This window comes from Methanomassiliicoccales archaeon, assembly GCA_036504055.1.
In the GTDB taxonomy this organism is placed as follows: Archaea; Thermoplasmatota; Thermoplasmata; order Methanomassiliicoccales; family UBA472; genus DASXVU01.
The window spans coordinates 1-57,671 of record DASXVU010000038.1; the positions used below are offsets into that span (position 1 = coordinate 1).

The window sequence follows — 57,671 nt, forward strand, 5'->3', positions numbered from 1 at the left end:
AGGATACCGATCACCACAAGTACGGCGAACACCAGCAATGCCAACAGACCGAATTCGATGATCATGGATTATGCTCCAGGCAGTAGGATTTCACACACCCCGGCATATTTAAACTTTCGATGGGTCTCCTCGACTTAGGGCACCTGGCTTCAGTTATGGAACGGAACACTTGTGAAAACCATTTGATTGTTCCCCTCTGTCTGGCTCGGTCCTATGGGGCTCGAATTGGCTAGTAAGTTTGAGGATGACTTTCGGGGCATCCGCAGCTTGTCCTTCGGGATTCTTTCTAGGGAGACCGTCACATCCTCCAGCGGCTACCCGTTCAGGCTGTCCATAGACTTACGCCCATCGCCCGATTGAACGACGATATAGGCGCTGTAATGGTCATCCAGATCTAGAATTAATGGTTGGGTTTTGAACCAAAGTCAATTTGAATTCGTAGTGAGAATGATTAAAACCGCGGAACAGTGCTCGACATCATGATTCGTCTTTGCGAATGAATGTAATAGCAAATGGTGTAAGGTTAATAAGACAACTTTGCGGAAGGGCGAATGCCTTCTCACACTTATCCATAGAATGCCGATCGAAGGTACTTAAACTGATGCGGCACTTATTTATTTACTTTTTTGGATCTTCTTCAGGTCCTTCTCGCTGGCCTTTCCTTCAACCTTTTTGCCATGCGGAATATCCTCGATTTCACTTTTTTCACCTTCTTGAATTTCCTTGATCTTTTTCTCGGTGATTCTCTTCTTGGTTTCTTCTTTCATCTTCTTCACCACATACAATTGAAGACTGATCAATTATACAATTGACCTGATCTTCAAAATCCATTGGCCTCATTACCTATTAGAGAATGATCAGTCTGGAATTTATAACTCTAAAGAAAAGTTCGCTGATGGAACGCATCAAATATGAACATCCCTCCCTTGATCTCGAAGATAGAAAGGAAGCCATGGTCTTGATGGCAATTCTGATCATCGATAGATAACTCCCAGAGGTTCAAAGGATTGCCCAGCTTGTGGAAATCGACCGGCCAGGGATTGACGAAGTGCCCGGGATACGGTTCATTGGTCAATTTCCGCTATTAAGTGAGCTATATTTTATTACTTCTTGATAAGAACTTTGCAACTATGGAAGTTTACAGTGAAATCGGTGATGACCTGACCACATTGATCTTATTACCAGTGATCAGCGGTCATAATAGTACCCTGGAGTTGAGTGTACCGGTCCCTGTCCGCCTTTCATTGAAAAATGGTATGTTCTTGGCTGTGAATCGAGAAATGAATCTTGAAGGCGTCGGAGAAAAATGGGATGAGGCCTTGCAGATGTTCATGAACTTCTTTTTCACACAGTTCATGACCTATGTTGGGCTGGATGAGGAAAAGCTAATGCCCAATGAAAAAGAACAATGGGATATTATCCGAGATATGATCCCTGATTGGCAAAGACAATTGGAGAGAATCGCCCTCAAATAATCGGAAAATGTTCGCTATTCCTTGAGACTGTCAAAAGTGCATTTGCACCAAGGCCAGCGATCTTAATGATATTCTTCAGACGATACCCGAAGGATAAGCGACTGAGTTACCGGTTTCGGTCCCTGTCATTGGTTGACACTCTTACGACGGGGACACTTACATCTATCACCATTTCCTAAAAACGTCGAATTTCACTGGATTTTTCTATTTTCTATCCTTAGATATATATAGACACGAAATGGAGTAAGATTGGAGACTGAAATGGCGGAAATGGCATACAGGATTCGCAGGAATGAACATTACAGTGGCAATAATGACAGTGCAATCAGGAAATCGAAGGGGTCTATAGGAGCTTGGAGCATCTAGAGCAGACGGTCAAAGAGGCAGGTATTTTCCAATTCTCTAACCTCCCAGATGGAACGATGCGTCTCTACGACAAGGATGTGACCAAGGCAGAGATTACCGCAGACAGTATCGGACAATTTACAGTGGCCATTGTCGACTAGTCCGATGGGCATATCCAGGTAGCTCAAGGGTAAATATCTGTAGAGTGAACGGGGGTATCTGGGCGAATGTAGTTCAGTTCAGATTCGGACCTCAAATGGTAGTGTGGTTGATCAGGCAAAATCAGAAAATGCATTCGTATCTCTTCAGTTTGCGTTAGTAAATCGTGATTGCAACGATCGAAAAACATTCGAAGTTGTACAAATATTTGGTTGACCTATCGATTACTTGCCCTTAGTCTTTCTGCATACACTATGCTTCAAAGGAGGGAAATATCACCAATCCGAGACCTCGTTTTGGGAGGGCAGGACCTTTACCAACAGTAAATGAATATATTACCCAGACAGTGTCAGGAAATCCATATTTTCCATTTTCATTAATAAAACAAGATGATTTAATATGAAAGACAAGAATGACCAAATGTGCAAAAGAATATCAATCTATCCAGACTAATTTTTGTTATTTTTGCTGTCTTCGCCATCCTACAACTGCCATCATTTGGGGTTGAGGGGGTCGGCACCTCAGAATATTGGTCAAACATGAAAATAGATCATTCAGATGGATATGATATGGGAGCGGCACTTGTCATTAATTCAAGTTCTATTCCATTGATTGCTTTGCCGACACATGATGGATTATCCTTAGAAACGCGTTCGGATGGTGGCTGGCATTCATTGTTGATTGAGAATACGATGTGCTCGGGGAGACCCACGATCGCTCTAGACTCAAATGAGGTGGTTCATATTGCTTATGCGGTTTTGACCAATCCAGGCTCAGAAGCCTCTGCTGCAATCTACGAATTGAAATGTGCAATGAACATTTCTAGTATTTGGACAATCACTGTATTATCGACCTCACAAAATGGCGGCTCAATAAGTAATCCTACTTTGGCTAATGATGCCAATGGAATTTTACATCTATATTTTGTTCAGGACGGTGTCTTTAGACATTTGACATGGACTGCAGGTGCCTGGACAAAGGAGAGCGACCTGACATTCTCGATGTCTCTAAGCACTTTGCAGATAGGCGATACCACCATAGATAATGGGGGCTTTATTCACGTCATTTGCTGGAACATTTCGTCAGTCAATCGAAATCTCTACTATCTTTCAAATGAAAATGGAATTCCTGAGGATGTATTGCTAGCTACTAATCCAGGGCAGATCGTCGGGGGGGCCAGTATTGCGGTCAGCTCTGCCGGTAATGTCGCTGTCTGTTATTCATCAGGAGACGGCCTGAGGGGAATATCATTTTTGATCAGAGAAAATGGATTGTGGATGGGCTCTTCCTCTCCGATGAGCTCTTCAGCGGCCCCTGTTTCAGGTGCGGTGACATATGATGGGCAGGGACACCTATTCCTTGGTTATCTTATTGAATCAGTAGGTAGTTACAAGATTGCCGAAAATCAGGGTGATGGGTGGATCGAGCTCTATGCTAGCCCATCTGTTTCCACAGCAGGTTTGCAGCCGAACTTCCCAATAATTCAGACAGATATTCACGGTAATCTACATTCGATTTATCAGCTCAATTCGGTAAAGAATTATCTTACTGATGCTATACCTTCACCTCCCCAAAATCTGAGTGCAACTACTGGGGACAAGAAAGTCATATTAACCTGGAGCGTACCTTCAACGGGCTTGGCTCAGGAGTCCTCCTATGCAGTCTATAGACAAAACCAGTTAATCACCATAGTTCATGACAACTCATTCATCGATAACAATGTAACAAATGGGCAGAATTACAATTACTGTGTCACGGTAGTTAAAGGTCTATTAGAAAGCGGGACTTCTAATTTTGTAATTGCTATGCCTAGAGGTCCACCGGGTCAACCTACACACTTGACCATTACATCGAACAAAATCGGAGAAATAGCTCTTTCTTGGCAAGCACCCGATTCGGATGGCGGTATTGCCATCGACTGTTATGTCGTTTACAGTGATGGTGTCGCCATGACAGATGATCAGACAGGTCTGTCGACAGACATTCCCGTCGGGACTGATGGAGGCCATTCTTTCACGGTGGCAGCTCATAACACCGCTGGTATCGGCAAACAAAGCAATGCGGTCTCATACACCGTCTCTAATGCTCCAACCTGGTTGACTGCAATTGTTGGCAATGACAAAATGACTTTAAATTGGAGCATTCCAGCCTATAATGGGGGGGTTGCCATCGACTATTATATTATCTCCCAAAATGGAGTCGCTCTTGCGGAACATCCCACGGGTTTATCAACAATAATAAACAACCTGGTCAATGGTCAGAGCTATTCTTTCACAGTCGCAGCACACAACGCAGCGGGAATTGGCCCTGATTCTTCTGCGTTAGTGGTTTCTCCGACCCAAACCAAACCAACGGAACCAATGAACGTTACTGCCTGGGAAATTGATAGTGGAATCGTTCTCAGCTGGTCAGCACCCATAGACAAAGGTGGATACTCGATAGCATACAACATTTTCAGAAGCACGTCATCAGAACCAGGATCGCTGTTAGCTACCGTTTCTGGGACCTCCTATTCGGATATGGAAATTACCCTGGGAACTAACTATCATTACTATGTCGAGGCAGTCAACCAGCTTGGCAGTTCTGCCCCAAGCAAACAGGTCGGCCCTATCTCCGCGTCTGCCGCCGTAGCTCTGAACATGGAGACTGATTCATCCTCCAGCTCGATCGGGATACTAATAACCATCAATGGAGGCCTCAAGACCGTGGCGAGTGGCCAACCGGTCAGTGGAATGAACATCGATCTATCTTACAGTGTGGACAAAGGACAATCCTGGATAGTAATGACTTCGCTCACGACTTCACCTACAGGTAACTTCTCCACACAGTGGATCCCGACGGTGACCGGTGTCTATATGCTTAAGGGTAGTTGGGATGGCAACGCGGTTTATCAACCATCAACATCCATGATGAGCCTGGCGGTGACTGCATCTTCTGGCAACTATGTGTTCACTGTGCAATCCAACTCGACCGTCTCTGGCCTATCCTTCAATTCGACCAACTCGCAGTTGAGTTTTACGATCAGCGGCCAGACCGGGACCTCTGGTTATACCCGAATAGTTGTCAGTAAGCAACTCGTTGCCGACGGGGAGACCATTAGATTATCGATGGATGGATCCAGTATGAACTATTCACTGAGCTCTTCCGGCTCCTCATGGATACTATATTTCACATATCACCACAGCACACATAGTGTAGTGGCCTCGCTCAATGAAGCTGGGAGGGACCAAGGTTCCATAGGCCCTAACGAAGACGCATTCCCATTGGTCGCAATTGGTGGAGCGTGTGCGATCGCATTATTACTGGTATTAGGTGTCCTAGTTGTTCGGAAACGAAGAGGCAAGACGGGGGGCCCTTGATGGAAGAATGATGGCTGGAAAAACGACCATCATCAAGAGACTCGAACCTTATGGTGGGCAGATCAGATTCGTCGTCACTGTCTATTCGAACTGCGGCTACCAGTTAACCTCAACTCTGAACTTTCTTGCTATCCCGAACAGGGCAGCAAGATCACAATGCACTTCCCTCATGCCAAAATAGGAACACGAGGGAAATGCGGGCAGATGTAGTGGGCCCAAGAAAATACGACTCCTGACATCTTTTGCGATATAGTTCCGCAATTCGAATACTTCTCAATTATTGGTTGCCAGTTGAAGAGAGAATACAATCAAGGTCGATAGTCTATTGCCTTGGTCTAGCCTCACTCATAAAGAACATATCCAATTGTTATATTGTCAGTGGTCACGGACTTGTCTCCTTCATATAAGTAGGCCATATATTCTCATCATCGAGCGCCTTGCTCGTTCCGCCATGTCATCGAGAGAGAGTTCTTGGAGCTCGATCAGCTCCTTGTACCCGGCCGCCTGTCCAGTTATCGTTCCACCGGGAAAACCATTTAATCGTTCTGCTCCAATGTGCCAACTGCAGGAAGGTATTGGGAATGGCATCTAACCGGACCAAGGCCAATGGAAAAAAGACCACGACGGCTGAAGAAGCCGTCCGCTCCATCGGTCGAGGAAAGACCATTTTCATCGGCACCGGTTGCGGCGAACCGCAGGCCCTGGTCATGGCGCTCATCGCCGAGTCGGAGAACCTGGGGGACAATGAGATCGTCCAGACCTTGTCGTTGGGATTGATGCCATACAATGAGGAAAGGTTCAACGATCGGTTCCGGCTCAACGCATTCTTCATTGGTCCCAACGTCCGATACGCCGTGAACGACGGCAGGGCTGACTATACGCCAGTGAATCTGTCGCAGATCAGCAGGATGTTCGATTCTGGCAAGATAATCATAGACGTTGCCCTTATCCAGGTGTCTCCTCCAGACGCAAACGGGGATTGTTCTTTGGGAGTGTCCGTCGACATAACCAAATCGGCCGCCGAGAATGCCGAGATGGTCATCGCGCAAGTCAACCACAACATGCCTCGGACCCATGGGGATTCCCTCATCAACCTATCCGAGATCGACTATGTGGTAGAGATCGATGAGCCGATCTTCGAATGGAGACCAGAACGAGAGGAGAAGATGGAGGTCCTCACGAAGCTGGGGAAGTACCTGTCCGATCTGGTCCCTGACGGGGCCACGCTTCAGATCGGATATGGTTCCACGCCGGACGCAGCGATCAAATACCTGACCAAAAAAAAGGATCTGGGTGTTCATACGGAACTCCTCTCGGACGGTCTGGTCTCCCTCATAGAGTCTGGTGCGGTGAACGGTTCGAGAAAGTCGTTGGACAATGGCAAGGTGGTGGCCTCCTTCGTGATGGGGACCCAGCACGTCTACGACTTCATCAACGATAACCCGGTCATCGAGATGCGGCCATCATCGTATACCAATGATCCTTGCATCATCGGTCGCCAGGAGAGCATGATCTCCATAAACTCGGCCCTGCAGGTCGACCTCACAGGACAGGTGTGCGCAGACCAGCTGGGCAACAAGTTCTTCTCAGGTCTGGGCGGTCACGTCGATTTCATGCGTGGAGCAGCTCGTTCGAAGGGCGGCAAGCCGATCATCGCCATGCCATCCACCGCCAGGGACGGGTCGGTATCGAGGATAATGCCCACCCTCGACCAGGGGTCGGCGGTGACCACCACCAGGGGCGATGTTCATTACGTCGTCACAGAGTACGGTATCGCGGAACTGCATGGCAAGAGCATTTCCCAGAGAGCCCTGGCGCTCATCTCCATCGCTCACCCGAAGTTCCGGCCGCAGCTTCTGGCGCATGCGAAATCGCTCGGTTATGTGTTCAAGGACGTTTCCGGTATGACCTTCACCGGATCTATCTATCCAGAGCAGTACGAGGCCGTCCTGGTCATGAAAGGCGTGGAGGTCTATTTCCGCCCGGCGAAGTTGACCGACGAGCCCATGATCAAGGAGATGTTCTATTCACTTTCTGAGGCGACCATGTATCAGCGTTACATGGGGCCAAAGAAGCAGATGCCCCACAAGGAGATCCAGCGGCTGATCGACATCGACTATGAGGGGACGATAACGGTCATCGCCATGACCAAGGACGGAGACCATTTCCACGTGATCGGTATGGCCTCGTACGACGTGGACAAGGCTAACAACTCAGCCGAGGTGGCGTTCGTCGTTGTGGATCGTTGGCAGAACAAGGGCATCGGCATGCAGTTCATGGACATGCTGATCAGGATCGCCAAGGACAAAGGGGTCAAGGCGTTCACCGCGGAGCTTCTCTCTGAGAACTTCCGTATGCTGGACATGTTCTACCGCACTGGCCTCAAGGTAGAGGCCCGGCTGGTAGAGGACACCTACATGGTCAACATGGACCTTTGGTCCAAGTGAGAATGTAATGAGGGACCGCCACCATTTTAATAAAACTTGAACGGAGGGCATTCCTCCCTCCTAAGTAGTTTTTTAAGATCTCCTCGGAGAGGAGTACTAGGGGGGCCAAAGGTGGTTCCTTTGGCGGAATATGGCGAGGACGAACCCCTATAATATCGTTGGCCACCCTTCCTCCATGGTTTCGGAATCACTTCTTTGTCTGGAGCTTGTGGTCCTCCACCAGCTTGCCGACCACGCTCGGGTCGGCCAGGGTGCTCACGTCGCCCAGTTCTTCCGCCTGGCCGGAGGCGATCTTTCTAAGGATCCTCCTCATGATCTTGCCGCTGCGGGTCTTGGGCATGGCTGAGGCAAACTGGATTGTGTCAGGCGAAGCGATCGGTCCGACCATCCGCCTCACATGCAGGACCAGGTCCTTCTTGAGCTGGTCCGATTCCTCGACCCCGGACTTGAGGGTGACGTATGCGTAGATGGCCTCTCCCTTGATGTCGTGGGCCACCGGGACCACCGCGGCCTCCGCAACCTTCGGATGGGAGACCAGGGCCGACTCGACCTCCGCTGCACCGATCCGGTGTCCAGAGACCTTGATGACGTCGTCAACCCTTCCCATGATCCACACGTACCCGTCCTTGTCCATGCGCGCAGAATCGCCGGTGAAATAATAGCCTGGGAACCTGGTCCAGTAGGTATCCTTGAACCGGTCATGCTGACCATACACGGTCCTCATGATCCCTGGCCACGGCTTCTTTATCACGAGGTATCCTCCTTCGTTGACAGCCGCCTCCGTGCCGTCCTCCTTGAAGATCGCCGGCTCCACGCCGAAGAACGGTTTCGTGGCCGATCCCGGCTTGGTCTGGGTCGCTCCAGGCAGTGGGCTGATCAGTATGCCCCCGGTCTCGGTCTGCCACCAGGTGTCGACGATGGGGCACCTTTCCTGTCCGATGTTGTGATGGTACCACATCCAAGCCTCTGGGTTGATCGGTTCGCCGACCGAACCGAGCAGTCTGAGGGACGACAGGTCCCTCGACTTGGGCCACTTCTCGCCCTCCCGCATCAGGGAACGGATGGCCGTTGGCGCGGTGTAGAAGGTATTGACCTTGAACTTCTCCACGATCTGCCAGAACCGGTCTGGCTGCGGATAGGTCGGGATTCCCTCGAACATCAGCGTGGTGGCGCCATTGCACAGCGGCCCATAGACGATGTAGGAGTGTCCGGTGATCCAGCCTATATCGGCAGTGCACCAGTAGGTGTCCTCCTCATGGACATCGAAGATGTACTTATGGGTCATGGCCGCGAACATCAGATAGCCTCCGGTGGTGTGCAGCACTCCCTTGGGCTTGCCGGTAGAGCCGCTGGTATAGAGTATGAACAGAGGGTCCTCCGCATCCATCCAGGTCGGTTCATTGAATAGTGAGGCCTTGGCCATCTCCTCATGGTACCAGCAATCCCGTCCAGCTTCCATTTCGACCTCTGCGCCAGAACGTTTGACCACGATGACGCATTCGACCGGTCCGCCCTTCTCCAGGGCCATGTCGGCATTGACCTTCAGATTGACCGGTTTGCCCCCGCGGTGATTGCCATCGGCCGTGATCAGCACCTTGCAGTCGCTGTCGTTGATCCTGTCCCTCAGGGACTCGGACGAGAACCCACCGAAAACGATGCTGTGGATCGCCCCGATCCTGGCGCACGCCAGCATGGCGATCGCCAGCTCCGGGATCATGGGCATGTAGATGGAGACCCGATCGCCCTTCTGCACTCCCTTGGACTTCAGGACGTTGGCGAACTTGCAGACCTCGTTCAGCAGCTGTTGATAGGTCAGGGTGACGACCTCCTCGTCCTTCTCTCCCTGCCAGATGATGGCCGCTTTGTTCTTCCTCGGGCCGAACGTGTGGCGGTCCAGGCAATTATAGGCGACATTGGTCTGCCCGCCCTCGAACCACTTTATCTTGGCCTCTGCCTTATCCCAGCTGAAAAGCTTGTGCCATCTGGAGTACCAGTGGATGATATCGGCCTGCTTTGCCCAGAACCCTTCCGGGTCCTTTATCGATTCGTCATAGATCGCCTTGTATTCGTCGAAGCTCTTCACCAAGGCCTTCTCGCTGAACTCGATCGGTGGGTCGAAGCGTCTATCCTCTTCCATGACTGATTCGATGGTATGCTGGTCGGTCATCCCTTTTCCTCCGGGGTTAGGCCGCTTCCCTGGGAATTGCGACGAAGCATATCCCCTATTCGAAAGCACGCCGAGGCCATTCAGGTCCACGGAGATAATTAAACCTTTCGAGAACGTCCAACGATAGTTGACGAATTCCTAAAATATTGTAAGGTAATGCGTACGGACAATACGGTATTCGTATCAATATCTTACAATTAGTTCTGCCTTCCGCATTACTGTCAGGCATTGCATGAGGGTTGTCATGATTTGCGATTCGACACTTCAGGCCCAATGGCCATAACAATGTAGATTCTGCCATTCCTGGGTCATCATTAGCGCGGTTGCGGTGGATCGTTACTGTGCTGATCAGGCTTCATATCAAATCTATTGAACGAGGAGATAGGATAATCAAACAAGAAATCGGTTCGGATCTATTTAGACTGGGGTTTTTTAGAGAATGCATCGGTTTTTTAGAATCACTATCACTGATAACATTAAATAACTATCATTATTTGACGATACGTATCACTGATATCATAATATACCTATCACCAAATACAGATACCATTGACAACTGAGAAAAAGAATGAACTAGAGGCATTCTTAATACAGAAACTCGGCATAGATGAGCAAGCAAGCATTCAGGTGGAACCAGCTTGGCAGGATTTCAGTTTCGATATGGTAATCGAAGACCCAAAAAAATCCCAAAAATATTACATTGAGATCAAAACAAAGGCGTCATTAGACAGCCTGGCTCAAATCAATCTCTTTAAGGATGTTATGCTGGAAACTGAAACAATCAGTGACCTTCATTTCGTACTGGCTGGCAAGTACATCTCGACAAAGACAGGAGAACTAGCAGAAGGGCTGAACATTCGTACCTTGATCATTCCAAGAGAAATAGCATTACCCGGAGAGGGTTCAAGGATACAAGGTTCAGTCAAGATTACCTCCGAGAAATCTTGGAAGGTTGTGTCAGGACTGATCGGGTTGAAATCAAGTTCGATTAGAAACCTTTCTATCATTTTGAAAGTGTCCTATGGATGGACTCATGCAACCATGAAGCAATTGATTTCGCATGGTCTTGCTAGAACGAGTGGAAACCAGGTTTCCATCAGCGATATGGACAAACTACTAAATGGAGTGGCCTGGGAGAGGCCCACGAACAACCTTATTGTAAAGGAATTCACAATTCCAAACAGGGATATCTTCGAAGCCGCTAAAGAATTGGCAAATATGTTCGAAAGTCAAGGAATCCGATATGCGTTTGCCAGCTATTTCGCGGGAACGCAGTACACTGGTGAAAGCATCAGGTTCGATTCAATCCAAGTATATCTTGAAAAGAAAGATATCGAGGATATTGGTAGCCAGTTTGGCTGGGGTGAGGGATTGTCTGGAATCAAGCTACAAATAATGGGTCCCGATAGAGAGTTATTCAGTGAATCGAGGAGTACTGGGGGGGTGAGGATAACGTCACCCTCTCAGACATTATTAGACCTGGCCGGATTGGGATATAAAGGAAAGGACTTGACGAAATCCATGGTGGCGCTCTATGGTCAACTATCTCGATCTGAACTCAATAATCCAGAATTCCAATGAAGAGTTGCAGGAGATAGCTAGATTCCTTCAAACCTAGGGAGGACCCAATATCTCCCAAAACCGTCCTGATCGGTGGTTGGGCGGTCCACTCATACAACCCTTGGTATGGCTCAATCGATATCGATCTGATAACAAATTCAAGGACCCGTAGCAGTCTAAATGATCATCTGGTTTCCAATAGAGGGTTTGTAAGGGCACGCAATTCTGACGATACGAAGCGAGTAGAGAAGAAAATCGAAGAGGGCAAAAATATCATCATAGATTTTGGGAAAAGGGAACAAGAGGACCCGTTCGAAGGGCAAGCGAGACACCTTACTTATGAAATCCTAGATGGTCAAACCGAATTAATGCCAATTGGAGGGGGTTTATTTTTTCCAGTTCCAAAAAGATCCATTTTACTCCTATTCAAAATGAAAGCAGCATGGGATCGTAATTATCGGATTAGCCATGATTCATCCCATGATATCGAGTGGGAGAAAGGTAAGCTTAGGAAAGACCGGGCTGACATCCTTGCACTCCTTGATCCTAGCAAAGGCGGTCGCGACCTGGATATCGCGATGCTAGGAGAAAAGATGGAGGAATACCAATTCGTGGGGCAGTGTTTTGATGAAATCATCACCGACGTCGATGCCAGAGATTTCTATGGGCGCATCTCCGAAAAAGATGTCAAAGTGCTCATCGAGCAATTAGTTGATCTCTTAGGATGATTCGATGACTCAGATGCATAACCAATTCGTAGAACTTATCCATGGGCTGTCCGATTGTTGGGATGGATAGTTCAGAAAGAATTCACTTCTTCAGATATGATCAAGGGAGAGCGCCCTTCCCGAAGGAAAGTCCAGGAAGGGAAAATGCATTCTCCCTGATCGAACCACAACTCGCTCAAGCGGGTTGTTTTGACATCTCCAGGAATGCCGACATGTCTATGTCATACGACGCGTCCTGTGTCGTACCGTCGATCATCTCTATCTTTGCCCTGATCTTGTTCCTTTCGAACACGATCTGAGCGTTCCTTACGTTCGACTTGTACATGCTAATCCTCTTACCAGCCTGGGTAAGCCTTCTCTCAGCGCAGAACATCAGACCGGAATCTTCGAGCAGCTTGATCTTACGGTAACAAGCAGCGATTGGAATTCCTAACTTGTCGCTTAGTTCGAACGCGCTTTTTGGCTTTCCCATAGTGGCAAGGAGTATCTTTGCCGAATACTCCTCCGTCAATAACCTCGATGTTTCGAGAGCGTGCATTTCCGACACCTAGGTCAAGGACGCGTTTTTAGGGTATATAATGCAAATTGGGCGGCTATCACTATTGATATCAGTATTTTTCATATAGCCAGATAGTGGAATTTCAGGTAAAAACAACCGTTCTTGGATGTGATACCAAGACCTTGGTTTTGCGAAAATAGCGCTTTTTCGGCAATAATTCCGCTCCTATTTCGTGATAAATGTTAACCCTTATCATGAAGGAACATGCAGGGAATTCGAGTGGTAGGGATCCGATCTCACCATGTCGGAATACTGATCGACAGAGATGAGGATCATATGACGGGCTTCATCCATAGTAAGCATCGATGGATGTGGGCGGCCTCATGAGACCTTGGTCCATCGATTTTGCCTCGTCCACCATGTGATATCCGAATCATAACATATCTATAACCGTCGTTCCAATCGATTTGACAGCGGACGAAATAAGGAAGGGTCCATCATAAGGAACAATGTCATAAACGGAGTTACTGTTCCCCTTGCCCGTCAATATGGCGATTCAAGCCACCGCGGCATGAATATGATGATTTGGAAAATGAATTCAAACGGAATCGGCATCTGGTTCGATCATAAACCAAAGGTATCAGACTTCCAGAAAACCACAAAGATCTATCTGATCAATGAATATATTAGAAGGCTGCCTTTATGGCAGTAGCCGGCATCCGGTCAATAGCCATGATCGGGAACGTGGGAATGTGGCGATGGGTCCCGTCCACGTCCAATTCAGAGATCCATCATGATAGGGAGGTTCATTCATGTGCAGGGCCATCGATGTCTTGTTGATCGAGGATAACCCAGCCGATGCGTACCTGGCGTGTGAATATCTGCGTGATACTGGTTTCTCAATAAATGTCACAAAGTTGCAGGATGGAAGGGCAGCGATCGATTACGTTGAGCAGGTACGCAAAGGTTCCAAACGAATGCCTGACCTGGTTCTTCTCGACCTGAACCTCCCCAAACAGAACGGTCAGGAGGTGCTAGAGTTCATAAGGCGTCAGGACAGCGATGTGACGGTCGTCATCTACAGCGGATCGACCTCCCCCATGGACCGGCAGCGGGCCGAAGACAGTAATGTCAACGGTTACCTGGTCAAGCCAATGACCGGCGACGAAATGGACGAGGTCGTATTTCAACTCAAAAAGGTCCTCAAAAGCATCCAGGCTGGTTTTGGGCCATGTAATAGTACATGATCGGCCGAATATGTGTTCCGATCGGGGTCTTGGCCTGATATCTGAAATTCTTATAAATAGATTTAATTAATGGCGCTGTCGATTCTTCAATGCTGGGGAACGCCCCCTATGGAGGTGCATCGTATGGCATGTGGAAAATGCGCGCCGAAGGGCGGGGACAAGGATAAGAAGAAGGATGAGAAGAAAAAGAAGTAAGTTTCTTTCTCATCCACAAACCGTTTTTACTTTTCTCCTTCTAGTCCTGTTTTGCCACTAGAACGATGGCCAAGAACGTCAGCAATGCGCCGCATAACACGAACTGGTCTATCTGTTCCCCCAACACCAACCAGCTCAGGACGACAGCAAAGGTGGATTCCAGCATGAGAACGGTCGCGGAAGTGACCACGCTGATATGTTTCAAGGCCTTGACCCAAAGCATCGTGGGCACGGTTGAGCACATGATCCCGACATAGAGCGTCAGCGGTAAGGCATCCCCACTATAGTGATCGACATTTCCCACGGTCAATGCCATGATGAGCAAGGTCAATGGAAGGAACATGTGGAGGCTCAAGGACCATTGATCATATTCCATATGTCTCAGGGCGACCCTCGACATGATGACCACCAGAGCTATGAACACCGCTGACACGAGGATAAGCAGGTCTCCCAACAACTGGTCACCGTTCAGCGTCGTCAATTCCCATTTGGTGGTGAGCGTGACCAGCCCCAGGAACCCTATGATAAGTCCGATGGTGCGGTTCCTTCCCAGCCTTTCCCCGAAGGCGAGGCGGGAGAAGATCGCCACAAAAATCACATTGGAGCCTACGATGAGCCCGGCAACCGCTGCCGTGGTCATGGTGAGTCCTATGTATTGGCTGGCCACGACGACGGTGTTGAGGACTGGCGCGGTCCAGAACTCCCATCGTTTGAACATGGATAGCTTCAAGGAGCGCCTCCACGCCATGAACGCCAGTATGACCAGGGTGCCCACCCCCATGGCGATGGCTCCGAAAAGGAATGGATCCACGCTACTGACCCCCATCTTGGCGGCCACATAAGAGGAGCCGAGCATGGCGCTCGATATTATGGTGATCAACAGCGCCGCGGATTCGTCAGAGGTTACGATCCTTTTTCTCATCAAGTTCTCAAGCCCACCCAAGCTAGGGACGGTCCGGAATCAATGGTTCCCTATTTTATCTTGGCTATTGGGCCGACCTCCGCTAATCCGGCTTGCGTGCGATCCCGATCTTCCGCCTGACGTAACTGAACCGAACCTCAATCCAGTGGATGATCCTGGAAAGATCGAGGCTGTTCACAAAAAGGCCGATCATTATACCGATGAGCGCTCCGCTGGCCACATCATAGGGGTAATGCACTCCAATATACACTCGACTATATCCTACGGCCGCGGCCAAGACCAGTAACGGGATCAATGCCTTTCGCCATTTCAGCCCTATTGCCAGTGCGCAGGCGAAGACGGTCATGGCGTGACCCGAAGGGAACGACGGATCTGTCGGTCTATAGACCGGGTCGACTGCCTGGATCACTTCGAACGGCCTTGGCCGGTCGATCCCGTATTTCATCCCCCACGCGATCAGTATGACCATCAACAGGGCGATGAACACCGCCCCGGCCTCTTTCTTCCTGCGGATGGCCCAGAGCAAAGGCACGGCAAGGAACCATACGTTAAGGGCTCCCAGATCGGTGAAGACCCTGAAGAAGGATTTCAAGGCCGTCTCATATTGCTCTCTGACCTCGGTGAAAAGCCACACGTCAATATTTGTGATCTCCTTTAGCTGTAGGATCAGCGTTAGGACAACGCAGGCTGCCAAGATCCCTCCAAGCCATATCCAGGACCTACGTGAAAAGATCTTGTTCTTCTCCGGTGCCGCCTCGTCGTTCATCCCCATCCTATTGTCCTCCTTTGGATATCTGGTGGTGAGTATCGGATCAGCGATATCAATGCTATTGGCCTACTAGTTGAGGATATCATAGGACATAGTATACAATATACACAATCTCCCCGGATAGGAATGCCAGGAACCATAGCACGATCATAGGGATCGTAAGGGAGCGATGCAAACCTGACGGCTTCTTGGTCTTCCACATCAGATAACCGGTGATCAGCATCATGATTTCCAGAACCATGACGATAACGGATATGACCCCATGCACGGCGAAGTACGAGGTCATCGATGGGGTGATCGTCAGGATGCTGCCGTCCGTCTGCCCACCGAATGTACGGTATAGCATGTAGAATATGGACAGGCTCAGGTCCCATGCCACCGCCACCGTGCCTGAGATCGTATGATATCTCCAACCTCGACGTCCTGAGAGGAAGGCGTGGGTGAAGAAGAAGGCCACCGGGATAAGGGCGAGGGCCACAAAAGTACTGGCCAAGGGTGCTGAGACCATGGTGATGGACTAATGCCCAATGTATTTACTCATTTCCCCGATCTGGAGGCACACGTCCCGGTTGAGCACAGACGGTACCCAGCAATCATGTCCCAAATGCTTACGTAACTGTCGCAGATATTGATGAACATAGATATTAATTTCCTACCAGGATTTTAATAATGCGATTTCAAGGCATGATTTATTGGTCACCATCATATTTCATTCGAACTACTGGGTAGAAGGGTTTCATACAATCGAACCAATTTTGCATGATAGGTAGAAAAATCAAGATCAAACGATTATTTAGATCCCGTTCATTTGTTCCCATATCATTATATGAATATAATTATTTAATATTTACGTGCATTCTATTTACATATGAATAACTGATTAATATGGTAATACAGACTGGCCTAAATTTTTATATTTTACATTCGTTTAATTCGTACCCTAAAACAAAACGTTTATTAATGATTAAGAAAACACCGTTATCAGGTATTTCATTGAAAAGGAACCTGATCGCCATAGTCCTGGTCGGGGCGGTGATCTTGGCAGCAGCCATGATCGCCCCTGTCCTTGGTTCGCCCGGAGGTGTTGGAAACAAGAACCTCCAAGCCAATAGCTGCTCTGCTCATAATATCGTGAGCACATCGAACACCGTAACGGTGACCGCTTCTAAGCTTAACCCTGCTCCAAGCGAGCAGATCACCGTTACGGCGTCGTTATCCGGTTCGGGTGGGAGTGGTAGTAAAGCGGGCATAGCCCTGTTCACTGCCCTCAGCGGATCGTCCGGAACTGCACCGGCCGACAAAGGCTGGACCATCGTCACGGACCCATCCGGCACGACGTACAACTACAACGAGAAATCATACAGCGGAAGCGCCAGCTTCGCATGGACGATGAAGGCACCGGCCGCCGCTGGGACCTACAGCATCTATGCCAGGGCCTACATGGGCCCGACCTTCAACTATAAGGACGCGGCCGCGCCCCTCACTTTCACTGTAGCCAGCGCCGCCGTGGTAAGTGCACCTACGGTGACTGTCACCGCACCAGCCAGCGGGGCTACCGTAAGTGGCACCTTCTCCGTGACAGCGACGGCGACCGCCGGAACTGGTGCTTCAATATCATCGGTCGACCTCAAGGTCGATTCGGTATCCGTCGGCGCTAAGACCGTATCTCCGTACACATGGAGCATCAATTCGGCAAGCTACACGAACGCAGCCCATACCCTGAACATAACTGCCACCGACAGTGCTGGCCGGAAGGGCTATGCCCAGATCAGCGTGACCGTCAGCAATGCCGCCCTATTGCCACCAACGGTATCGATCACGACGCCGGCGAGCGGCGCCACTCTGACCGGGACCGCCACGATCACCGCGACGGCAACACCATCAGGGACGGCCACAGTCAGCTCTGTGGCCCTTTCAATCGACGGGACGTCGGTAGGCACCAAGACATCCTCTCCCTACACGTGGAGCGTCAATACCGCCATCTATGCGAAGGGAGCGCACACGATCCTCGTGGCCGCCACCGATTCGAACGCCAAGCAAGGCACGGCGCAGATATCGGTGACCGTCAACAACGATCCAGCATCGGTGACAATCACCTCGCCGACCAACGGTGCCACCGTGAGCGGGACGGTCTCCGTCAGCGCTTCAGGCACGCCTCCGGCGGGACAGACATTGACCAACATGGAGCTGAAGGTGGATGGCGTTTCGAAGGGGGCGGTGACCGCCGCCCCTTACACCTGGAGCGTCAACACCAACGACCTGGCCAACGGTCAGCATATCTACAATGTCACCTCGACCAGTTCCCTCGGGAGCAAATCCTACAGGCAGATATCGGTGACCTACAACAACCAGCCGATCGCGGTCGTCATCAGTTCACCCGCTAACGGAGCGATAATGGCCGGAACGGCAAGCGTGGCCGCATCGATCTCCAGCGCACAGACGGTGACCTTCGGCTCACTGTACGTCGATGGTGCACTGTTCAACAACAAGACGGCGGCGCCATTCAGCTGGAGCGTTAGCACGCTCACCCTGGCCAACGGTCAGCATACTCTGTCGGTGGTCGGCGGCGACTCTGCCGGCAGGATCGCCAGGCAGCAGATCAGCGTGACGGTGAACAATGCTCCCGTTTCGGTGACCTTTACCGCGCCGGCGAACGGGGCGATCATCAAGGGCACCATGACGGTCTCAGCCAACGCACTGTCCAGCGCGACCGTGTCGTGGGTAAGGCTGACCATGGACGGGAAACTGATCGGCAACAAGACCGCCGCCCAGTATACCTGGTCGATCGCATCGACGGGCTATTCTGATGGCCAGCACACCCTGCTGGTCGAAATGATGGATTCCCTCGGCAGGAAAGCGTCCAGCCAGATCGTGGTAACGTTCAACAACTCGGGAACGGCGGTGCCGGTCCCGGTCGTTACTGTAACGAACCCGACGAATGGCGCCTCGATCTCGGGTGACGTCACCGTCACCGCCCAGGTCACCTCGGCGAAGGCCATCACCAACGTGGTGCTGACCATGGATGGGAAGGTGATCGGTCAAAAGACCGCATCTCCCTATACCTGGACGCTCAGCACCGCCACCCTGGTCGATGGTCAGCACGCGTTGAACGTTTCTGCCACCGATTCGGGCGGTAAGATCGGGTACAACCTCATCACCGTGCAGACGGGCAACCCGCCGCCATCGGTGCAGATCACCTCGCCTACGAGCGGTCAGGACCTGGTCAGGACGTTCTTCGTGAACGCGACCGTGACCGGTCAATCGATACGCTATGCGTCCCTGAACATCGACGGAGCACAGGTCGGCAACAAGACCGCTGCCCCGTTCACCTGGACCTGGGACAGTTCCAAATTGGCCAACGGGGTCCATAACATCACCATAGTGGCGATGGACGGTAACGGAAAGCGCGGATCGCAGAGCATCGCCGTGACGGTGGGCAACATGGCCCCGTCGGTGACCTTTGCCTCTCCCACCGATACCAGCGTCGGTGGGAAGATCAGTGTCACGGCCAATGTCACGTCGGTCGATCCGGTCAAGGAAGTGGTGTTGAGAATCGACGGGAACATCATCTCCAGCTTGACCGTGTCCCCGTACACTTGGAGCATCGATACGAACACGTATGCCGCCGGAGGGCACAATCTTAACCTGACGGCGACGAACGTCTACGGTCTGACCTCCTATGTGGAGATGACGGTCAACATGGACAACTCTCCCCCAATCGTGGTGATAACCAGTCCGTCAGAGAACTCCACCGTGTTCGGGAATGCGAGCGTGGCGGTGTCGGTCCTCGGGTCGACCCCGGTCACATCCGTCGCGTTCTCTCTGGACGGAGCCTCGTCCGGTAACATGACCGCGTCGCCGTATGTCTGGAGCTTCGACTCCAGAACGCTCTCCAACGGGGTCCATAATATGACCGCAAAGGCGACCGATGCCAACGGCAAGGTGAATGCCAGCACCGTTCTCTTTACGGTGAACAACAGTGGACCGGTCGTTACGATCGACTCACCTGCCGACGGGACCAACGTCAGCGGGCCGACGTCGGTCTCGGTCGGGGTCTCTTCGCTCCAGCCGGTCAGCAATGTCACGCTGAAGGTGGATGGACAGATGATCTCCAGCCTTAACGCCACACCCTACCTGTGGCTGTGGGACACCTCCAACTATACCGTCGGGACCCATGAGCTGCAGGCATCGGCCATTGACGCCAATGGCAACATGGGCTACCGGAACATGACCGTGAACGTTCAACCGGGCACCGTCAGCATCGACCTTACACTGCCGGAGATCGGAACGGGCATCATCGATCTGGCCCCGACGATAACGTCCGGGGAAGCGATCAGGAACGTGCTGTTCATCCTGGATGGCAACGTCACCGGGAACGTGACCGGGGTTCCATACGAATATTCGATGGACTCGACACTGGTCCCGGACGGTCCCCATAGGCTGAACGTGACCGCGGTCACCACCTCAGGCCTCCGATGGTTCAAGGTGTTCGACCTGAACATAGCCAACGGCATGAGCGGCTCCGGCGGGGAATCGAGCGGGCCTGACCTGCACCTAAGCGCCGTGGACCTGTTGATCATGCAGGCGTTGATAATAATCACCGTCCTGGCCCTGGTGCTGAAGCTGAGCCACAAGGACAAGGGCCTCAGAAAGGGGCTTTGGATCAGGAAGGGAAAGGAACCGGCGACACTGGAGAACGAAACCGAGGCCAGCGAGGAAGTGAAGTAGGGAGCCGCCTCGTCCCAGTGAAATGACCTGATTTGAACGCAATAGATTCGAAAATGATCTAGACCAGAGGATGTTGTCAATATGAAATTGAATAAAGGACTGAAGGTGCTGAAACGGCACAAGTGGAGGTACCTCTCCATCCTGGCCGGTTTCTTCCTCTTCGTAGCCCCGTTCGCGTTCGTAAGCCGCGCAGTATACTGGCTGATGGGAAGCGATCTGGTCGCCAGCGTGCACACCGTCTGCTTCCGCATGCCATTGATCTGGCTCAGCAAGAGCTGTCCCTTCCTGATCGATTACTGGACGGCCACGTTCTTCTTCATCATCGTCGTGGTGGTGGCGTTCTTCGCCAGCCCGATCTGGTGTGGATGGCTCTGCCCCATTGGAGGCATCTCCGAAGGGCTGAGCAGGCTGATCCCGATACCGGACCGATATAAGCTGTTCGTGAAGAACACCCGGGTGACGGTCGGTCTGCGGTATGGGTTCCTGGCCGGTTTCCTGCTGGTGGCGTTCTTCATCGGCCTACGCTCGGTGGAGTACCAGTTCGGCGGGGTCACCGCCCGGTATTGCCCCGAGTACATCACCCAGAGCGTCTCGTACCTGCTGTTCGGCGGAGGGCCGTTCATCGACCCATGGAACAGCGGGATAATATTGACCCTGATCGCATGGATCGTGATCGGAGGGCTGTTCTTCGTCGGCGGTAGGGGCTGGTGCCTCTTCTTCTGCCCGCTGGGCGCGGCCTCCGGCCTGGCCTGCAAGGTCGGCAACGCCGTCGGCACGCTAGGGATCGCGTTCGACCCGCACCAGTGCCGGGGCTGCAAGCGGTGCCAAACGAAATGCCCGATGTGGGCCATCCGGGAGGATGGCACGATCGAGAAATCGCTCTGCATAGGCTGCAAGGAATGCGTCAAGTCATGCACGTTCAAGGCCTACAAGTATACCCGGATGAGGAGGAAGCATGACCGGACTGAGTGAGCGGCTCAGCGGCTATTGGTCCTTCGCGCTGGCGGCGTCGGCGGCACCCCTGTCCTATCTGGCTGCGGCCCCGTGCGGCATCATCTGCGGCTCGTGCCCTCTGGGAGGGGCCTGCTTCGTCGCTTCGCCGCTGATGTTCGGGACAGTGATAGCCCTCAAGTTCGGGACGTCGGTGAGATGGAAGCTTCAATGCGCCATCGCGAAGCTTACCGGAAATGACCCGCCCCAACCCCCGGCCTTCATTCGATCCCAGATGATCGAGGTCGAGGATCCGGACGATGAAGGGGAACCTTCTCCGGAAAACCAGGATCCAGCATGAGGACCATCGGACGATATGAAGGATCAGCTCTTCGCTACAAGGTGATCAAATGGCAAATGAACAGCGTTCATCGACGAAAATGAAAACGTCTGAGGAAGCGATCGAGGAAGGCCCCGAACAATGCCCCCATTGCGGAAAGGAAGTGGCGGGCGAGTTCGACTTCTGCCCCTACTGCGGTCGGGGATTGAGGGTCATGAAGATCCCCCAGATCGAGTATCATCCCAACACTGAGAAGAGATGCGCAAGGTGTTCTGCCGATATCGATGCCTCCTTCGCCTATTGCCCATACTGCGGCCATCATCAAGGAGAAGGGCTGAAAAAGGAAGAGCCGTCCGGAAGCTGGAGGATGCTGGTCCTGTATGCGCTGACGTTCCTGGTCCCGCCCGCCGGCGTCCTCATCTGGCTGATGTGGAAGAAGGATCCAGAGGGTGAGACCAGGAATGAGGCCGAGTATTGTCTCGGGTCCGCTTTCCTCGGACTCGTGGTCTACGTCCTGATCGTCAGCATTTACTTCTAGGAGGTTTGATCTTCAGAACCTTTCATGCTCGGACCGGACTTGGATGGACGGCATACTCCTCCGAGCGCTCATAATCTACGTCCTCCGGAGAAAGGATTATGCATACCAGCATGTATTGTGCGTTCTGATGTTGTTTGAGAGAGTGTTCCTCCCCCTGGATTTCTCCGATCAGTCCGACCTGATGGTGGACTGCATCGCCCAATTGAAGAAGTATGGGGCCAAGGAGGTCATTCTGTTCTACGCCGTTCCCAAGGGAAGGGCGGCGGACGCCTACGATGAGCGCCGTATGAACGAGTTCGCGAGGACGATCACGGCGGACGGCATCCCGACGCGGACGATCAAGGAGAACGGCGATCCAGCCACCATGATAATCAAGGTCTCGAAAAGGGAGAAGGCCACCATGATCGCCATGGCCTCAACCGGAAAGGGAAGGGCCAAGGAACTGTTGATCGGCTCGGTGTCCATGGCGGTCATACGCAAATCGAAGATCCCCGTCCTATTGGGAAAGTTCCCCCTGCTGAAGAAGGAAGGCCTGAGGGAATGCGGGATGCTCGATTCCGCCCTGATCGCGTTCGAGCTAACCCACGGCACCAAAGAGATATCCGGTATTGCCCAGCAGATGGGCGAGGCCGGCATGAGAAAGGCAACTATCTTCCATGTGATACATTCATCGAAGCACGATGTCGGCGACGACCTGAAGTTCCGCGAGGTCAAGGAGGAGCTCGACCGTATCATGAACGGGCTGAAGACACCGAATTGCATACTGGACACCCATATCCATTTCGGTACGCCGTCATACAACATCATGGAGGCTGCCCGCGAGGTAAGCGCCGGGGTCATATTGATGGGGGTCAGGAACAAGTCGGTGTGGCGCAAGATCGCTTTGGGGACCACGACCGAGGACCTCATCCGGCAATCACCGACGAACCTATTGCTGGTCCCTTGCTGAGATCCCGCCCATTCGCTTTTGCAGGTGATTGCCTGCATCACGCAATGGGTCATTGCCAGACATCGCGATATCGCATGGATATTCTTCATGAGATCCCGCGATCCATTCAATGATCATCTGAGGATCATATCGATACCGCCTCATGTTGAAGCACGGGTCAAAAGTGGAGGCAGGACCAACTCTCCGGTGTCGGCTGGAGTTCATCGATCCTAGCCTCTAACGAAATCAAAGAAATCTTATCTATTAATATATTGCCATTATTGGATGATTCAAAATAATGCTAAGGGCCATCGTTTCGTTTTATTATCATCCGGCGAGAGAGATCGGTCGTTACCTGATCCGTCCCCGGCCGTTGCATCGAGTCCTAAGATATTTGGATCCGGCCTGGCGGAATTTCATCCTGTCTATCATTATTCCATCATTGAGGATCGTTGAAAGGGCAATATCATCCGTCAGCGAGAACCGAACATCCTGACGTCCATTGCTTTTTGCCCTGCTCTATCGCTGATGTTTACATCGAGGCGATGGTCTTCTCGACCCCTTGCTCGATGGTGAATTCAGGTTTGTATCTCAGCAGCGTCTTGGCCTTGGTGATCTCAGCGAGCGAGTGCTTGATGTCCCCGGCCCTTTCCGGCTGGTAGTCGATCTGGCATTTCTTGCCCAATTGACCGAATACCATCTTCGCCAGTTCGTTGAGCGAGATGCGCTCCTGCCTGGCAATGTTGAAGACCTCGCCGTTCGATTCCGTGTCCACGGCCGCCCTGAGGTTGGCCTGTACGACATCCAGGACATAGGTGAAATCCCTGGTCTGTTCTCCATCGCCATAGACGATGACCTTTTTCCCCGCCTTCGCCAGCTGGATGAACTTCGGGATGACTGCGGCATATTGCGAGTTGGGATCCTGCCGGGGTCCGAATACGTTGAAGTAACGGAGCGCCGCCGTGGGCATCCGGTAGTTCTTCCAGAAGACCCGGCAATACTGCTCCGCCGCCATCTTGGTCACGGCGTAAGGGGATTGGGGGGTCAGCATCATGGTCTCGACCTTCGGCAGCACGGGGGTGTCCCCGTATACCGAAGAGGACGATGCGGCCACCACCTTCTTCACGTTGCACTTGCGGGCCATCATGAGCACGTTCAAGGTGCCTTCGACGTTGTTCAGGTTGGACGGCATAGGGTCCTCGACGCTGCGCGGAACCGACGGAAGGGCGGCTTGATGGAGAACATAGTCGACCCCGGTGAAGGCCTCCCTGAGCTTGTCCAGGTCATTGATGCTTCCCTCTATGAACTTACACTCGATGTGGTCCAGGTTCGAGCGGTGGCCGGTCAGCAGATTGTCGATGACGGTCACATCGTTCTTCTTCGCCAGGACCTGGGCGATGTTCGAGCCTATGAAGCCCGCACCGCCGGTGACGCAGACCCGCTTGCCTTCGATTATGCTCTCCAGCTGCATCAGTTGTCCCTTCCTGCCCCTACGCCCTTATAGATGAACCCGAGGCTCTTCAGCTCTTCCGCGTCGAAGACCCTACGGCCATCGACGAACACCGGGTTCGGCTTCATGAGCTTCTTTACCTTCTTGAGGTCCAGTTCCTTGAAGCTCTGGTGCGGCACCATGAACACCACCGCCTGCGCTCCCTTGAGCGCCTTGTACGGATCATCCATATGGTTCTCCTCCGGTATCCCGAACTCGTGGTTGACCACCTTGGCGGTGACGAATGGATCGACGGTCACTATTTCCGCCTCCATCGACTTCAACTCTTCCACGAGCTTCAGCGAGGGGGTCTTCCTGGTGTCGCCCACGTTCTCCTTGTAACTGACGCCCAGGACCACGATCTTGGACCCCTTGATCGGCTTCTCGATGGAGTTCAGGCCCTTGTTCAGCAGCAGGAACACATGATGCGGCATCATGTCGTTGATCTTCCTCCCGGCAGTGATGATCTGGGCATGGTATCCCAGCTTCTCCGCGGTCTTGACCAGGTAGTACGGGTCCTTGGGCAGGCAATGGCCTCCGACACCTGCTCCCGGATAGTACCGGTTGAAGTTCCACTTGGTGGCCGCGGCATTGATGACCTCCATGACGTCCAGTCCCATCTTCTCCATGATCATCGCGACCTCGTTCATAAGAGCGATGTTCAGGTCACGCTGGGTGTTCTCGATGATCTTGGCCGCCTCCGCGGTCTTGATGTTGCGTACCGGGACCACTCCTTCGCCGGTGATGTGATTGTAAAGGAACAAGGCCGTCTCGGTGGAGCGGGGGTTGATGCCAGCCACGATCCTCCGGGTCTTGTCGATGGTATGCAATGGGTCACCGGGGTTGTACCTCTCCGGGCAATAGGCCAGATCGAAGTCCACACCGGCCTTCAGTCCAGACTCCTCCAGGATAGGCTTCAGCGTTCCTTCGGTGACGCCCGGGTACACGGTCGATTCGAGGATCACCAGTTTGCCTTTCTGCAATCCCTTGGCGATGTCCCTTCCGGCTCCCTCGATATAGCTGAGGTCCGGTTCCTCCCCTTCCTTGGTGGGGGTCGGGACGATGATGATCACGACATCGTTCTCCTTGGTCGCCTTCACCGTATCGCTGGTGGCGACTAATTTCTTTCTGGACACGACATCCTTCACTCGTTCATCCAGATTCAGATCGGTGAGGGGGGATATGCCGTCGTTGATGAGGCTTACGGATTCCTTCTTCATCTCGCATCCAGTGACATTGAATCCCGCCTCTGCGAACAGCACGGCCGTGGGTAGGCCCACATAGCCCAAACCGACTATTGCGATCTTCAGATCCTTGCCCTTGCGTGTTGAATCCTTTTTGCTGCTCGGCATCATTTAGTGAATAAAAGGAGACATGGATATACATTTGCCCGCTAACATGAAACAGCGTTATTGTCTGGCTATCATTTTAGCGCTCAGCGTATCGATGTCGTCGTCGATGTGGCTGGTAGAAAGCGAGTTGCCGAATCCTTCGAACAGATTACGGGCCTTTCGGAACTCGTCGACGGCCTGTTCCATCTTACCCTGTTCGGAGAGCGATTCCGCATACCAGGCATGGACGGTGGCCTCGTAAAGCGGCCCGAACCTCGTCCCCCGGAACTTCGGGATCGCACTCTGGAATAACTGATTGGCGTTGCCGTATTCCTTCTTGCGGCTCAGTACCGAAGCCTTCACCGCCACTGCCAACGTCCCGATAGCCGGCTGTCCGAAGGCTATCTCCTCAATGCCCTTGAGCGATGCATCGGCCAATACTTCCGCCTTGGCCAGATCTCCTTCGCGCTGCTCGATGTGGGCCATGACCACGTTCTGCCACGGCGTGCCCGCACCCCGCTTCAGGGATTCGTTGCTGGCCTCCGCCACGATCTCCCTGGCCTTGGCGATGTCACCGGCCAGGTCGAACGCGAAGGTCTTGTCGAACTGGATCATCTCGGTGCGCATGCGGTCCCCGGACCGCCTGGAGATGTCCATGCAATGGTCGAACACCGGGATGGCCTTCTCCACCTGGCCCTTGCACAGGTAGGCGATGCCCAGCGCCTCATTGGCGTCCACCTCGTTGGCGAAATTGGGATTCTCCTGGGCGATGCGGATAGCATGGGTGAGGGTCTTGATGGCCAGATCCGCCTTTCCCTGCCTCAGTTGCAGATCGCCGTACTGCATCATTTCCTTGGCCCACCGGTCCACCGCTCCGTGGTCCTTGAATGATTTCATCGCCGCCAGGCAAAGGTTCTCCGCGTCCTCCAGCTCACCCTTGGCCATGAGGGCCCCGGCAATGCTGCTCTTGCATTCGGCGGTCTCATAATCGTCACCGGACTCGATAAGCGCCTGGAGCACCAGGGAAAGAGAGATGTCGTTCCCCTTGTCAGATGTCCTGTTCTTGCTGCAGGTGGATTTCTTCCGCAGCAGACGTGCCCGGTCGGACGAGGCCGATCTCCTGATCGCCCTATCATAGCAGTCCAGGGCGCGGGCCTTTCGTCCCTGTCCGAAGTTGGCATCGCCTATCCCCTCATAGGCTTCGAGGAGAGCCTCTGCGCGGCCGGATTCGCCCACCAGGTCTAGGGCCCTTTGGAAATATATCTTGGATTCTGGATGGGCGCCCCAAACGGAACATATCCTGCCTGCAAGGAGGGAGAATCTGACACAGTGGTCCTTGTCTCCTGCCAACAGCAATTGCCTGGACATCTCACCCAAGCATTCCTCCCGGTAGCCTTCAGCCTCCATCGCCATGGCCACCGATCGGTGCACATCCTTCCTGTTAACTTCGGGGATCAGGTCTTGGACGGCTCTCCGGACACGTTCATGTGAGAATTTGAACTGGCTGCCGTGGCAGTCCATCAAGGAGCTCTTCTTGTTCACGTCCCTGATCATCCGGGTAACCTCGTCTGGCCTGATCCCCATGGATTTGGCCAAAGCGAAGACGTCCGTCCCCGGTTCGAACGACGAGGCTCGGTAGAGCATCTGCCTTTCCGGTTCCTTCAACATGTCCGTCCTTAGTCTGATCGCATCTCCCAAGGTCATCGGCACATTGGTGACCTCGCCGGAACGGAGCACGCCGTCTCGAAGTTCCATGACGGTGTTGACGGCCACCGTCTTCGTCGATTCGATGGCCACCAGAGGGTTTCCGCGAATTGACTTCGCCACCTTGTCGACCATGTTCTTGGGCAGATTGGGCTGGAATCTTCCGGAGATCGTCTGGGCTACCTCTTCCGAGGTGAGCTCGCCCAGCTCTATGGGGCGGCACAGTCCGTCCAGGGATGCGTTCGATAGGAAATCGCTGATGTGGGAGCGGCCTTCCTCGTCAACTTTCACCTCTTCCTGGCAGATCGTACAGATGAACCGCGGTCCATCCTTCTCCCCGGAGCGAAGAAGATAATCCAGAAGCCTCACCGAGGGGGAATCGGCTCTCTGCAGGTCGTCGAGCACCACGAGGACCGGTCTCTGATGGGAGATGCCGAGAAGAAATGATTCCCACGACAACAGGATCCCGTCCTTGGAGCTGATGGCCCTTTCATCCTGGAAGGGACTGGGCGGGGAGTCCGGTATCCTCTTCAACCTCTCTGCGAGTCCTCGGAAAGGAGCGTAAGGGAACGGAGAATCGCGACCGCAACTGATGGTGGCGACCGTGAAACCCTTGGACTCGGCGATCTTGGATGCCTCTCTTGCGAGGCGCGATTTGCCGATACCAGCCGGTCCTGATATGGCGATCATCTGGGGGCGGGCGGATACACGGTCAAATAGACCGCTGAGTATGCCGTCCAGCTCGCGTCGCCTTCCGACGAACGAGGTGTTCTCCCTCTCTTGAAGCGCCATAAAGATAGGGGTTATCTTATGAAGTATTTTATGGTTTCCCGAGCCCCCCGATTTTGATAAGGTGCGAAAAAATGACGAGATATTCTTCACATTCTTAATTTCGGTTTTGCCGTTGCGGTCGCCCTGACATCGACCCAATTGACGAACTTGCTTTCCTGTCCATATCCGTCGGAGAACCGTTTCTCGAAGGTCTCCACCCTTACCCTGACGTCCTCGACCGACGGGGTGCTGATCTTCTCCTTCACATAGTGCTCTGCGGACGCCCGTGCGGAATTCAGCGCTTCCCCCAGGTGGGAATACTGCATGGGGGAGGATAGCGGTGCGAACACCAGGTACTTGTCGTCCCGGAGGAACACCTGGACCGTCACCGATTCCGTCACCAGGCTGCACACCGCTCCGACCGCGTTGCCCACCTCATGACCCTCCGGGATGATCACCGTGCAGTCCATCCGTTCTTCTAAAGGCTTGATGAACTGTGAAGCGGGCGCCCCTATCCCGACGATGGTTCGGTCCGGTCTTGCCCTGAACGCGATCCCTCCCAGGTTCCCATGACCGGCCGAGGACCGGAGCAACATGCCGAAGCCCTTGCCTTTCGGGATCTCTCCGCCCTCGTCGATCAGGCCCTTCTTGATGATCTCCTCGCCAACACGGGTCACCACGAGGTCCAGCAGGAGCGGTGCCAGCTCCTCCGGCGTCATGAACATCCGTCCGGCCATCTGGACGACGCCGGCCCGGGAGGCTTGCGCATCTCCCACCTGATACCTGCCGGCGAAGTGCAGCAGGTCGGTCGGCGTCAGACCCGTCCTGATCACCAGCCCCCGCGCCCGAAGGGCATCCAGTACATACTCGACCACCGGGATGTCCGGACAGCCCTTCATTGCCTCGTATAGCGTGCAAGGCGCGTTACCCATTACAAACTCCAGCGTTTGTCTTTCCTTCGGGGAGAGGGCCTCCGGCAACGTCGAGGTGTTCGGGAGGTACAGGTTCAGCTCGTTTTCCTGGACGACCTTCACCGACAGCAAGGGGTACATGACCGATGCCAGGGCCAGCGGAACGACCCGCTCCGGTCCGATGGTGACATCGCCGCGGTTATCCGCGAGTATCACCGAATCCCCACCCAGGCCGCAGGTCCATATGTCTATGCCTTTGACCCTGGTGCGGTAGTTCCCTACGACGGCACCCTCGTTATTGAGACGGGGAAAGCCCTCATCCAACACCGCGATGTCGGTGGAGGTCCCGCCCATGTCCACCACCATGCAATTGGACACGTTGGCCAGGGCCTTTCCGCCCATGAGGCTGGCTGCGGGACCGGACAGCACCATCTCGACCGGCCTCTCCCTGGCATTCTCCATGCCCATGAGCCCGCCGTCCCCTTTGAAAACAAAGATCCGGGCATCGATCCTGCGGGATCTGATGGACATTTCCATGGAATCAAGGAATCCGTTTATGACCGGTAGCAGTTTCGCGTTCAAGATGGCCGTGACCGACCTTTCATGAATGCCCAGGTCCATAGTCAGGGACTGGCCCATTATGACCGGCAGCCCGGTCTTACGCAGGACCTCATCCCGGGCGGCCATCTCCTGCATTCCATTGCAGACGCTAAAGAGTCCGGAGACGACGATGGCATCCACTCCCTCGCTGACCTCATCTATGGCAAGGCCCAGCTCTCCCATGTCCATGGCCTCGGCGATCCTGCCGATGGAGTCCGCGCCCCCTTTAATGAAACGCGAATGTTTGCAGCCGAGATTCCATTCCGGCTCTGGCTTCCAACCGATCCCGATCAGACCGACCTCGCCTCCCTTCCCCTGAAGCAAAGAGTTCGTGGCCAGGGTGGTGGAGAGGCCGATCATCTTGATGTCGTCGATGGCTATACCGGGTGATGCAATGACCCGGTCCATGGCTGCCAAGATGCCGATCGACAGGTTCTCATAGCTTGTCGGGGCCTTCGCCTGGGCAACTATCTTCATGGTGTCCAGGTCGACGGCCGCCGCATCGGTGAACGTACCGCCAGTATCGATGCCAAGTCCCAGGTTCATTTCACCACCTCGGTGGAATCGGCATCGAGCTATATAGTGTTTAGAAAGGGGTCAGGAAGGCGAGGAGATATGATCGCCTTCCTATCGGATCCCAAGAAAAGGGTTTCGGATCAAAGCTTGGTCCCGCAGTTAGAGCAGAACGCCAGCCCGGCGGTGGGATTTCCGCAGGAGTGGCAAAAGCTGAAGCCGTTCGCTGCCTGGTCGGGTCCTTTATCGGCTATGGCATTAGGCGGTATGGGATAGGCTGGCGGTGATGATGAGGCGTTCTCCTCCAGGCCGGCTGGCACATGGACTTTGATGGGATGGGTCGGTACGGTTCCGTTTATCGAGACCAACGCACCTCCTAACTTAGGGACCAGGGCGATCTCTGCGGTCGATCCTTCCAGTAACCCGTAGTCCGTTCCCTTTCCGACGCTTATGGTGAGCGGCCCCACCATAACGGCCGCGGCATTCGCCCTCACTGTGCTCATATAAGCCCTCCCCTGGACGACCGTGACCTCTCCCGATCTTTTGACCTCGGAGATCTTTCGGCGAAGACGGAACATGTATCCAGAGTATCCGAAGGCTCCCAGCCCGATCAGGAAGATCATTATCGTTATCATTCCCTCTGAGGTTGAGATGTCCAACGACCCGTAACCGTTGACGATCCCGATGGCCGCGAAGATCAGTGCCATGAACCCGAATGGCCGCGCCTGCTTCTGGGCGTTCCTGTAGATCTTTTCAACGCTTTCGTATTCAAGGCTGGTCATGCCTCTCCGGAACGCCCGATAATCGGTGGGTTGGCCGTCCATCACTTACGCCCCCATGGGAAACCCGATCCCCTTCCCTGTTCGGCGCATCTCGGACAGAACCAAGCTCCGGGATCCTCCGAATTCAGGTAATTGGCGTTGCACATCGTGCCATGGAACGGGCAGACTGGTCCATGCTGTTGGGACTGCCAGTATCTTGGTCTCACCGGAACGCCGTTGACATAGTCCTGCGGGTATTGAAGGCCCGCTCCGCCCTGATATGTAGGGTCGTTAGGCGCGCCAGAATCCCCGCCGGTGATGCCCACTTCACTCGGCTGATAGCTGTAAGCGATGCCGTTGTAGGAAGACCCTCCGGGCACCTTGCCCTTGGGAAGGGGCACGAACGAAGCCGCCAGGCACATTCCGCCCCCTACGATGGCTATCATCGACGGAACGGCCACCGAACCGTTTCCCAGGTTCAATCCCATAGCGCCGTCTCCAGAGACCAGATCGAAAGTGTAGTGGTAGGTTATTCCGGCGACGACATATGTTCCGCTGCCGGTCAACGTATTCCCGCTCTGATAGAGGGTCCATGTGATCGTGAAGGCCGGGGAGGTCCAGGGCACCCCGCCACTCGTACCCGACGATGCAGGTGTGTAACGTATTAGAGTCAGAGTAGAACCGGACAACGTTCCGGTCACAGTGTTGGTTTCCTTCGAACCGATTGCTGGCTTTTGCGTGCCCAAGGAAGTCGAATGAGCATATGAATAGGAACAGGTGGTCGTGATGGTCCCGCTCACCGTGTTCCCGCTTTGGGACAGGACCAACTTGACATCGGAGTTCGTGTCAATGGCGTTGCTGGTCTGGACGTATCCTTTCCCGGCAACATTGGAGGTCCAGGTCCCGGAAAGGCTGGCAGCCTCGACGTTTGCCGTGGTAAGGCTCATCAAGACGATCAAGGCAGGGATCATAAATAGGTTGGCGATAAGTATCCTGGTGCCGATGCGTTTGATGCTGGGTCGCATGTTATCGTTTTGGATTGTTCTTCTTCCGTCTTATACCTGATTGGCTGAGTCTCATCTTTCGTTCCAATGTCCGATTGGACGATGTTTCGTTCTTCGGGACATTGGTAGCCTCTACACCCGGCCGATGGCAAAGGGGATGAACTCCGACATGCCTAAAGGTCGATGGGTGCGATGATGAGGTCCGAGCTGAACGAAAGAGCACGCCTGTTGCGGGCCCTCGATATGGATCCCATGGACCGGATCCCCTGCGTCAGCCCGCTCCAGACCGGTACCGTTGAGCTGATGGAGCAGAGCGGATGCTTTTGGCCGGAGGCCTTTCGGGACCCCCGGAAGATGTATTGCCTGAGCCGGGCGGCCCACGACATCGCCGGATTGGAGGGGGTGCGGGTACCATTCGATGTGACCGTAGAGGCCAGCGTACTCGGTGCCGAGACCGGTCGGGAGGCGGTCGACCGTCAACCCTCCATCCGCACCGTGGCTTTGAACGATCTTGAAGACCTGGAATTATTGGAGATCGTGGAGCCCGCCTCCGGTAAGGCCACGAAGGCGGTCCTGTCGGCGGTGGACCAGCTCTCCTCTAGGATGGAGGGTGTCCCGGTGATCTGCGGCATCGTGGCACCGTTCATGCTGGCCTGCCAACTGCTAAGCGTCGAGCAGACCTTGATGAACCTAGTTAGGGACCCCGCCTTCGTCCGCATGCTGGTGAGGAAAGCGGAACGGTTCGACCAGATGTACGTAGTATCGGCCATAGAAGCCGGCGCGGATGTCATAACCATGAACGATGCTGCCGCCAGCGGCGACATCCTGAGCGCTCAGCAATATGAGGAGCACGCCCTTCCTTCGGAGACTGGCATGGCCCTAAGGGCCCGATTCGGAGGTGCCCGTTCCGTGTTGCACATCTGCGGCCATACGGACCACCTGCTCCCGTCGATAAAAGGGTCGGGGGCCACGGCCTTGAGCGTGGACCAGTGCATGGACCTGGTGAAGGTAAAGGAGGCATTGGAGGGGAGGATGGCGCTGATCGGTAACGTGAGTCCTACCGAAGCTCTGCTTTTTGGGACCCCGGAAACCGTAGAGAACGAATCGATAGTGTGTTGTCGGGCCGGGGTGGACGTGCTGTCGCCCGGATGTGGTCTAGCTCCGAGGACGCCGACCCGAAATATCAGGGCAATGGTGGGAACGGCAAAACAGAGCCCCTGTGAACGGGGATAGGTCAGAGTAGAATTACAGGCACCCACAAGGCTTACAGTCAAACCTTCCCCAGAAAATTCATCGATCTTCGATATCTCCATCTGCTCCAACAGAGCTGGGCAGATCACACCTACCGAAAAAATGGTCCCACCGGACAAAGAACGATCGATATTTAATTATCAAGGGGATTAACAATGGCTAAGCGGTGCAACCCTTATTACTTTAGTCGCTTTACCGTTACAGATAGAGGGGAAGATGACCAAGATCCTGTATATGATCGCCTGCCTCAGGACCGGGGGGTCGGAGGCATACCTGCTCAATCTTGTCAAGAGCATAAACAAGGAGCACTACCAAGTCACCGTTTGGTGCGAAGGGGAATGGGGTCCAGCAGGGGACGAGCTGAGGAAGGCCGGAGCCACCGTGATCCAGCGCCGGCTACGTCCGCGGCCGGGCGAAGTCCTGGGGGCGATACGTTTCCTCCGCAGAGAACGGTTCGACCTGGTCCATTCGTTGAAGTACGGACCCACCTACATTGACCCGCTGGTCGTCAAGCTTTGCCGGATCAAGGTTTTCATCGGGTCACGCAGGAACCTTCCCCATTGGGTGAATTCGACGCAGTACCTGACCGCAGACAAGATCCGGAACAGGCTGACGGACTATATCATAGCCAACTCCGAGGCGGTCAAGGACCTCACCGTAAGTGTGGAAAGATTCCCGGCGAACAAGATAACGGTCATCTACAACGGCGTCGATCTGAAGCAAATCGATTCGGTGACGATCGAATCGGGTCAAGACTACCGGAAGCTCATCGGCATTCCAACAGAGGCCGTCGTGATCGGCAACGTGGCCGATTTCCGCGATACCAAAGGGCAATCCTATCTTATTCAGGCCTTCGCAGACCTCGTTCGAAGGACGGACAAGAACGTCTACCTGGTCATCCAGGGTGAGGGGCCGGAAGAACCCAACCTCCGCGCATTGGTGAAGGAATTGGGCCTAGAGGAACATGTGAGGATAAACACGACAAAGCAGAAGCGGCTAGAGGTCATCCGGTCATTCCAGGTCTTTGTCATGCCCTCGCTCTCAGAGAGGTTCCCCAACGCTCTCGTCGAGACGATGGCTTTATCCCTGCCCTGCGTCGGCACCGATGTCGGCGGCATCCCGGAAGTGATCGTCAATAACGTCACCGGCATCATTGTCCCGGCGAAATCCGTCGAGCCGCTTGCGGATGCTATCCTGCGGATAATCGAAGATCCGGCCCTGGCCAAGGATTTCGGGGTCAAAGGGAGGGAGCAGGTCGAGAAGAAGTTCACCGCCGAGCAGATGGGGCCGGCTCACGAATCGGTCTATGAGGAACTCTTGAAGAAGTGATCGCTCACCGTGTCGGGACTGTCCCGGGTCCTTCCGTTCAAAAAGGATAGCTGGTCGAGGGGTATGCATGCTGCCTGCCATTCTGGATCAAGGATCCGGTCCTGAGGAAAACAAAAATGGATTTTTTCATAGTTAATGTTTTAATGCCATAGCTGATTCAGATATATCGGTCGCGGTTATAAAACGGTGCCAACCCATGATCAGGACGATCTACATCGACGACGAGCCTTTGCTGCTTGAGCTCGCCAAGGACTTTATCGAGGACGGCGTCGAATTCACCATGGACACGACCACGTCCGTGGACGAGGCGATCCGAAAGGTCATGGAAGGGGACTATGATGCCGTTATATGTGATTACCAGATGCCGGCGATGAACGGTGTCGAGTTCCTCAAGGCGCTCCGCTCGAAAGGGGACGTGACCCCGTTCGTGCTCTTCACCGGCCGCGGCCGTGAGGAGGTCGTCATCGATGCGCTCAACAACGGCGTGGATTTCTACCTGAAGAAGGGAGGGGAGCCCTCATCCCAGTTCGCGGAACTGAAGAACCTTTTGATCCAAATGTCCAGGCGCCGGCAGGCCGAGGACGCCATGACCCACAATGCAAGGCGTTTCCGGGCGATGATCGAGAACTCCATGGATATCATCGGGGTCATGGACCGGAACAGCACGCTTAGGTACGTTTCGCCATCCATCTCCAAGATATTGGGCTACTCGGTGGACGAGGTCATCGGGACCAACCTCCAGACCTATTCGCATCCGGACCTGGTGGAGAACCTGGCCAAGATCATCCAGACCATAAAGATGGGACGGACAGAGCGTTACGAGATATCGCTCCGCCATAAGAATGGGACCTATCGGCTGATCGAGGCTTCCATCGCCGTCATGCCCACCGAACTGGGTCCGAACCAGATAGTGGTGAACGGCCGTGACATCACCGAACGCCGGAAGAAGGAGGACGAGCTCCGGCATTCGGAGGAGATGGTGCGCTACATCGTCGGCCATGCCCCCAATTCCATGGCCATCCAGGATATGGATCTGCGCTATCTGATGGTCTCCGACCAGTATCTGTCCGACTTCGATCTGTACAACCGGGAGGTCATCGGGAGAAGGCCGGTGGAGGTCTTCAGCCGCCTCCCCGACGAATGGAAGGAGATATGCGACAAGTCACTATCCGGCAAGATCATGAAGGGTGAGCTGGATTTCCCCCTGGAGAACCGGATGGAGCACATCTTCTATGATGTGCGTCCCTGGCACGACGTGACCGGTGAAGTGGGCGGCCTGGTCACCTACATAGGACCGAAAATGGGCAGCCAGGCCATCAAGGAAGAGTTCGCCCGCTCCGAACAGAGATACCGATTGCTGGCCGACAACGCGAAGGACGTCCTATGGACCATGGACGCTGAAGGCCGGTTCACCTACGTCTCGCCGTCGGTGCAGCAGCTCCGCGGATACACCGCGGAAGAGGTCATGGCCCAAGGTCTTGACCAAGCGCTCACCCCCGAATCATCGAGACTCGTGAAGCAGTTCCTCAATGAGGGACTGGAAGCGCTCAAGCGCACCGGTCGTTTCCCTGAGGGCACCAGGGAGGTGGAGCAGCCGAGGAAGGACGGCACCACGGTGTGGACGGAAGTGAGGGTGGGAGGGCTGTATGATCCGGAGGGAAGGTTCGTTTCCATACTCGGCGTCAGCCGCGATATCACCGACCGCCGCAATGCCGAGCTGGGTTGGCGTGAATCCGAGGAACGTTTCCGGGCGATGTTCGACAACTCACAGCTAGGGACCTTCATCATCGATCTGGACGGCAGGTTCCAGGAATCCAACCAGCTCTTCAGCGACATGCTGAGCCATGAGATGGCAGAATTGATGAAATTGAGCATGGCCGATGTGACCCAGCCGCCCATGGAAGTCAAACGCACGGCATCGGTGCGACGATTGCTGGAACAGAACTTGGACAGCACGGACATCGAGACGGATTTCAGGCGCAGGGACGGAAGGGTGTGGAGCGCCACGATATCCCTTTCAGTGTTGAAGGACCGGAACGGGGTCAAGAGCCACCTCATAGGGATGGTGCACAATGTCATCCCCCAGAAGGAGTCCGAGGAGGGTCTGGCGGAGTCGGAGCGGCGTTTCCGCACGCTGTTCCAGAACACCCAGCTGGCGATCACCATCGCCGACCTGAACGGTTCGATCATCGAGACCAACGATCAGTTCGCTAAGATGATGGGTTACTTCCCGGAGGAGCTCAAGGGTCTTAACGTCTACGACCTGCAAACGCCCCGCATCCGGGCCGAGGAGTCGGAGCTGGTCAGCTCGCTCCTCAACCATCAGGTGGACAAGGCCAACGTGGACCGGCACTGGGTCCGCAAGGACGGAAGCATGTGGTGGGGGCACGTGGTGGGATCGCTCCTCTATGATGACCAGGGTATCCCGAAGCACATATTGGCGGTCATCGTGGACATCACCGAACGCAAGAACTCGGAGATGAAGATGGCCATCGCCAACCGCAAGCTTACCCTGCTGGGGGACCTGACCCGTCACGATGTCAAGAACAGGATATCGGCGATGGCCGGGTTCATGCAGCTGGCGAACCTCAAGGAGACCGACCCACAGATCAAGACCTATCTATCCAAGGCATCCCAGCTGGCGATAGACATCTCCGCCCAGATGGACTTCAGCAAGGAATACCAGGGGTTGGGCGCTCAGGAGGCGACCTGGATATCGCTGACGAAGGAATGCTTCTCGGCCCGTTCCGACATGGACCTGGGCAACATCACGCTGGAGTGCGGGCTGCACGGAGTGGAGATATTCGCGGACCCGATGGTCCCCAAGGGTTTCCGCAACATCATAGAGAACTCGTGCGAGCACGGTCAGCATGTCACCAAGATCACCGTCGGCTACCGGGAGGTCGAGTGGGGACTGGAGATCATCTTCGAGGATAACGGGGTAGGGATAGCCGATTCCGACAAACAGATGATCTTCGAATGGGGGTACAAGAACCGGATGGGCCATGGCCTGCATTTCGTGGCAGAGCTGCTGGCAATAACCGGCATGTCCATCAAGGAGACGGGGGAGTTCGGGAAAGGGGCCCGGTTCGAGGTCTTCGTGCCATGCGGTGCCTATCGTATCACTGGGGACCGCTAACTGTAATAGGCCGTCCTTCGCTCGACAAACGTGATGGATTTCGCTATCCCAGCGGAGAAGCGGCACAAGGTTGTTGCCGTGGGTCGTGAGCATTAATATCCCGATTACCTATTGCCTTTCGTATGGCATGGTCATATTGAACGACGAACCGTTTTGGCGCAATGATCCGCTGATATTCCTCTACCTTTCATTGGTGGTTTTCGTTGCTCTCATCGTCATCGACCTGGAAAGGGCACCGGAGATGATGATAGGATATTTCTACATCATCCCGGTGGTGATCAGTTATTTCACCGGTAAGGCCAGGCTGGTCTATCTGGTGGCTGCCCTATCAACCATCGCCAGCGTGTTCGGTCTATTCTTCGCCGCGGCCGGGTTCGCCTCCAACATAGCGATCAACCGACCGTTCTCCATCGTGGTGGTCTGGATAGTGGCGATGCTGGGGAACTATCAGATAAGGTCCAATGCCCATCTGGCCGAAGAGAGGAACCGTCTCCGGGCCATATTGGACACGCTTCCGGTAGGTGTGGCGATCACCGACAAGAAGACCCAGTCGGACGAGGCGAACGGCCAAATGGACCGGATATGGGGGGGGCAGTTCACCATGGACCGTGATACCAAGGAGCCCACCTCATACAAGGGATATCACATTGATAGCGGTCTTCAGCTCCGCCCGGACGAATGGCCAATGGCCCGCTCGGTGGAAAGAGGGGAAACGGTGGCGGGAGAGGTGATAGACATTGAACGTCCTGATGCGAGGAGAAGCACGCTGCTGATATCCTCTGCCCCGATCAAGGATGACGACGGGGTCATCACCGGCGCGGTATCGGTGGCCATGGACCTTACCGAGCACAGGGCCATAGAGATGGAACTGGCGAAGAAGAACGAGGACCTGTTCCGTTCGAACCGGGAACTGCAGCAGTTTGCCTATGTGGCATCGCACGATCTGAAAGAGCCATTGCGGATGGTAACCACCTATGTGCAGTTGCTTGACCGCCGGTACGGCGACAAGCTCGATGACCAGGCAAGGGAATACATCGGCTTCGCGGTGGAGGGGTCCAAAAGGATGTACTCCCTCGTGGACGACCTCCTGACCTACTCGAGGGTGGAGACATCGGTGGTGCCGTTCGGCCCGGTCCCCATGGACCAGGTGTTGATCACCACGCTCAAGGACCTCAAGGATACCATCGAGGCCACTGGCGCTGAGATCTCCGTGGATGACCTGCCGGAGGTGCATGCCGATTTCCAGCAAATGGTCCAGCTGATGGAGAATCTGATCGGCAACGCGCTCAAGTTCCGCCGTGGCATCACTCCGGAGGTGAAGGTGTCGGCCTCGATGAATGGCAGGGAATGGGTCTTCTCGGTCAAGGACAACGGCATCGGCATGGACATGGGGTATTCGGACAAGGTCTTCCAGATGTTCCAGAGGCTGCATCCCAGGGAAACGTTCCCTGGAACCGGCATCGGTCTGGCCATCTGCAAGAAGGTGGTCGAGCGTCATGGTGGCAAGATCTGGTTCGAGTCGGAGCAGGGCGTCGGCACGACGTTCTACTTCTCCCTGCCAGCAAATGCGAACTGAGGAGCTTTGAATAGTTCCTCGTTTTCCGTGCTTGTGATGAGTTTTATCTGAGAACTTGACATTATGCCTGAAGATCGTATGATTATCGCTTCAGCCGATGATCCTCTCGGAAATGGACGGACGGCGGGCGCGATCCAAGAAGCGTGGCGAGGTCTCAACCATCCCGTATTTGCCGTAAAATGGGTCATATTCCATTCAGATTGGCTTCGGGGGCCAAATGCATAAAACAATGTTGCGATTGTTAACTGCATCCGGACGTTCATTAAGCATTGCAGAAAGTATCTGGAGCATGAGGTGACGTTCTTACCAATATTCCTGACCGTAGATGATAGCCAGGTGGTGTTTTGTCACCAATAGCATGGTCGTTGCGCCAATATTTGGAGCAAAAACACTTTTAACCTTCCTCTGCCATAAGGAGAATGCGCGTCCGACCGGGACCTTCTCCAACTTCCCCACGTTTCTGATAGAATCCGGTCGGGCGCGTCATCTCTTTACAGTAATTCTCCTGAAAGAATTGGCATAGTGCCGCCGACACGCTCATCTCGCCGCGCGACCTTCGTTATAATTAAATATTGAACACAGAGCTGTTTTCCTCGGGGAAGTAATTGTCGGATGACCTTCGGACCGATGCTCCCGATCACGTGACCGATGAGCAGAAGGCGCGATCAGCCCGCCTTGAGATGATGCGTAAGATAGTCCGCTCGATCATCGATTCGGAGGAAAGGGATAAGCGGGGAATGAGATGGGACGAGATCGTTAATCTGCCCGGTCTTAAAGGATCAAACCCGAAGAAGGCGGTCGAGGACCTCCTCGCCCTGAAATACCTCGTATGCACCACCGTCAGGGGTCTGGAGGAGACCAGCGGAGATGTCCGGATCAACAGGCTGTGCGAACTGTATGGCACGACGTTCTTCGGCAGGAAATGGTTGATGGAACTGGAGAAGGACGAGCAAACTTGAGATGACCCTAATCATCGAAACCGACCAGATTCTCCGGCACGACCTTCCAGCCGCATTTGAAGCATTCGGGACTTCCGATCACGACCACCTTGCCGCACATGGGGCAGCGGCCGATCGCCTCCACCTTTAGCGGAACATATCTCTCCGATTTTACCGGTTCCGCTGCCGGAGCAACGGCCGATTCAGCATCCGATACCTCTGCCGGGCCCGCTATCGCCTGGGCCGGACCTACTTCAGCCTCGATGACCGGTTCCGGCTCAGTTTTCGTCATCAGCATTATTTCTTTGTTATCGACCGGTTCAGCAGGTTTGGCCGAAGGGATCTCCAGCTCGTTGTCCTGGGCGATCGCTGATCCAGTGTCCTTGACCGTTTCGGACTTACGGCTCTTACTTTGTTGAGGTGCCGTTTCCTCTGCCGGTCTTCCGTTCTTCCTCTTGCTTCGGTGTTTCTCGGGATCAGATACTCCTTCCCTCCTCATTTTGGCCTTCTGGGCGGGTGTCATCCGTTTCTCATGTCTCAGGTCCGCAACGCCCGCTTCTTTTTCATTGTTTCGCGATGGCCAGCGACCTTCTGTGACTGTCAGAACGACTATCATTGCTCCTATCAGGGCTATCCCGGACATGATCACATAGACCAGCGGGTCTACGCTGTATGCCGATTCCTGCCCGTCCTTGATGACAATGCTGCCTTCCATAGTCTTGAGGACCACGGAAACAACGATACCGACCGCAAGGAGAGCTATGCCAAGCACCAGGTTCATGTTCTGGCGCTTGGTCATACGGATTGCCATGGCCCCGACAACAACCTGTGCCTGCTTATTGGTTTTGTCTGTCGGTCGCTTAAGACCGTCTGCGCCAAGGCGCCTTGAAAAGAAGGTAGCCTTCCGGATCCATCGTCACGGTCACGTCCACCGGGCCATCAAGACGGGAAGTGGCTGCGTTCGGGCGGCGGAGCGGGTGGCGCCCCCATATGCGCAGGCGGACGCCGTTGTTCTTTTCCACGGAACGCTGAAGCTGTTCGAGGCTATGGTCATCGGTCTCCTTGGCGGCGCAATTGATGGCCTTGCCCACCTCGATCAGGATGGTCTCGGCCAGTTCCACGTCGCGCAGTTCCTTCGCTTCATCCTCACCCGGGTTCATCATTCCAATCATGACATCGGTGCCCCGGTCGAGCTGATTGCTGTGCGCTGCCAGATGGCGCAAGATGTATCCCCGTTCGATGCAGGTGGGGTTTGCCTTGGATGCCGGCGACCAGAAGACCATCACTCCCTGGATGGTCATAATGGTCGACAGCGGCGTGTCCGAAGCAGAGCGGAAGGTGATGTCGATGATGTGCATCCGATGACTGGAAGAACATGCTGGAATATGAGTGCTGTGGTAGATCGGATTGGGGAGAACGACCGGCTCATGATCAAGGGTTCCTTCCTGACCTCTTCACTCAACAAGGGATATGTTCGGATAGTTGAAAGCTAGCTCCGCATAATGTAAAAAGACCGGTCCGTTCAACGCTAACGAGTTCGGATATTATCGTTTTCTTGTGATTATAATTAGTTTATAAAAATTTATATTTTCATAATAATAATCTAGGGACAGGTCAGTGTCATTATCAAAAATGCAACTATGTTCACATCCTAATGCCATATATTTCCAAAATATGACGGAATTTTACAGAAATCTCGACCCTATAGCGTAATTTATACCGAAGTATCGTATCGAAAAACACTCAGCCGAATATCGAAAAACGAGCGATTTCGAAATCAATTATGATACCTAGATGTTCGGGTTTAATAACACTACATCGGGTTGCTTTTTCTTAATCGACGGACTAAAGAGGAAAACCGAAGTCGACTATCAAAGCCGCGTTGTACCCTCTTAACCCAGTCCGAGCAGATCTCAAACAATCAGGGTGACACAGATGAAGCTGATGAAGATGGGTTTGTCATGGAAGGACAGGGATATGAGAGCAGGTAATGGAACGAAGGCAATTGGAGACAAATCAACGAAGAAAGGCGGTTGTTACACATGATCGAGACCAAGCTCAATCTAAAGGGCCGGTCCTTAATGGTGCTCTCTATCCTTCTGGTCGGAGCACTCATCGGCACAGCCGTTGGCGCGGCAATGTTCGTCCAGGGTGAGGGTGCGCCCTCAACGGCCAGCGGCCCAGGATCCATTGTCGTGGAATCGAACTACGTCATTTTCAAGGACGCCTCGGGTTACACCTGTGCCAGGAACACGACCACCCAGGCGATCGAGATCAGGGAAACCAATGCGGGTCTGGCGATGCAGAAGGCGGTTGACAGGTCGGCACGCGGGAACATCTACATCAAATCCGGAACCTATGACATGTCCAGACCGGTCTATACCTGGTCGACCTCGATCACCGGCGACGGCAACGGGACCATTCTTAAGGTCACATCCTCCCTGTATGACTCCGTCCTCAAAGTGACCAACGACTATTACAAGGCCGATGGCACATTGGCCATACCAAAGGCTCAGCAAAGCGCTAACCACCCTACCGGGGTGACCATCAGCAACCTGCAGGTGGACGGTAACAAGGCGGTCAGGTCCAGCGGGCAGGTCATGAGGTGCGTCAACTTCCAGGACGCCATCAACTGTCAGGTCCGCAACATCTATGCCCACGACGTCAGTGCTGGACAGGGGGTCTATATGACCAATTCCCACTATTGCACGGTCAGGGACAGCGTGTTCTACAACATCGGGGGCACGGCATTCGCAGATTATGGAACAGGCATCGCCTTCGGTGAGGCCAGTCCAACGAAGGTCGCGTCCTCGCATATCCTGATAGATAACTGCAAGATCACCAAGGCCTCCATGTCCTCGATCGACATGGAACCGGCGAACAACGTGACCATCACCAACAGCCTGTTCCTCGGTGCCACGACCTGGAACGGCTACGCAACTCCGGTCATCACGTCATATGCGATAAAGGGGTATGACCGGCCGAACGACCACATCATGGTGAGCGGTAACAGCGTCTATGGGGCGTTCGGTGAGTTCATCATACTGACGCCATGCAACTACTCCATCGTATCGAACAATATCGTTACCTACACGGCAGGCAACACCGCGGCGATATACTCGACCGGCGCCCACGACAACAAGATAACCGGCAACATCATCAAGACCTGGGGAAAGGACGCCATCGTTGGAGTGAACTGCAACTCGTACCTGATCAGCGACAACACGATCATTGACGGCAAGAACTCCAAGAGCAACTACGGCATACGGTTATACGCCACCTCCGGTACCTCATATTACAACATCGTCAAGGGCAACCAGATCAGCGGTTTCAACTACGCCATATGTGAGATAACCGGAACCAACCACCTGATCGTGACCGCGAACATAATCAAGTCCTGCAACGTCGGAATATACCTGAAGGGAACCGACATCATGAGGACTGGGAACGTGCTGAACGGTGCGAGCGACCTGTGACCCATCAGGTCACTGCCCTATCGTAGGCGACAAACCTTACCAAGATGACCGGCCCTGCGCCGAGCGGGGCGGTCAATTCCGTTTTTTTCAAATTATTGATCGGATGTATTCATGTCAATGTTTTCAGTTCCGATCGATGGTTCCCATGGAATGCCGAAAACTATCAATGGCTCACTGCATAAACTGTTTGATATCCAGAAGACTGTGTTTTTCTAGGATAATATTCCAGATAACAAGAACCTGAGAGAATAGTCGCCGACTCGTGGCAGAGTCTTCGGCGGATCAGGCGCCCTTTGATATGGATCGCGGGGCTCATGACCGAAACGGGTTCAGTCTATGATCCTCATCTCATCGATGCACAGGCAGGGCACTCTCGTGGCGCCCCATATGAGCTCAGCCTGTTTTATACTGCTCTCCATATAATAGAATATCTGTGATTCTGTGATCATCTTGCTCTTGAAGGATGCTGCAGATTCCACATCGCTCGGTTCCTTCTGAACATTCCACATGATCAGATTCTTGAACTTCACACGATTTTCCTTCAGCCAATTCTCCGTCTGCGGCCGATACTTTTCGGGTCTTGAGGTGATGATGTAATCGATCTCGAACTCGGGAATGAGATAAGGGCGTGCCTTGGTCAGGAACTCTAGGTATCTGTCTTCACTGCTGACCTTCGGGGTGCTCTCGCATATCACACCATCTAGATCGAACCCTACCGGACCCAGCTTGTAATGCATCATGTTCCATTGGAACAGCTGATATCCGTTGATTATCGTGTAATAGCTGTCGACCATCTCCTTGTTCTTGTCATTGGCGAACAGCGCGCCGGTTCGTACTTCCGCCCCGGGGTATTTTGCCCTGATTCTTTCGGCCGCCTCATTGATCGATTTGCCCGTTGTGATACAATCATCGACCACTAGGACCTTCCTGATGGGTCTTATGTGGATGGACTTGCTCATCCATAGCGAGCCGTCCGGTGTGGCAAGTGGTTTCGCAAGCTTTGTCGCGATTATGCAGCCGATGAGCAGTCCGCTTCTGGGCACCCCCACTATGAGATCGTATTGGACATCGAAGGTCTTGACCCATTCGTCCACGAATCCAGCCATCTCCACGTTGCTGACGAACCTCGGACTTCCATAGTGTATCTTATGCAGCACTGTTCTGGGCAACTGGAACTTATCACTGTAGTAAATCCTGTGCCTAATGGCGCCGAATCTATCTTTCATCGACATGATCAGCTACTCGGTCCTTTAGCGATTGTTATTGGAATAGTCCATTTAAGAATCTTTCTCATTAATTGAGAAATTCGTCATTGCTCGTTCCGGCATCAGCCTGGCCGTTTCGCTATCCTGCCATCACTTCTTTCCGAAGCGCTTGAGCCTGTTCCCCGCCGACAGCGCGGTCAGGAACAGGGATTTGCTGGCGTTGTACGACTTGGAATAGCTCTTCATATAGCTGTGCTTGTCCACCTGGGTACCCCCAAAGCCCGCCTTGAAGCGGTTGATCCCAGCCAGCTCCTCGGTCACATCAACGGTGGCGTATCCGCCGAAATCGAACTCCTGGAGGCCCTGTTCCTTGAAGTGCTTTATCATGAGCCAAATAGCAAGCTTATTGGCCCGGCCGTAGATCGTTCGGGACACCCCGGTCTCCTCGTTGATGTTGCTGCCCGATATCAGCTGCCGGAGGTGCTTGTCATCCTTGACGCAGAGATGTCCTCCCAGCACCTTTCCGTCCTTCTCATAGGTGGAGAGGAAGTAATTGTTCTTCTCCATCTCATTGGGTGTTATCATCATCGGAGGAAGGCCCTTGACCTTTCGGAACTCTTTGTTGATCTCCTCGAACTCCGCGTATTTCTCGTTGAATCGGATGACGATGGTCGGATCCTCGAGGGCCTTGGTGATGTGATTCCTGGTCTCCCTCTTGTCCATCCCGTTCCAGATATCCTCTATGCTTCGGTTGAGGTCCAAGACCAGGGTCTGAGAGACCTCCATCTTGAAACCAGGCTTTTCCTCGGAGAATGTGGAATTCTTGAATTGAACCGCGTCTACGCCTTCCACGTCGTAGATCTCATCGCTAAACCATATCTCGCTGATTACGAATGGTCCCATCTTTCTGCGGAATTCAATCATGATATCTACCAATTCGTTCTTTCGATTTGGCTATTCCCCGCCTAGTTTATATTGATTATTGATTCAAAGCTGAACATTGATATCCGATAATTCGTTGATCTGGGTGGGTGACGGGGGTCGACTGAACTGCGGATCCTTCCCGAATCGAGTGGAGGACCGTACGTGATAAAGGATATCTTCATACGACGACAAACTAGGCGTTTGAATATCCGTTGAATAATAAATGGAACCGGGTCACCCCGGGTCACAAAAGGACCTGAAAAACCAATGCTCATCACTAGCCACTTATTTTTATTTGACGTCATTGGCGACAAATAGTTCAAAATACAGGTTGTGGATTATTGTATCGATTTTGGATTTTACCATGCGCGTCGCCTTGATCACGTTCAATATATCCGGTGGGCTCAATCACTATATCGCATGTTTGGCCAATGAACTGTCGAAGATATGCGAGCTACGCGTGTTCACTCCGTACGGGTTCGATAAAAGCTGGATCGACAATGTGGATATCCACGAGATGCCGATCCCCAACAGCAAGGCCGCCTTTGGCCGTATGATCTTCCATCCCCAAAGGTTCCTGGAAATGTTCGATGAGATCCGGGACTTCAGGCCAGACATCATCCATATCAATGAGAGGAATCTTGGGTTCTTTCCGGTCCTGAGGATGTTCGACAACAAGAAGATCGTCCTGACCATCCACGATCCAGTCCGCCACATCGGCTCCGGTTCCTGGTATTCCGGAATAGAGACCGCAGCTTTCATGAACATGGCACAGAACATCATCGTCCATGGAGAGAAGTTCAGAAAATGCTATCCCAACAAGCAGGTGTTCGTGATCCCGCACGGTGAGTATGGGCGTTTCCAGGGGACCACTAATGACGTCCCCGAGGAGCCGGATACGCTGCTGTTCTTCGGCAGGATCACCATGTACAAGGGGATAGACATCCTGATCAAGGCGATGAAGGACGTATGGAGCGCCCGGCCTCAGACCAGATTGATCATCGCCGGGAACGGCGACCTGAAGGCCCTCGGGATCGATACCACCGGCGAGGACAGGATCGAGGTGCTCAACAGCTATATCCCTAACGAAGAGGTCTCCAAGCTCTTCCAACGAGCCTCCGTTGTCGTGCTGCCCTATATCGAAGGGACGCAGAGCGGGGTGCTGGCGACCTCATTGGCACTAGGCAAGCCGACCATCGCCACCCGGGTGGGATGCTTCGAGGAGACCCTCGCGGACGGCAAGAACGGCATACTGGTCGATCCCGGGGACGATAAGGCCCTGAGCAAGGCCATAATCGAGCTTCTTGCGAACGATGACCTGAGGAAGGATATCGGGAAGAGGGCCAAGGAATATTCCGATGCGTACCTACAATGGGCCCCGATCGCCAAAGTGACGCTGGAATCCTATCAGAAGGTCCTGGACGGCAGCCATAAGTAGCCATGGACCGGACCGGTCCAGGCCTTGCACCATTTTCCTTTGTGCTTCCTCCAGCTGGAATGATGTCAGCATGGATCGAGTAGATACAATCTGGCCAGTCCTGTAATTAACGAAGGTTTATGTATCTTCAGATTCCTGACAGTCCACAGTCATGTCAATTGAATCTAAACAGGATTATATTTTCTATATGAAAGCCGATGAGGTCTCCCTGTTCATCCCGGAAGGGTCATTGGGGCGGATCAGGGAAAGGCTGCTAAATCGGATCTGGAAATTCCAGCGCATTCTCCGTCAGACGGAGTACTACACGAATTGCAGGAAGGGTAAGATATGGCTGCCTTTCGTGGTGATCATGCAGTATCGTCTCAGCCGTTACGGCTTCAAGCTGGGGTATGAGATCCCTCCAAACGTGTTCGGTCCCGGATTGTCGATAGCACACCAGGGATCCATAATCGTCAACCGGTATGCCAGGATCGGAGAGAACTGCCGGATCAACAACGGCGTCACCATCGGGACCCAGGCCGGTTTTTCCGACCGGTGTCCCACCATCGGCAAAAACGCGTTCATCGGACCGGGGGCCCAGATCTTCGGGTCCATCACCATCGGTGACAATGTGGCGATCGGGGCAAATGCCGTGGTCACCAAATCCTTCCTTGAGGACGGCATCTCGATCGGTGGCGTGCCAGCAAGGAAGATATCCGAGAAGGGTTCCAGAAAGCTGCATATCAATTCGATCGAGAGACTGAAGGCCAGGCAGGAAAAGGAATCCAAGAACTGAGGATCTGTCCGGTCTTTATCGGTCTTGGGCAACTGAACACATAAGATCGTGATGAATTCTGATCAATGAATTTGATGCCATTCAGTTGACATCGCAACCAGCAATTTTCGGATGTTCTGGACGCACCTAATAAATAACATGTTTTACTATCCAGTAGAAATGAAGGTCCTCCGAGTAGCAAGCGATATCTACCCAGACACTCCGGGAGGGCTTGGAATCCATGTTCATGAGATGTCCAAGCAGCAAAGCAAGATGGGATACGATGTCACGGTGGTAACATCGATGACGCCGTCCAACAAGAAGCGTTACGAAGAGCGTGACGGTTACAAGATCGTCCGTCTGCCGACACCTGTCAGGATGTTGGGTAACTCCTTCCAGATCGGTCTGGTGACCTATCTTCTCCAGAATCGTTCCAAGTTCGATATAATCCACGCCCATGCTCATCTTTTCTTTTCAACCAACATCGCGGCCTTGATACGCAGAACGGGCGGTCCGCCCCTCGTGATCACTAACCATGGGGTCTATTCGACCAGCGCATCCAAGACCCTGCAGGACCTCTATTTCCCGATGGTTGGGATCCCCACGCTGAAGACGGCAGACGCCATCCTTTGCTACACCGAACCGGACAAGGAGACGATCCTAAAGTTCGGCGTGCGTGAGGACCGCATCCGCGTCATACACAACGGGATCGACGCTTCCCTGTTCACCCCCGCGGCCAGCAAACCGGAGATCCCTCAGGTCCTTTGGATGGGCCGGATGGTCAAGGGAAAGGGGCTGGAGTTCCTGATCGAGGCGTTCAGGGACCTTAAGAACAAGGGGATCGTGTTCAAGGCGGTGCTGGTGGGCAAGGGGCCGGACCGGGAAAAGGTGGACCAGTCCCTGCTCCAATACGGCCTCAAGGACCAGGTCCGGGTGATAGAGAACGTGAACCAGGAGAGCGCGGTCCAGCTATACCGGGAATCCACGGTGTTCGCCCTTCCGAGCAACCATGAGGGCATGCCGCGCACGTTGCTCGAGTCCATGAGCAGCGGGACCCCGTTCGTCTGCACCGACCTTCCTCAGCTGGTCGACCTGGCAGTGGGATGCGGCCTTACCGCCAAGTATGGTGACGTTGCAGGCATCGCCGCCGGGCTGGAGGCGTACCTCACGGACAGGAAACTGGTCGAGGAACAGGGCATGTTCGGGCGGCAGAAGGTGCTGGACCACTACTCCTGGAAGGAAACGGTCGCCAAGACGGTCGGGGTGTACCATGAGCTGGTGGACGCCCGCACAAGTACATGATCCGGCCTGTCCGCAGTGCGGTATTCCCGTCCCAGGGCGTCCAGGCAATGCGGACGGTCGAGCATCGTACCAAGTGAAATTCTAAATATCGTCTGGACGATAATGAACCATTAGCGGCGAACCATCTAGAACGGGCTCTCGACAGGTCGAGGTGGACATTCTCAAGGCGATAGCCATAATAGCCATCCTGATCGGTCATCTTCGTCAATACCTGACCATCGAGGCAACCACTATGACCACTTTAGTGGCGAGCACTTTCGGATATTTTGGATTAAGCCTGTTCATCTTTGTTTCTGGCTATTCGTTGATGATCAGAAAACCAAGCTTCGATCACCTGAGCGATCTGAAGAAATTTCTGATAAAGAGAGTTTCCAGGATCTATCCATTGTACTGGATCGTGCTGGTACTTCTCCTGGTCTTTGATGCACTGCCGAAGTCCGATCTCCTCGGAAATATCATAACGTTCAGCGGATTCCAAATACTGGTCTATCCGGTACTGGTTCAATTCCCGGTATATTGGTTCGTGAGCGCGATCCTGGTTTTCTATCTGATGTTCCCGGTCATCTTGTACGCGGCGCAGAAAATGCAAAGCCGATTCGAGGTGTCAGTGCTCCTGGTTTCATTGATCCTGTTCGCAGGACTGGTGTCCATCAACCTAATATTCGGCACCATCGATATCGCCATCTTCCTTTACTTTTGGCTATTCGTAAGCGGGATCATTATAGGAAACAAGACCAAGTTATCGGAGATCAAGAGATCGCAGGCGACGATAGCGGAAATAGGTCTGGCTGCCGGCATTCTTTTGATCGGGTCGGTAAAGATCTTCATTTTTCCCGGAGGGGGATTGCATTTCACCGATCCGTTCGTGACGATCGCCTTGTTCCTGGCGATGGCGATCTCAATAGTGATATCCATTCAATTCGCCCATCTGTTCAAGCGATTCGTTAGAGGAAGGATGTCTTTCCTGGTGACCACCATAGCCACATCGACATATGCCATCTACCTTTTCACCGGGCCGGTCCTGGGTGCCCTTACGTCAGTGATTTCCAATATGGATGAGAATGTCATACGGGTCATAATCATCGTCATCGGCATCCCGCTCGCGTTCATAGTTTCCATATACGCGCAAAAGATGGTGGACGGGGTGTTCAGATATAGGTTGAGATCCGGATCTCAATAGGCTACTGGTCGACCATGGAGGATGGCAGGAACGGGATGCTTATCGATCCCGGGGAAATCGAGGGATTGAGCAAAACGATCCTTTAGATATTGACGAATCGACGACCTCAGAAGGATATCGGGAAAATGGCTAAAGGGATCCACCGATAATTTCCTGAAATGTGCGCCAATCGCCAGACAAACCCCCTCAAATAATACAATGAGGTTCTTGAAGGAACTCAATGAAGACCATAGTCAACGATCTTCATTCTTTCATTGGTGTTCCTTTTTTCCTCTGGCGATATCATATCCTTTAATGTAATCATATTGTGAGAACGTCTCCTTTATGATCCGAGCCGGCACTCCACCGATCGTCACTCCATCTTTGGTGAATTCACCATGGACGACCGCATTGGCACCAATTGCCACATCATTCCCGACCACTGCGTTATCGAGCAATTTGGCGCCCGGAGCAATATAAACGTTGTTGCCGATCTTCGCCCCCGCCGCAATATTAACACAATCGTGTATCCGGCAATTGTATCCTATTTTAGCGGATTCGTTGATGAATATGCATGATCCATGTATTATGGCCAGGCCTGGTCCGACCGTGTTCAGGGGGATGCCCATCCTCATTTTCAGAGAAATTCGTATCAGTTGGTATTTATGGTATGTCGCGATAATTCTGGTGAATATATTATGACTGCAGTTGACATAGTATTCTGTCTTCCTTAATCTTTTTAGAAATTTCCATTCGAGCGGCACTGGAAATGGAATAATATTGTCATGGTACCCCAACGAATATCGGTCAGAGTCGAGATACAATTCAAGATCTTCCTTTGATTGGATCATCGGTGAAGAATAGCGACAGCACATAAACCATTTTGTGATTCATTCTCAAATATATCATGACATGCGATGGATATGAAAGTGGGAAACCCTTCATCATAGACCGGCCTCAGCAGGTCGACCTGGTCATAAGACGCGGCCTTACCGCCAATGAGGTGATATCGAAGGGTTTACCGAGGCCTGGAAACGTACCAAACGAACAGAGATCCGGTCGAGGACATGGTCGTCATGGTCGGCAGAAGGTGCTTGACCACTATTCATGGGGAAAACGGTCGCCTGGACTAGCGAGATCCCTATCGTATTTCCCAATGTGCAAGAACTGGAAGGAAAGGCATCATGTTAAAAATGTTGCCTGCCATTCCGATGAACCATGCGGCTCCTCATCGTGACATCCGAGTATGTGAACCTTAGCGCAGACCATAAACGCGGGTCTGGGATCGCTCGGGTGGTCTTCGAAGCGTCGGAGGAGCTGAAGAAGAACGGGGTGGAGGTGGAGATCTGCTCTCCAGAAGGTCCGCACGTCGTTGTCCCGTCCACCGGGTTTCCTGGCCGGATCGGTCTGGTCTTCTTCTGGCAGAACGCCCTCAAGGAACTGAGGAAGATCGACCAGAACTATGACGCCATCTGGCTCCATAATCCGATACTCTTAAGGAAATATCGAGCAAAGAGGCCGATGGTCGCCACGGTGCATTCCACGTCGCTAGGCAAGAACAGACAGTTCCGCTCCCTGTTCTTCACCGCATACGTGTTCGTCACCTCCGTCCTGGAGGTATGGTCGAACCGGGAGATCGCACGCTCGGGGTTCGAGGTGACCTGCGTTTCCGAGAGCGTCTGCAACGAGCTGATCAACATCGGGCCGGAAAGGAAGCGGATCGTCAGGAACGGTTCGATATTCCCAGTCGTCCTCAAGGCTCCGCAGAGCGGGTCACGCAAAGATGCCAGCTTCCTTTACGTCGGGAGACTGGACAAGATCAAGAACGTGCGAAGGATCATCCGGCTCTACGGGTCCATCAAGAAGGAGGTGGAAGGATGTTCCCTGGTCATCATCGGGGACGGTCCGGAGTACGCCTCGCTGAGATCTGAGAACAAGGACAGTTCCATCAGTTTCAAGGGTTTCCTCGACCACGATGCCATCCTCCCCTATTATGATGAGGCCGAGTTCTTCTTCATGGCCTCGATCTACGAGGGATGCCCGTTGACACTGCTGGACGCGGTCAACCGGGGGCTGAGGTGCGTCGTCCCGAACATCCCGTCGCTGGCGTTCGTGGAGGACATGGGCCTGGGCAAGTGCTATGACAACGGTGACGACAAGATGGCATCCAGGGAACTGATCGACTATGTAAGGCAGAGCTCGGGCAAGCCGAGGACCAACCGGGTCGATTTCACCTGGAAATCGGCTATAGACCAGTACATCGACCTGTTCAAGGGGAACAGGGATTGATCATCTGGGTCCAAAATGGATATGGGAATAGGTCTTCCTGAATTCCTGGCATTTTGACGGACGACCATATTTCCTTTGTCGGTGTTAACGATCTTCACGCTGAAATCGATGTAACGAGATCATTGCTTTCGTTTGTTGAAGGTGTACCAAAATCTTTGACCGGTTGACGAATCATCGGCACTCGGTGTTAAACGGAATTCTCTTTATGTTAGATGGATTATTCGACCTTGAATGCACCTGAGAAAATATTCAAGGCAATATTTGATCGACGTAATGCTATTCTTTGCCTTCGTCGTAACCATATTGACCCAAGAATATTTCCACTACTCCAATCCCTTCGTTTCCGCATTTGACGTCATCTTCATCATCGTTTATCCTGCAAAGTTCATCCTGGGACTCTTGGACCTCAAGATGAAATCGGTTTCGATCCTCGGGCTCATATGCGCCGCTTCCGGAATCGCCATCATCGATTTCTTTGGCATGTCAATATCGTTGGTGGGCGGCGTGCTCGGCATGGCCCTCCTCACGAGGGTCAACGTGCTGCTGGTCATGTCAGCGGTCATATTGATCCTGATGGTCATCTCCAAGGACCTGAGGATACCATCGACCAAGGTGGACATGCCTCATTACGTGATCCTGTCCGCCCTGCTCGTGGTGATGAGCATACTCGGCTCCGTGATCATGAACCAGTACAAGGAGAACATCGTCAGCGTGGCATTCTGGTTCTTGGTGCTGATCACCGCCATGATCCTGGTCCTGAAGAAGGACCTCACGTTGCAGACCAAGATGGTCATGGTCTTCGCCATAGCCCTTTCCTCGCTCCTCAACTACGTGGTGATATCCGATTTCATCACTGGATATGACATATTCTACGAGTACTCGGTAGCCAACATGACCATATCCCAGGGATATTGGAACATCGACTTCGGATCGAACGTCAATGCGATGCTCAGCATCGGCGTGTTTGCTCCGGTCCTTTCCTGGGTCGGCAACATCGATGTGCTGTGGATATTCAAGCTGGTCTATCCGTTCCTGTTCGCCATCGTCCCAGTCGGCGTATATCTGCTGGCATCCAAGATGGCCAATGATAATGCCGGTGTGATCGCGGCGCTTCTCTTCATCCTTATCCAGGGTTTCCTGTTCGAGATGCCGTCCCTTGCCCGCCAGGAGATCGGAGAGCTCTTCCTGATCTCGCTCCTGATCGTGGCCATGTTCGTCGATTTCACCGAGTTCCAGAAGGCCGCGCTGGGCATCATGTTCGGATTCGGCCTGATCACCTCTCATTATGGGACGACCTTATTGTTCCTAGGCATTCTGGCCATCTATTACGTGGTCCGGGTGCTGTTCAAGGCAAAGGACAAACCGCTATTCTCCGGGTGGCATGTCCTGACCTTAATAGTCATAGAACTGACCTGGCTTCTGTATGTCGGGGCCAAGGGCGTCCTCGGTTCGCTCCATCAGATAGGGAACAGTGTCTACACCTCCGTGGTGGAGGAGCTTTCCTTCACCAGCAGCGTGGTCGCGGACAGGGTCGGTTCGGCCACGTCATTGGTGCATTCGATCGGCAAGTATGCCTATATCCTGATGGTGGTGATAGTGGCACTGGGTGTACTGGCCAAGGTGTACCACAAGCGGAAGGGCATCGACAGTTATTCCGCGCTTTGCGTGGGGTTCGGGCTATTGATGGTCATATCCCTGACCGCTTCGAATTTCCTGGTGCTCTTCAGCGACATCAGGATGGTCAGCCTGGTCCTGATCGTGGTCGGGTCCACGTTCTATTTCGGGCTGACCTGGATCATGGGCCTGCCAGGTCTGAGGAGGTTCAAGAACAGGACCATGCACGTCGCCGCCGTGTTCATAGCGGTCTATCTGCTCTTCAACACCGGACTGGTCTATGCGCTGACAAATGACGGTCCGACCTCCATAGCGCTCAGCACGGACGTGGTCTATCCGAACTTCACCGATGCGGAGCTCAAGCAGGCGATGTGGACGCAAAGCAGCCTCATCTCTGGCCAGATGATCTCCGCCGACCGTATCGGCAGGATCGTCTGCGGTGGGTTCGGATGGTTCAATATAGATCGGGACAATCATATGTTCAACCCTGTCGATCCGGGTGAACTGATGTATCTCGGCCATAATAACTTGGAACAGATGAAATTCTACGATACTAAAGGGCTGGAACATCCCATCTCGGTGGATTCGCTGTGGGCCAACCCGGTGGTGTATAGTTCCGAGTATTCAAGGACACTGTACATCAACACCAAATGACCCCTGGATATGTGACGCGGTATACGGACCAAGCTCGCTGCCATGTCTCGCGAATAAGGTCGCGATTCATAGTCCGGCAAATTATTGTTTCCCGTCCATATTTTGCTATATCGATCCATCAGTGTCCGCGGTCAGAGGTCGATGCCAGGATGGTCCATTCAACGGATCCGTTTGATGTAATTGTACAAGGTTGAGTCGGATTTTACCTCAACAATTTATATATAGAGTACTTCCTTTTTGTGGCCTACCAATGAAAATGCTGGACCGCAAGAACTGGGACCTATTGTCCATTATCATTCTCGCGTTGCTCTTGATAGGGGCGGCGTTGGCATTGTCCAGCACGACCTTGCCGATCATCTTGGGCATACCGTTCCTCATTTTCCTTCCGGGATATGCGATATTGTCGGTCCTGTTCCCCGCGCTCAAGGACCTGAACATCCTCGAGCGGGCGGCCATCTCCTTCGGCATCAGCATCGCCATCATCCCAGTGGTCGGCATCGGTCTCAACGTGACCAAGTTCGGGGCAATACTGTCATCGATCCTGGCGATCATTTCCGTGATCGCTCTGGTCTTCGCAGTGATCGGACTGGTCATCCGGATAAGAACCCTGAGGCCATATCTTCCGGTCGCTCCTGGGAAGGCCTGGAGATGGGTCACTTCCTTCGCCCGCAAGGGCGGCAACATGCAGAAGATCGCGAGCGTGGCATTGGTCATAGCCCTCCTCGGCACGGTGTTCGCCCTGATGTTCGTGGTCGCCAATCCCCCTCAGGGACAGAGCTTCACCGAGTTCTACATCCAGAACAGCGAGGGGAAGGCGACAAACTATCCGCACAACCTGGCGGTGGGCCAGGCGGCCTCGGTGACTCTTGGCATAATCAACCACGAGCACCGGCAGGTGAACTACTCCCTGGAGGTCTGGCTGACCGGCATCACCATCGTGAACAATGTGACCAGCATACATTCGATGTATCTCTTCGAGACCAGGAACATCAGCCTGGCTCACGTGCCGGTCGATGTCCAGGACAACACCACCAGGCAGTACGAGACGAACTACACGTTCCAGGTGCAGCTTCCCGGAGTGTATAAGCTGTTCTTCCTGCTCTATCTCGACCATGAGCCGGCCCTTCCGGCCGATCCGATCCCGTACAATAACTACGCTGCATCGGAGTCGTTCCGCATCACCGACGCGATAGACAATAACGTGATTAGTCTCAACCTGCCCTTGAACGTCACCTGAACGAGCACAGTGCGATCAGGAGGCGGATCTCAAATGCTGTGCATCCTGCGCACTTCTTAGAATTTCAAAGGTATAAGCCTCAAATGGGAACGAATTCAGAAAATGAACATGATGGGCTTGCCGGACCCGAATAGATTTGATGCAAGTATGCCATTCAATAAAATATGAAAATGAAAGTTTAGTTCAACGGGTTAACGATCTCTATGATCTGGAATATGACCGTTGCCGCGAACACTAGCAGAAGCGGGATGACTACTGCATCCATCGTCGCCAATATCCTCTTCGATCTGATCGAAGACGCGCTTATGAGCTCACGAGACGACAACAGACTGACGAGGAGGATAGCAATCAATGCCCCTCCAACACCGCCGCTGAGGATCCCCGTCATGGTTATAGCACTCGATGCAGTGCTTACTGCTGCCGTAGTTGCCATGACTAAGCTCATATTAGATAATGAGACAATTGGAGATATTTAATCTTAATCTTGGTAGTCTAGAAATCGTATCTCGTCTGCAGTAGATACAAACTTTCTAGTAATTATTCAGTGTCAACAATTACTTATATAGTTTTTCACTCTTGGGAGGCTGAATGATCGGCCGTAGGTCTTTGTTGATAGTGTTGTCGACGATCATTGCGTCGATTCTTTCTTTCGTCGGCCTACTGGCAATGACGAACTACCTTGGAAAGGACGCCTACGGCACCATCGCTTGGGTCTTGGCAACCATAGGGACACTGAATACAGTATCGGACCTGGGTTTCAACAGCGCCCATATCAAGAGGGTCTCCGAAGGCCAGGACGAGAACGATTGCGTTTCAACCTATCTCGCCATCAAGGTGTCATTGACCTCCTTCATGGTGGTCTTCGTCTTTGCGGCGCTCCTGGTGTGGAACCAGATCAACAGCACGACGATCTCGGCAGAGACCTGGAACCTGGTCATACTTTTCGTGCTTTACTATGTCATGTAT

At 53.3% G+C, this 57,671-nt stretch carries 45 protein-coding genes (1 of these 45 running past the window's edge); 28 read left to right on the plus strand and 17 right to left on the minus strand.

Features of this window, described 5'->3' with window-relative positions; genetic code table 11:
* Positions 1-614: 614 nt before the first annotated feature.
* Positions 615-767 (minus strand): hypothetical protein, encoded by a 153-nt coding sequence (locus VGK23_09240; protein ID HEY3420723.1) that lies wholly within the window; start codon positions 765-767, stop codon positions 615-617.
* Between the two features lie 363 nt (positions 768-1,130).
* Between VGK23_09240 and VGK23_09245 the strand changes: the two genes are divergently transcribed.
* The 4 genes from VGK23_09245 to VGK23_09260 all read left to right on the plus strand — a co-directional run bounded on the left by VGK23_09245 (position 1,131) and on the right by VGK23_09260 (position 7,785).
* Complete coding sequence (locus tag VGK23_09245) at positions 1,131-1,475, plus strand: hypothetical protein (protein ID HEY3420724.1); 345 nt, start codon at positions 1,131-1,133, stop codon at positions 1,473-1,475.
* 353 nt (positions 1,476-1,828) lie between these two features.
* A complete protein-coding gene (locus VGK23_09250) occupies positions 1,829-1,981 on the plus strand; it encodes a hypothetical protein (protein HEY3420725.1) in 153 nt (50 codons plus the stop codon).
* Positions 1,982-2,401: 420 nt separating this feature from the next.
* Complete coding sequence (locus VGK23_09255) at positions 2,402-5,338, plus strand: fibronectin type III domain-containing protein (protein ID HEY3420726.1); 2,937 nt, start codon at positions 2,402-2,404, stop codon at positions 5,336-5,338.
* A gap of 581 nt (positions 5,339-5,919) precedes the next feature.
* Complete coding sequence (locus VGK23_09260) at positions 5,920-7,785, plus strand: GNAT family N-acetyltransferase (protein HEY3420727.1); 1,866 nt, start codon at positions 5,920-5,922, stop codon at positions 7,783-7,785.
* A 187-nt stretch (positions 7,786-7,972) separates the two neighbouring features.
* Here the strand turns inward: VGK23_09260 and acs are convergent, their stop codons facing one another.
* Complete coding sequence (acs, locus tag VGK23_09265; GenBank protein HEY3420728.1) at positions 7,973-9,952, minus strand: acetate--CoA ligase; 1,980 nt, start codon at positions 9,950-9,952, stop codon at positions 7,973-7,975.
* A gap of 549 nt (positions 9,953-10,501) precedes the next feature.
* On the opposite strand from acs, the gene VGK23_09270 reads away from it, so the two are divergent.
* Positions 10,502-11,533 carry a hypothetical protein gene (locus VGK23_09270; GenBank protein ID HEY3420729.1) on the plus strand — a complete coding sequence of 344 codons (1,032 nt, stop codon included), beginning with the start codon at positions 10,502-10,504 and terminating at the stop codon, positions 11,531-11,533.
* Positions 11,534-11,943: 410 nt separating this feature from the next.
* Positions 11,944-12,240 (plus strand): hypothetical protein, encoded by a 297-nt coding sequence (locus VGK23_09275; protein ID HEY3420730.1) that lies wholly within the window; start codon positions 11,944-11,946, stop codon positions 12,238-12,240.
* A 175-nt stretch (positions 12,241-12,415) separates the two neighbouring features.
* On the opposite strand, the gene VGK23_09280 is transcribed toward VGK23_09275, so the two are convergent.
* The gene (locus tag VGK23_09280; GenBank protein HEY3420731.1) at positions 12,416-12,778 is read right to left on the minus strand and encodes a helix-turn-helix domain-containing protein; all 363 of its coding nucleotides are present in this window, start codon (positions 12,776-12,778) and stop codon (positions 12,416-12,418) included.
* Positions 12,779-13,551: 773 nt separating this feature from the next.
* Here VGK23_09280 and VGK23_09285 point away from each other — a divergent pair.
* Positions 13,552-13,986 carry a response regulator gene (locus tag VGK23_09285; protein HEY3420732.1) on the plus strand — a complete coding sequence of 145 codons (435 nt, stop codon included), beginning with the start codon at positions 13,552-13,554 and terminating at the stop codon, positions 13,984-13,986.
* Between the two features lie 69 nt (positions 13,987-14,055).
* Positions 14,056-14,181, plus strand: a complete 126-nt coding sequence (locus tag VGK23_09290) for a hypothetical protein (GenBank protein ID HEY3420733.1) — start codon at positions 14,056-14,058, stop codon at positions 14,179-14,181.
* Between the two features lie 40 nt (positions 14,182-14,221).
* Here the strand turns inward: VGK23_09290 and VGK23_09295 are convergent, their stop codons facing one another.
* The 3 genes from VGK23_09295 to VGK23_09305 all read right to left on the minus strand — a co-directional run bounded on the left by VGK23_09295 (position 14,222) and on the right by VGK23_09305 (position 16,380).
* Positions 14,222-15,103, minus strand: a complete 882-nt coding sequence (locus VGK23_09295) for a DMT family transporter (protein ID HEY3420734.1) — start codon at positions 15,101-15,103, stop codon at positions 14,222-14,224.
* 82 nt (positions 15,104-15,185) lie between these two features.
* Positions 15,186-15,875, minus strand: coding sequence for a phosphatase PAP2 family protein (locus VGK23_09300; protein ID HEY3420735.1), 690 nt, complete (start codon positions 15,873-15,875; stop codon positions 15,186-15,188).
* Positions 15,876-15,954: 79 nt separating this feature from the next.
* Positions 15,955-16,380 (minus strand): hypothetical protein, encoded by a 426-nt coding sequence (locus VGK23_09305; GenBank protein ID HEY3420736.1) that lies wholly within the window; start codon positions 16,378-16,380, stop codon positions 15,955-15,957.
* Positions 16,381-16,865: 485 nt separating this feature from the next.
* On the opposite strand from VGK23_09305, the gene VGK23_09310 reads away from it, so the two are divergent.
* The 5 genes from VGK23_09310 (at position 16,866) to VGK23_09330 (ending at position 23,357) form a co-directional block, all read left to right on the plus strand.
* Positions 16,866-20,600 (plus strand): Ig-like domain-containing protein, encoded by a 3,735-nt coding sequence (locus VGK23_09310; GenBank protein HEY3420737.1) that lies wholly within the window; start codon positions 16,866-16,868, stop codon positions 20,598-20,600.
* 81 nt (positions 20,601-20,681) lie between these two features.
* The gene (locus tag VGK23_09315; GenBank protein ID HEY3420738.1) at positions 20,682-21,572 is read left to right on the plus strand and encodes a 4Fe-4S binding protein; all 891 of its coding nucleotides are present in this window, start codon (positions 20,682-20,684) and stop codon (positions 21,570-21,572) included.
* Positions 21,556-21,891 carry a hypothetical protein gene (locus VGK23_09320; GenBank protein ID HEY3420739.1) on the plus strand — a complete coding sequence of 112 codons (336 nt, stop codon included), beginning with the start codon at positions 21,556-21,558 and terminating at the stop codon, positions 21,889-21,891. The genes VGK23_09315 and VGK23_09320 overlap by 17 nt, the downstream gene beginning before the upstream one ends.
* Before the next feature lie 49 nt (positions 21,892-21,940).
* Positions 21,941-22,408 (plus strand): zinc ribbon domain-containing protein, encoded by a 468-nt coding sequence (locus VGK23_09325; protein ID HEY3420740.1) that lies wholly within the window; start codon positions 21,941-21,943, stop codon positions 22,406-22,408.
* 127 nt (positions 22,409-22,535) lie between these two features.
* Positions 22,536-23,357 carry a universal stress protein gene (locus VGK23_09330; protein ID HEY3420741.1) on the plus strand — a complete coding sequence of 274 codons (822 nt, stop codon included), beginning with the start codon at positions 22,536-22,538 and terminating at the stop codon, positions 23,355-23,357.
* A 511-nt stretch (positions 23,358-23,868) separates the two neighbouring features.
* On the opposite strand, the gene VGK23_09335 is transcribed toward VGK23_09330, so the two are convergent.
* The 6 genes from VGK23_09335 to VGK23_09360 all read right to left on the minus strand — a co-directional run bounded on the left by VGK23_09335 (position 23,869) and on the right by VGK23_09360 (position 32,441).
* Positions 23,869-24,807, minus strand: a complete 939-nt coding sequence (locus VGK23_09335; GenBank protein ID HEY3420742.1) for an SDR family oxidoreductase — start codon at positions 24,805-24,807, stop codon at positions 23,869-23,871.
* On the minus strand, positions 24,807-26,177 hold the full coding sequence (locus tag VGK23_09340; GenBank protein HEY3420743.1) for a nucleotide sugar dehydrogenase: 1,371 nt from the start codon (positions 26,175-26,177) through the stop codon (positions 24,807-24,809). Before VGK23_09340 ends, VGK23_09335 begins: the two co-directional genes overlap by 1 nt.
* A gap of 57 nt (positions 26,178-26,234) precedes the next feature.
* Positions 26,235-28,652, minus strand: a complete 2,418-nt coding sequence (locus VGK23_09345) for an AAA family ATPase (protein HEY3420744.1) — start codon at positions 28,650-28,652, stop codon at positions 26,235-26,237.
* Between the two features lie 86 nt (positions 28,653-28,738).
* The gene (locus VGK23_09350; GenBank protein ID HEY3420745.1) at positions 28,739-30,688 is read right to left on the minus strand and encodes a hydantoinase/oxoprolinase family protein; all 1,950 of its coding nucleotides are present in this window, start codon (positions 30,686-30,688) and stop codon (positions 28,739-28,741) included.
* Between the two features lie 110 nt (positions 30,689-30,798).
* Positions 30,799-31,479: a hypothetical protein gene (locus tag VGK23_09355; protein HEY3420746.1), complete on the minus strand. Its 681-nt coding sequence runs from the start codon at positions 31,477-31,479 to the stop codon at positions 30,799-30,801.
* Complete coding sequence (locus VGK23_09360; GenBank protein ID HEY3420747.1) at positions 31,479-32,441, minus strand: hypothetical protein; 963 nt, start codon at positions 32,439-32,441, stop codon at positions 31,479-31,481. Before VGK23_09360 ends, VGK23_09355 begins: the two co-directional genes overlap by 1 nt.
* Positions 32,442-32,615: 174 nt before the next feature.
* Here VGK23_09360 and VGK23_09365 point away from each other — a divergent pair, with 174 nt between their 5' ends.
* The 5 genes from VGK23_09365 (at position 32,616) to VGK23_09385 (ending at position 40,674) form a co-directional block, all read left to right on the plus strand.
* A complete protein-coding gene (locus VGK23_09365) occupies positions 32,616-33,653 on the plus strand; it encodes an MtaA/CmuA family methyltransferase (GenBank protein ID HEY3420748.1) in 1,038 nt (345 codons plus the stop codon).
* 234 nt (positions 33,654-33,887) lie between these two features.
* Entirely contained in the window at positions 33,888-35,000 is a 1,113-nt protein-coding gene (locus VGK23_09370) for a glycosyltransferase (GenBank protein ID HEY3420749.1), read from the plus strand.
* 196 nt (positions 35,001-35,196) lie between these two features.
* Positions 35,197-38,139, plus strand: coding sequence for a PAS domain S-box protein (locus tag VGK23_09375; protein HEY3420750.1), 2,943 nt, complete (start codon positions 35,197-35,199; stop codon positions 38,137-38,139).
* 127 nt (positions 38,140-38,266) lie between these two features.
* On the plus strand, positions 38,267-39,715 hold the full coding sequence (locus VGK23_09380; GenBank protein ID HEY3420751.1) for an ATP-binding protein: 1,449 nt from the start codon (positions 38,267-38,269) through the stop codon (positions 39,713-39,715).
* 605 nt (positions 39,716-40,320) lie between these two features.
* On the plus strand, positions 40,321-40,674 hold the full coding sequence (locus tag VGK23_09385; protein HEY3420752.1) for a hypothetical protein: 354 nt from the start codon (positions 40,321-40,323) through the stop codon (positions 40,672-40,674).
* A gap of 7 nt (positions 40,675-40,681) precedes the next feature.
* Here VGK23_09385 and VGK23_09390 read toward each other — a convergent pair whose 3' ends face one another.
* Together VGK23_09390 and VGK23_09395 are read right to left on the minus strand one after the other, a co-directional pair.
* Positions 40,682-41,464, minus strand: a complete 783-nt coding sequence (locus VGK23_09390; protein HEY3420753.1) for a hypothetical protein — start codon at positions 41,462-41,464, stop codon at positions 40,682-40,684.
* A 49-nt stretch (positions 41,465-41,513) separates the two neighbouring features.
* Positions 41,514-42,011, minus strand: coding sequence for a hypothetical protein (locus VGK23_09395; GenBank protein HEY3420754.1), 498 nt, complete (start codon positions 42,009-42,011; stop codon positions 41,514-41,516).
* A 684-nt stretch (positions 42,012-42,695) separates the two neighbouring features.
* On the opposite strand from VGK23_09395, the gene VGK23_09400 reads away from it, so the two are divergent.
* Positions 42,696-44,129: a right-handed parallel beta-helix repeat-containing protein gene (locus tag VGK23_09400; GenBank protein ID HEY3420755.1), complete on the plus strand. Its 1,434-nt coding sequence runs from the start codon at positions 42,696-42,698 to the stop codon at positions 44,127-44,129.
* A gap of 329 nt (positions 44,130-44,458) precedes the next feature.
* On the opposite strand, the gene VGK23_09405 is transcribed toward VGK23_09400, so the two are convergent.
* Both VGK23_09405 and VGK23_09410 read right to left on the minus strand, forming a co-directional pair.
* Complete coding sequence (locus VGK23_09405) at positions 44,459-45,355, minus strand: phosphoribosyltransferase family protein (protein ID HEY3420756.1); 897 nt, start codon at positions 45,353-45,355, stop codon at positions 44,459-44,461.
* Positions 45,356-45,484: 129 nt separating this feature from the next.
* The gene (locus tag VGK23_09410; GenBank protein HEY3420757.1) at positions 45,485-46,237 is read right to left on the minus strand and encodes a GNAT family N-acetyltransferase; all 753 of its coding nucleotides are present in this window, start codon (positions 46,235-46,237) and stop codon (positions 45,485-45,487) included.
* Between the two features lie 385 nt (positions 46,238-46,622).
* Between VGK23_09410 and VGK23_09415 the strand changes: the two genes are divergently transcribed.
* The 4 genes from VGK23_09415 (at position 46,623) to VGK23_09430 (ending at position 50,932) form a co-directional block, all read left to right on the plus strand.
* Positions 46,623-47,696: a glycosyltransferase family 4 protein gene (locus VGK23_09415; GenBank protein ID HEY3420758.1), complete on the plus strand. Its 1,074-nt coding sequence runs from the start codon at positions 46,623-46,625 to the stop codon at positions 47,694-47,696.
* Positions 47,697-47,847: 151 nt separating this feature from the next.
* A complete protein-coding gene (locus tag VGK23_09420; GenBank protein HEY3420759.1) occupies positions 47,848-48,471 on the plus strand; it encodes a DapH/DapD/GlmU-related protein in 624 nt (207 codons plus the stop codon).
* A 159-nt stretch (positions 48,472-48,630) separates the two neighbouring features.
* Complete coding sequence (locus tag VGK23_09425; protein ID HEY3420760.1) at positions 48,631-49,752, plus strand: glycosyltransferase family 4 protein; 1,122 nt, start codon at positions 48,631-48,633, stop codon at positions 49,750-49,752.
* A 151-nt stretch (positions 49,753-49,903) separates the two neighbouring features.
* A complete protein-coding gene (locus VGK23_09430; GenBank protein ID HEY3420761.1) occupies positions 49,904-50,932 on the plus strand; it encodes an acyltransferase in 1,029 nt (342 codons plus the stop codon).
* Positions 50,933-51,183: 251 nt separating this feature from the next.
* Here VGK23_09430 and VGK23_09435 read toward each other — a convergent pair whose 3' ends face one another.
* Positions 51,184-51,762 (minus strand): hypothetical protein, encoded by a 579-nt coding sequence (locus tag VGK23_09435; GenBank protein ID HEY3420762.1) that lies wholly within the window; start codon positions 51,760-51,762, stop codon positions 51,184-51,186.
* 367 nt (positions 51,763-52,129) lie between these two features.
* Between VGK23_09435 and VGK23_09440 the strand changes: the two genes are divergently transcribed.
* From VGK23_09440 to VGK23_09460, 5 genes are all read left to right on the plus strand, one after another.
* Positions 52,130-53,200, plus strand: coding sequence for a glycosyltransferase family 4 protein (locus VGK23_09440; protein HEY3420763.1), 1,071 nt, complete (start codon positions 52,130-52,132; stop codon positions 53,198-53,200).
* A 231-nt stretch (positions 53,201-53,431) separates the two neighbouring features.
* The gene (locus VGK23_09445) at positions 53,432-55,468 is read left to right on the plus strand and encodes a DUF2206 domain-containing protein (GenBank protein ID HEY3420764.1); all 2,037 of its coding nucleotides are present in this window, start codon (positions 53,432-53,434) and stop codon (positions 55,466-55,468) included.
* 250 nt (positions 55,469-55,718) lie between these two features.
* On the plus strand, positions 55,719-56,705 hold the full coding sequence (locus VGK23_09450) for a DUF1616 domain-containing protein (protein ID HEY3420765.1): 987 nt from the start codon (positions 55,719-55,721) through the stop codon (positions 56,703-56,705).
* Positions 56,706-56,908: 203 nt separating this feature from the next.
* Positions 56,909-57,181: a hypothetical protein gene (locus tag VGK23_09455; protein HEY3420766.1), complete on the plus strand. Its 273-nt coding sequence runs from the start codon at positions 56,909-56,911 to the stop codon at positions 57,179-57,181.
* Positions 57,182-57,293: 112 nt separating this feature from the next.
* Positions 57,294-57,671, plus strand: the beginning of a protein-coding gene (locus VGK23_09460; GenBank protein HEY3420767.1) for a flippase. It continues 1,131 nt past the right edge of the window; the window shows 378 of its 1,509 coding nt (coding positions 1-378); it begins with the start codon at positions 57,294-57,296; the stop codon falls past the right edge of the window.

What these genes read in the sequence shown, in the direction of transcription:
- VGK23_09240 (HEY3420723.1), bottom strand. Translation starts at nt 767, where the DNA reads ATGAAAGAAGAAACCAAGAAGAGAATCACCGAGAAAAAGATCAAGGAA.
- VGK23_09245 (HEY3420724.1), top strand. Translation starts at nt 1,131, where the DNA reads ATGGAAGTTTACAGTGAAATCGGTGATGACCTGACCACATTGATCTTA.
- VGK23_09260 (HEY3420727.1), top strand. Translation starts at nt 5,920, where the DNA reads ATGGCATCTAACCGGACCAAGGCCAATGGAAAAAAGACCACGACGGCT.
- acs (HEY3420728.1), bottom strand. Translation starts at nt 9,952, where the DNA reads ATGACCGACCAGCATACCATCGAATCAGTCATGGAAGAGGATAGACGC.
- VGK23_09275 (HEY3420730.1), top strand. Translation starts at nt 11,944, where the DNA reads ATGAAAGCAGCATGGGATCGTAATTATCGGATTAGCCATGATTCATCC.
- VGK23_09280 (HEY3420731.1), bottom strand. Translation starts at nt 12,778, where the DNA reads ATGCACGCTCTCGAAACATCGAGGTTATTGACGGAGGAGTATTCGGCA.
- VGK23_09285 (HEY3420732.1), top strand. Translation starts at nt 13,552, where the DNA reads ATGTGCAGGGCCATCGATGTCTTGTTGATCGAGGATAACCCAGCCGAT.
- VGK23_09290 (HEY3420733.1), top strand. Translation starts at nt 14,056, where the DNA reads ATGGCGCTGTCGATTCTTCAATGCTGGGGAACGCCCCCTATGGAGGTG.
- VGK23_09295 (HEY3420734.1), bottom strand. Translation starts at nt 15,103, where the DNA reads ATGAGAAAAAGGATCGTAACCTCTGACGAATCCGCGGCGCTGTTGATC.
- VGK23_09300 (HEY3420735.1), bottom strand. Translation starts at nt 15,875, where the DNA reads ATGGGGATGAACGACGAGGCGGCACCGGAGAAGAACAAGATCTTTTCA.
- VGK23_09305 (HEY3420736.1), bottom strand. Translation starts at nt 16,380, where the DNA reads ATGGTCTCAGCACCCTTGGCCAGTACTTTTGTGGCCCTCGCCCTTATC.
- VGK23_09315 (HEY3420738.1), top strand. Translation starts at nt 20,682, where the DNA reads ATGAAATTGAATAAAGGACTGAAGGTGCTGAAACGGCACAAGTGGAGG.
- VGK23_09320 (HEY3420739.1), top strand. Translation starts at nt 21,556, where the DNA reads ATGACCGGACTGAGTGAGCGGCTCAGCGGCTATTGGTCCTTCGCGCTG.
- VGK23_09325 (HEY3420740.1), top strand. Translation starts at nt 21,941, where the DNA reads ATGGCAAATGAACAGCGTTCATCGACGAAAATGAAAACGTCTGAGGAA.
- VGK23_09330 (HEY3420741.1), top strand. Translation starts at nt 22,536, where the DNA reads ATGTTGTTTGAGAGAGTGTTCCTCCCCCTGGATTTCTCCGATCAGTCC.
- VGK23_09335 (HEY3420742.1), bottom strand. Translation starts at nt 24,807, where the DNA reads ATGCAGCTGGAGAGCATAATCGAAGGCAAGCGGGTCTGCGTCACCGGC.
- VGK23_09340 (HEY3420743.1), bottom strand. Translation starts at nt 26,177, where the DNA reads ATGCCGAGCAGCAAAAAGGATTCAACACGCAAGGGCAAGGATCTGAAG.
- VGK23_09345 (HEY3420744.1), bottom strand. Translation starts at nt 28,652, where the DNA reads ATGGCGCTTCAAGAGAGGGAGAACACCTCGTTCGTCGGAAGGCGACGC.
- VGK23_09350 (HEY3420745.1), bottom strand. Translation starts at nt 30,688, where the DNA reads ATGAACCTGGGACTTGGCATCGATACTGGCGGTACGTTCACCGATGCG.
- VGK23_09355 (HEY3420746.1), bottom strand. Translation starts at nt 31,479, where the DNA reads ATGGACGGCCAACCCACCGATTATCGGGCGTTCCGGAGAGGCATGACC.
- VGK23_09360 (HEY3420747.1), bottom strand. Translation starts at nt 32,441, where the DNA reads ATGCGACCCAGCATCAAACGCATCGGCACCAGGATACTTATCGCCAAC.
- VGK23_09365 (HEY3420748.1), top strand. Translation starts at nt 32,616, where the DNA reads ATGAGGTCCGAGCTGAACGAAAGAGCACGCCTGTTGCGGGCCCTCGAT.
- VGK23_09370 (HEY3420749.1), top strand. Translation starts at nt 33,888, where the DNA reads ATGACCAAGATCCTGTATATGATCGCCTGCCTCAGGACCGGGGGGTCG.
- VGK23_09375 (HEY3420750.1), top strand. Translation starts at nt 35,197, where the DNA reads ATGATCAGGACGATCTACATCGACGACGAGCCTTTGCTGCTTGAGCTC.
- VGK23_09380 (HEY3420751.1), top strand. Translation starts at nt 38,267, where the DNA reads ATGGTCATATTGAACGACGAACCGTTTTGGCGCAATGATCCGCTGATA.
- VGK23_09390 (HEY3420753.1), bottom strand. Translation starts at nt 41,464, where the DNA reads ATGGCAATCCGTATGACCAAGCGCCAGAACATGAACCTGGTGCTTGGC.
- VGK23_09395 (HEY3420754.1), bottom strand. Translation starts at nt 42,011, where the DNA reads ATGCACATCATCGACATCACCTTCCGCTCTGCTTCGGACACGCCGCTG.
- VGK23_09400 (HEY3420755.1), top strand. Translation starts at nt 42,696, where the DNA reads ATGATCGAGACCAAGCTCAATCTAAAGGGCCGGTCCTTAATGGTGCTC.
- VGK23_09405 (HEY3420756.1), bottom strand. Translation starts at nt 45,355, where the DNA reads ATGAAAGATAGATTCGGCGCCATTAGGCACAGGATTTACTACAGTGAT.
- VGK23_09410 (HEY3420757.1), bottom strand. Translation starts at nt 46,237, where the DNA reads ATGGGACCATTCGTAATCAGCGAGATATGGTTTAGCGATGAGATCTAC.
- VGK23_09415 (HEY3420758.1), top strand. Translation starts at nt 46,623, where the DNA reads ATGCGCGTCGCCTTGATCACGTTCAATATATCCGGTGGGCTCAATCAC.
- VGK23_09420 (HEY3420759.1), top strand. Translation starts at nt 47,848, where the DNA reads ATGTCAATTGAATCTAAACAGGATTATATTTTCTATATGAAAGCCGAT.
- VGK23_09425 (HEY3420760.1), top strand. Translation starts at nt 48,631, where the DNA reads ATGAAGGTCCTCCGAGTAGCAAGCGATATCTACCCAGACACTCCGGGA.
- VGK23_09435 (HEY3420762.1), bottom strand. Translation starts at nt 51,762, where the DNA reads ATGATCCAATCAAAGGAAGATCTTGAATTGTATCTCGACTCTGACCGA.
- VGK23_09440 (HEY3420763.1), top strand. Translation starts at nt 52,130, where the DNA reads ATGCGGCTCCTCATCGTGACATCCGAGTATGTGAACCTTAGCGCAGAC.
- VGK23_09445 (HEY3420764.1), top strand. Translation starts at nt 53,432, where the DNA reads ATGCACCTGAGAAAATATTCAAGGCAATATTTGATCGACGTAATGCTA.
- VGK23_09450 (HEY3420765.1), top strand. Translation starts at nt 55,719, where the DNA reads ATGAAAATGCTGGACCGCAAGAACTGGGACCTATTGTCCATTATCATT.
- VGK23_09455 (HEY3420766.1), top strand. Translation starts at nt 56,909, where the DNA reads ATGATCTGGAATATGACCGTTGCCGCGAACACTAGCAGAAGCGGGATG.